A 56,654-nucleotide genomic window follows, 5' to 3' on the forward strand; every position below is an offset into this window, starting at 1 on the left:
GTGCCAAAGCCCTCGACGTGTCGTCGAGGGCTTTGGTGCGTCCTGGGGCGGGTGCACACCCGTCGCTGCAGGACGACACAGACGAAGGGGGCCCCGCCAGCACGATGCCGGCGGGGCCCCCCTTCGTCGTGCTCGGACCTGCGTCAGCCGTCCGAGGGCTTGTTCATGCCGTCCTTGATGAGGTTCATGACGGACGAGTCCGCGAGCGTGGTGACGTCACCGACCTCTCGGTTCTCCGCCACGTCCTTCAGCAGCCGCCGCATGATCTTGCCAGAGCGGGTCTTGGGCAGCTCCTCGACGATCATGATCGAGCGCGGCTTGGCGATCGGACCGATCTCCTTGGCCACGTGGCCACGCAGCTCCTGGACGAGCTCCTCGCCCTGGGTCCCGGAGTCGGCGCCCTCCTGCCGCAGGATGACGAAGGCGACCACCGCCTGGCCGGTCGTCTCGTCGCTCGCGCCGACCACGGCGGCCTCGGCCACCCTGGGGTGCGAGACGAGCGCGGACTCGATCTCCGCCGTGGACAGCCGGTGACCGGAGACGTTCATGACGTCGTCGACTCGGCCGAGGATCCAGATGTTGCCGTCGGCGTCGTACTTCGCCCCGTCACCGGCGAAGTAGTACTCGGGGCCGAAGCGGCTCCAGTAGGTGTCCTTGTAGCGCTCCGGGTCCCCCCAGATGCCGCGCAGCATGGCGGGCCACGGCTTGGTGAGCACGAGGTATCCGACCTGCTCGGGCTCGGTGAGCGGCTGGCCCTCGTCGTCGAGGATCTCCGCGCTGATGCCCGGGATGGGCCTCTGCGAGCTGCCCGGCTCGAGCGTCGTCACCCCGGGGAGGGGGGAGTTCATGATCGCGCCGGTCTCGGTCTGCCACCACGTGTCGACGATGGGGGCGGTGCCCGCACCGATGACATCGCGGTACCAGCGCCATGCCTCGGGGTTGATCGGCTCACCGACGGAGCCGAGCACCCGGATGGAGGAGAGGTCGTACTTCTTGGGGATCTCCTCGCCCCACTTCATGAAGGTGCGGATGGCGGTGGGGGCGGTGTAGAGGATGCTCACCTTGTACTTCTCGACGATCTCCCAGAACACGCCCTGGTGCGGGCTGTCGGGGGTCCCCTCGAAGATCACCTGGGTCGCGCCGTTGGCGAGCGGCCCGTAGACGATGTAGCTGTGACCGGTCACCCAGCCGATGTCGGCGGTGCACCAGTAGACGTCTGTCTCGGGATGGAGGTCGTGGACGACGGAGTTGGTGTAGGCGTTCTGCACGAGGTAACCGCCGGAGGTGTGCAGGATCCCCTTCGGCTTCCCCGTCGTCCCGGAGGTGTAGAGGATGAAGAGCGGGTGCTCGCTGTCGTGCGGCTGCGGCTCGTGCTGGTCGGAGGCGCTGTCGACGACGTCGTGCCACCAGACGTCGCGCGAGTCGTCCCAGTCGACGTCCATGCCGGTGCGCTTGACGACGAGCACCTTCTCCGCGGTCGTGCCCTGGACGGCGTGGTCGACGGCGGCCTTGAGCGGCATCGACTTGCCCTTGCGGAACTGCCCGTCCGTGGTCACGACGACCTTGGCCTCGCCGTCCTCGATGCGCGTCCTGAGCGCGTCGGAGGAGAAGCCGCCGAAGACGACCGAGTGGGGCGCGCCGATGCGCGCGCAGGCGAGCATCGTGATGACCGCCTCCGGGATCATCGGCATGTAGACGGCGACGCGGTCCCCCTTCGTCACGCCGAGCGACTCGAGGGCATTGGCCGCCTTGCAGACCTCGCGCTGGAGGTCCGCGTACGTGATCGTGCGGTCGTTGCCGTCCGCGGCGACGACGTGGAGGGCGACGCGGTCACCGTTGCCGGCCTCGACGTGCCGGTCGACGCAGTTGTAGGCGACGTTCAGCTCACCGCCGAGGTACCACTTGGCGAAGGGGGCCTCGCTCCAGTCGAGCGTGGTGTCGAAGTCCTTGGACCACGTGACGTACTCCCGGGCTCGTGCCGCCCAGAATCCCTCGTGGTCCGCCGCTGCCTCGTCGTAGAGCGCTGCCTTGCCGTTCGCCTGTGCGGCGAACTCGGTGCTCGGGGCGTAGTCCGACACATGTCCTCCTCATCGAGAGCCCGCGCGACGGTGCGCGGACGTGGTGTACGTCTCCACCTTGGCCCGCGGGGGCGGTGAGCACAACGTGGTCCCACGGACCGTCGCCGGGCGCGGGGGAGCAGGCGACGAGCGGTCGAGAGGAGTGTGGTCACCCTGCACAGCCTCCGGACCGACCGCGCCGCGCCACCCTGAGCACAGTGACCAGTGATCGGTGCGAGCGTGGCCCCCTCCGCCGCGATCTGCCACGGTTGGGTGATCACAAGGAGGTGGTTGAGGTGTTCACCGAAGGACAGTTGTACTCGCCCGTGACCGAGCACGCAGACGGCAGCGTCGAGGTGCACCTGGCGGACACGCACCCGGGCCGTGAGGACCCGGAGTACCTGCGGCGACGGGGCGAGATCGCCGGCGCCGCCCTCGCGTGGGAGCGCGGCTCGCAGCCCGTCCCGACCATCACCTACTCCGAGCGGGAGCACGAGGTCTGGCGCACGGTGAGCGCCGAGCTCGCCCCGCTCCACGAGCGGTACGCGCACAGCGAGTACCTCGCGGCCAAGGAGCGGCTCGCGCTGCCGACCGACCACGTGCCCCAGCTGGCGGAGGTCGGCGAGCGCCTGGTCCCGCTCACCGGGTGGACCTACGTCTGCGCGCCGGGGCTGGTGCCGCTGCGTGACTTCTACGCGGACCTGGGCAGCCGCACCTTCAACTCCACGCAGTACCTGCGCCATGACTCCCAGCCGTTGTACACGCCCGAGCCGGACATCATCCACGAGGTGATCGGGCACGCCAACCAGCTCGCCAGCCCGCGGTTCGCCGCCATCACGCAGGCTGCCGGGCGCGCCTCCCTTCGCCTCGAGACGCAGGAGGCGATGAAGCTCGTCGCGGACGTCTTCTGGTTCTCCATCGAGTTCGGCGTGATGCGCGAGCACGGCGAGGCCAAGGCGTACGGGGCCGGGATCCTCTCGAGCTACGGCGAGATCCAGGAGTTCGGCCACATGGAGATCCGCGAGCTCGACCTCGCCGACATGGGCACCCTCAACTACGACATCACGGCCTACCAGCCGGTGCTCTTCGCCGCCGAGTCCCTGACGCACCTCGAGGACGTCGTCGGCGAGTTCTTCGCGACGGTCGACGACGACGCGGCGGCGGCGCTGCGCGCCGAGGCGGGCCGGCGGGGGCTCGTCCCCGGCTAGGGAGCCCCGACGAGCGCCGCGATGCCGGTGAGCACGATGCCCAGCCCCGTCCCGAACTCCGCGGGGGAGCGCGGCGGCGGGGCGATGCCCGAGCGGGTGGCCTGGTCGTGCGACTGGGCGACGTACGCGTGCCCGTAGACGAAGTGCAGCAGCGTGCTGGCCGCCGTCGACGCGAGGTCCTCCTCCAGCCCGGCACCGGCGAGCAGCTCGCCCAGCTCCGCTGCGGGTGCCTGCCCGCCCATCCCGAAGGCCCACATGCTCATGACGAGGTCGGCGCCGTCCGGGTAGGCGGTGACGGCAGCGTGCAGGTCCGTGCAGCGGCGGTGGACGCGTTCGCGCCAGTCGGCGCCCGGTGCCGACGGGTGCTGCGGCCCGCGGCGCAGGATCTCGTCGGCGACCGCCCCGAGGAGCGCCTGCTTGTTGGGCACGTGGTGGTAGATCGCGCTCTGCTGCACCCCCAGCTCGGTGCCGATGGCCCGCATCGTCAGGTCGGGCAGGCCGACCCGCGCGAGGATCGACAGGGCGGTCTCGACGACCAGCGCGTGGGTGAGCGGCCGGCGGGGGGAACGAGGGGATGGCACGGTCCCGACCCTATGACGACGAAGGGGGGGAGAGCCGCAGCTCTCCCCCCCTTCGTCTCGCGCTGACCGGACGGTCAGTGCTCGACCACCTCGGCGACGCCGTGTCCGGTGAGGCTGCGGACCTCCATCTCCGCGAACTTGGCCCGGTTGAACTCCTTGCTCGTCACGGTGCCGAGCCAACCGAGGAAGAATCCGAGCGGGATCGAGACGAGGCCGGGGTTGTCCAGCGGGAACCAGCTGAAGTCCACGTCCTGCAGCATCGAGGGCGACTTGCCGGTCAGCGGGTCGATCGGCTTGCCGGACACCACGGGCGAGAAGACGATCAGCAGGAGCGCGGAGGACAGACCGCCGTACATCGACCACAGCGCACCCCGGGTGTTGAAGCGCTTCCAGAAGAGGCTGTAGAGGATGGTCGGCAGGTTGGCGCTCGCCGCGACCGCGAAGGCCAGGGCCACGAGGAAGGCGATGTTCTGGTCCTTGGCGAGCATGCCGCCGAGGATCGCCACGACGCCGGTACCGACCGCCGCGTACCTCGAGACCTTGACCTCGGCGTCCTGCGAGGCCTGGCCCTTCTTGAAGACCTGGTTGTACAGGTCGTGGGCGACGCTCGCGCTGGCGGTGATGGTCAGGCCGGCGACCACGGCGAGGATCGTCGCGAAGGCGATGCCGGAGACGATGCCGAGGAGGACCGACCCGCCGAGCTCGTAGGCGAGCAGCGGGGCGGCGGCGTTGGCCTTGCCGGGAGCGTTGGCGATGACCTCCGGGCCGACGAGGGCGCCGGCGCCGTAGCCGATGACCAGGGTCAGCAGGTAGAAGCCACCGATGAGCCAGATGGCCCACTCGACCGACTTGCGCGCCTGCTTGCTCGTCGGAACCGTGTAGAAGCGCTGCAGCACGTGCGGCAGGCCGGCGGTGCCGAGGACCAGGGCGAGCGAGAGCGAGATGAAGTCGATCTTCGTGGTGAGGTTCTTGCCGTACTTCAGGCCCGGCTCGAGGAGCTTCTCGCCCGCCGCGGGGTTCTTGTCGACGGCGGCCTGCATGACACTCGAGAGGTTCATGCCGAACTTGCTGAGGACCCAGACGGTCATCACGGCGACCGCGAAGATCAGGAGCACCGCCTTGATCATCTGCACCCAGGTCGTGCCCTTCATCCCACCGATCATCACGTAGGCGACCATGACGATGCCCACGACCGCGATGACGACGTTCTGCGCCGCCGACCCGTCGACGCCGAGGAGCAGCGAGACGAGGCCGCCGGCGCCGGCCATCTGCGCGAGCAGGTAGAAGAAGGAGACGGCGAGGACCGAGCTGGCCGTCGCGATGCGCATGGGGCGCTGCTGGAGCCGGTAGGACAGCACGTCCGCGAGGGTGAACCGGCCGGTGTTGCGGAAGAGCTCGGCTACCAGCAGGAGGGCGACGAGCCACGCCACGAGGAAGCCGATGGAGTAGAGGAAGCCGTCGTAGCCCTGGAGGGCGATGGCGCCGGCGATGCCGAGGAAGCTCGCGGCGGACAGGTAGTCGCCGGCGATGGCCAGGCCGTTCTGCCGACCGGAGAAGGAGGCCCCACCGGTGTACATCTGGCTGGCCGTCTTGTGGCCCGAGGCCACCTTGATGACGATCGCGAGGGTCACGACGACGAAGACGACGAAGATCGAGATGTTGAGCGCGGGGGAGCCGGTCTGCTCGGCCGCGACGAGTGCGGGGATCATCCGTCCACCTCCGGGGTCCCGTGGGCGCCGACCTGGGCGGCGACGGCCTCGGCCTGCGGGTCGAGGACCCGGCTGGCCCAGCGGACGTAGGCGATGGTGATCGCGAAGGTCGTGACGAACTGGCCGAGGCCGAGGATCACGCCGATGTTGATGTTGCCGAAGACCTTGGTCGACATGAAGCCGGGGGCGAACATCGACAGCAGCACGTAGAGGAAGTACCACGCGAGGAAGAACGCGGTGACGGGGAAGACGAAGCCGCGGAAGGTGCGGCGCAGGTCGCCGAACTCCTTCGACTCCTGGACGGCGATGTAGCGCTCGCCGAGCGATTGAGCGTCGCTGCTCATGGCTCACCTCCGGTTAGGGGGAGACCCGGACAGCGGTGGCCGGGTCGGGACCAGAGTGGACCGCCCCGGCCCGTCCCCGGGGACACCGCGCGCGGGCTCGCGGTCGGCGGGAGCACCCGTCGCCGTGCGGACCACGAGCGTGCGCCGAGCGGCCCCGTGGACGCGACGAACGGTCAACCGGTCTCCACGAGGACGTCCTCGGGCGTGTGCAGCCGGGTCATCGTCCGCGCCCACCTCCGCGGGCGCGGCGTCGCCAGGGAGACCACGATCGTCACGACGAAGGCGAGCGGAGTCGCCCACGCGGTCGGCGCGGAGGTGAGGGCGCCGAGCCACCCCTCGGGGGCGAGGTCGGTGACGGAGACGATGGCGGCGACCGACGTGGTGAGGCCTCCCACGCTCACGCCCGCGGCGGCCCCCTTCGCCGTGAGCCGAGGCCACCAGACGCCGAGGATCAGCAGGGGCGCGAAGGTCGCCGCCGCGATCGCGAAGGCGTGGCTGACCGCCGTCGAGATGCCGACCGGGCCGGCCGTGCAGGCCACGACGAAGGGGGCGAGCACCCCGACCCCTGCCGCGAGACGGAAGGAGGCGGCCGGGCCGGCGTCCCCGTGCGTCAGCCTGGAGGAGAGCGGACGCAGGACGTCCTGGTCGATGGCGCCGGCGACCGACATCGCCACGCCCGAGGCGGTGGCGAGGAAGGCCGCGAAGGCGCCGCCCGCGACGAGGGCGGTGAGCAGCTGGCCGTCCAGGCCGGGGAGCATCGCGCCGGGGAGCGCGAGGACGACCGTGCGGCTCGGGTCGTCGCTGATGTCGGCCCGGTCGAGGTAGGCGCGACCGAGGTAGCCGTAGATCGGGGGGAAGACGTAGAAGATGCTGAGCAGCACGAGCACCGAGACGGTCGTGCGCCGGGCCGCGACGCCGTCGGGGTTGGTGTAGAAGCGCACGGCGATGTGCGGCAGGCCCATCGTGCCCAGGCACAGCGCCGCGAGCGTGCTGTACGTCGTGAAGAGCGTCCGGCTCGTGGGGTCGTCGGAGGTGAGCGGCTCCCACCACGAGGCCTCCGCCTGCGGGGTGGGGGCTCCGGTGCGCTGCCAGACGAGGAGGAGGACGAAGGCGGGCACCGCGATGGCCGTGAGCTTGATCCAGTACTGCACCGACTGCACGAGGGTCACCGAGCGCATGCCACCGGCCGCGACGTTGAGCACGACGATGACCGTGAGGACGGTGGCGCCGACCCAGGTCGGCAGGCCGCTCACGTGCCGCAGCGCGAGCCCGGCTCCCTGCATCTGCGGCAGCAGGTAGAGCCAGCCGATGCCGACGACGAGCAGGGCGCAGCCGCGGCGCAGGGCGGTGGACTCCAGACGCGACTCCGCGAAGTCGGGGAGGGTGTAGGCGCCCGAGCGACGCAGGGGCGCGGCGACGAGCAGCAGCAGGACGAGGTAGCCGACGGTGTAGCCGATGGGCATCCACAGCATGTCGATGCCCTGGTCGAAGACCAGCCCGGCGACGCCGAGATAGCTCGCGGCGGACAGGTACTCGCCGCTGATCGCGCTCGCGTTGCGCCACGGGGTGACGGCGCGGCCCGCGACGTAGAAGTCGCTCGTGCCCTTGGCCAGGCGCAGACCGAGCGCACCGAGCGTGAGCGTCGTCAGGCAGACGAGGGCGATCGCCGCGACGCTGAGCGGCTGGGTCACCTGCGGCCCACGAGGTCGCTGAAGTCGGCCTCGATGCGCTCGCTGGCCCGGGTGTACCAGCGGGCGATGAGGACGACGCCGGGGTAGACGAGCAGGCCGAGGACGAGCCACGGCAGCGGTACACCGAGCAGCTCCAGCCGGCGCAGCGCCGGGGCGAGGGCGAAGAGGAGGGGCAGTGCGCCCAGGGTGACCAGACCGACGGCGAGCACGCTGAGGGAGAGCTGGAGCTGGGCACGCATGAGGGAGCGCACGTACGTCGTGCCGAGCCGGGACTGGTCGGCGATCTCCTGACGGACGGTGGGCGGTCGGACCTGCCGGGTCCGGTGGCGGGTGCGGGTGACGCGGACCCGGTGGGGCGGGGTGCTCACCCCTCGTCCTGGCCCGGGCGGGGCCGCAGGAGGGTGCCGCGCAGGTGCCGGGTGTGCCGCCGGCTCACCTGCAGCTCCGTGCCGTCGACGACGACCGAGCACCGACCCGCGTCGTTGTGGATCTCGCTGATGTGGCGGGTCGAGACGAGCGTCGAGCGGTGGATGCGCACGAACCCGACGTCGGCCCACTCCTCCTCGAGGGTGGCGAGGGGGATGCGCACGAGGTGCGAGCCGCTCGGGGTGTGCAGCCGGGCGTAGTCGCCCTGGGCCTGCACCCAGCGGATCTCGCTCCGGGGGACGAACCGGGTGATCCCACCGAGCTCGACGGGGATCGTCTCCTCGTCCTCGGGGGCCGAGGCGGGCTGGGCCTCACGCTCGGCGGCGGCGAGGCACCGGCGCACCGCCTCGCCGATGCGCTCGGGCCGTACCGGCTTCATGAGGTAGTCGACGGCGTCCAGGTCGAAGGCGTCGACGGCGTGGTTGTCGTGCGCGGTCACGAAGACGACCTGGGGCCGCTCGGCGAAGCGCCGGATGACGCGGGCCAGCTGCATGCCGTCCAGCCCCGGCATCGAGATGTCGCTGAAGACGACGTCGACGGCCTCCCGCTCGAGCGCCGCGAGGGCGGCCGTGCCGCTCGCCGCGGTGAGCACGCGGCTGATGCGCTCGTCCTGGTCGAGGAGCCAGGCGACCTCGTTGCGCGCCGGCGCCTCGTCGTCGACGACGAGGACGGTCAGCGCGGCGGGACGAGACGGTCGCGGCATGGTCCCCACCCTAGGCGGGTTGCTCGAGGGCAGGGGAGTACTTGGGCACCCGGAACGAGACCTTCATCCCCGCGCCGGGAGCCGTGTCGACGACGAGGCCGAACTCCTCGCCGTAGACCTGGCGCAGCCGCGCGTCGACATTGCCCAGCCCCACGGAGTCGGAGCGGGACTGGCCGTCGAGGATCTTGCGGATCGTCTCGGGGTGGGCGCCGACCCCGTCGTCGTCGACGGAGAACTCCGCGACGCTGCCGTGGTCGGTCGCGCTGAGCACGACGTGCCCGGGTCCCTCCTTGGGCGCCAGGCCGTGCCGGACCGCGTTCTCCACCAGCGGCTGGATCGCGAGGTAGGGCACGCGCACGGGCAGCACCTCGGGCGCGATCTTCAGGGTGATGGACAGCCGGTCGCCGAAGCGGGCCTGCTCGAGGACGAGGTAGCGCTCGACATTGCGCAGCTCCTCGCTCACCGTCGTGAACGCACCGTCGCGACGCAGCGCGTAGCGGGTGAAGTCGGCGAACTCCAGGAGCAGCTCGCGCGCGCGGGCCGGGTCGGTGCGCACGAAGGAGGCGATCGCGGCGAGCGAGTTGTAGATGAAGTGCGGGGAGATCTGCGCCCGAAGCGCCCGTAGCTCCGCCTCCATGGCACGGGTGCGCTCGAAGGACAGGTCGGCCAGCTCGACCTGGGTCGCCACCCACGACGCGACCTCCTCGGCCGCTCGCGCGAGACCGGCCGAGACCTGCGGGCCGTATCCCGCGATCGCGCCGACGACCCGGTCGTCGACGATGACGGGGGCGATGACGGCTGCCCGCACCGGGCACTCGGTCGAGGTGCACGTGACCGTGTCCGGCCCGAGGACGACGACCTGCCCGGAGGCGAGGACCGGGGCGGCCTGGTCCATCACGGCCGGCAGGTGGTGTCTCCCTTCGCCCTCCCAGACGATGACGCCGGAGGTGTCGCAGACCGCCAGCCCGGGGGTCGCGAGCATGGCCCGCAGGTACGGGGCGGCGCGCTCGCAGCCGTCGTCGGTGAATCCGTCGGCGAGGTGCCGGCCGGCCATGGAGGCGGTGTGGAGGGTCTCGTAGGTCGCGAGGTCGGTGACCGAGATGAAGCCTGGTCGGGCCCGTCGCCAGCGCACGAGGGCGATGACGAGGCCCAGCGCGAGGAAGCCTCCCGTGACCACGGCCACGGTCGGCAGGTGCAGGCCGGCGTCCATGGGCGAACCCTAGTGCCGCCTACGCTGTGCGGGTGCCAGACTCCAACCCGCTCGTCGCCGCCCTGACCCAGCTCGCCGCGATCCCGGAGGTCGCCGAGGCCTCGGACCGGGCCCGCGAGGCGTGCACCAACCTGCGCTGGCACGAGGCACTGCGCCGGCGGATCCCGGAGGCGTCCGCGGAGTCCCGCGTCCGCGGTGCCTGGGCGAGCGCCGAGCTCGACGGGGCCCGCTCGACCGCGACGATCGTGCGCGACCTCATGCGGGGGGCGCGGGAGCGCAGCCCCGACCCGGACCCGGCAGAGCGGGTCATCCACGGCGCCATCGCGGCCACCGCGGAGAGCGAGCACCTGCGCGACCTCGTCACCCGCTCGCCCGGGCAGGCGCTGGCGCGCCTGCACACCGCGGCGGCGGCGCAGCTGGTCACGGACCACGGCCAGCTGGGCCGGCCGCGCGTCGAGGGGGAGGGGTGCGAGGAGTTCGCCGACCTCGGCCCGGCGCCGACGGGCGAGGAGCTGCGGCGCCGGCTGTCCGGGATCATCGAGCTCATGCAGTCGGCGAGCGAGGCGCCGGCGCTCGTCGTCGCCTCGATCGTGCACGCGGAGATCGCGACCGTGCGGCCCTTCGTCGTCGGCAACGGGCTCGTCGCGCGGGCCGTGGAGCGGGCGATGATCGCCGCGACCGGGCTCGACCCCACGGGCGTCGCGGTGCCCGAGGCGGGGCACGGCCACGAGGGCGGTCCGGCCTACCTCGGCTCGCTCGGGGGCTACGTGCACGGTGGCGTGCCGGGGGTCACGTTGTGGCTGAGGCACTGCGGTGACTCGCTCGTCGCGGGCGCCGAGGAGGGCTGGCGGGTGGCCGACTCGGTGCGTGCGGGGCGCCTCGGCTGAGACCCTCGGCACCTCGCGCGCGTCGGGGAATTGCGTTCCCGGCGTGGAGGGTTATTGTTGTCCTCAGCTGCTCCCTTCGGGTCGAGCGGCCAACGCCCGGCTCCCTCCCCCCGGAGTCCGCGCGTTGACGGCCCCGGCGCTCCCCCGCCGGGGCCGTCCCCTTTCCCGGGGAGTGTGCTCCACGGACCACGCTCCTCCACAGACCACGGTGGCGCGAAGGGGGCATCCACAGGGCCGCCGCCCCCCTCCCGGCGCCGTCGGGTCGGGGGCAGGGTCGAGGACATGCATCCCGTCGTCATCGTCACCGGCGCCTCCGGAGGGCTCGGCGCCTCCACGCTCGCTGCCGTCACGGCCACCGTGCTCGCCCGCGACGGGTCACCGGTGCTCGTCGACGGCGCCTTCGCCTCCGGTGGGCTCGATGCCACGGTCGCCGCGGAGCACCTCGACGGGCTGCGCTGGGGTGATCTCGCCGAGCACGAAGGGGAGGTCGACGCCGCCCGCCTGCGCCGGGCCCTGCCGCTCGGGCCGGTGCCTGTCCTCGCCGCCCGCGGGCGGCGCCCTTCCCCCGGGGCGGTGCGCGAGGTGATGCTGGGGCTGGCGGCCGAGGGGCCGGTGGTCGTCGACCTGCCCGCGATGGGCCGGGTGCCGGCGGTGTGGGCGGAGCTGGCCTCGCTCGTCGTGCTCGTGGTCGGCCTGCGGCCCCGGTGGCTGCGCGACGGGGAGGTGGTCGCGGGCGCGCTCGGGGACCTGCGCGGGTCGACGTTGCTCGTCACCCGCGGGCCGCGGCGGGCGGAACGGGTCTCGGAGCGGGCGGCCGAGCACCTGGGGCTACCGCTGCTCGATCACCTCGCCGACGACCCGGGCGTCGTCCGCGACGAGGCCCACGGACGCGCTCCCCGGCCCAGAGGAGCCGTCGGCGAGGTGGCGCGGGCCCTCGCCGCGGAGCTGCCCGGCCGCGGCCCGGCGCTCGCCGAGCGTGTCCTGGGGCTGGCGTCATGAGGTGGTCGAGCGCGATCGACGAGCAGGTGCGCGCTGGCAGGGCCCCGGACATCGGGGTCATCGACGAGGTGGCCCGCTCCGAGGCGGTGCGCCTGGGTGCGGCCGGGACGGCGCGGAGGTCGGGGGAGCTGCGCGCGGACCTCATGGGTCTCGGTGCGCTCGAGCCGCTCGTCGCCGACGCGCTCGTGACCGACGTGCTCGTCAACGGGGACGGCTCGGTGTGGGTGGACCGGGGCGAGGGCGTGACCCGGGCCGACGTGGTCGTCGGGGACGCGGACGCGGTCCGGCGCCTGGCCACGCGGCTGTCGGCGATCGCGGGGCGGCGTCTCGACGACGCCCAGCCCTGGGTGGACGGCCTGCTGCCGCGCGGGATCCGCCTGCACGCCGTGCTCCCGCCGTTGGTGGCCGACGGGGCACACGTGAGCCTGCGCATCCCGCGGCACCGGGGCGGTGGGCTCGACGCGCTCGTCCGGCTCGGTATGGCCACCCCCGCCCAGGCGGAGCAGCTGCGCGAGGTCGTCGCCGACAAGCGCGCCCACGTGGTCACCGGGGGGACGGGGACCGGCAAGACGACGCTCCTCGCGGCGATGCTCGCCGAGGTGCCGTCCGCAGAGCGGCTGCTCGTCGTCGAGGACGTGGGGGAGATCCAGGTCGGGCACCCGCACGTGGTGCGGTTGCAGGCGCGGGCGGCCAACACCGAGGGCGCCGGTGAGGTGACGATGGTCGATCTCGTGCGGCAGGCGCTGCGGATGCGGCCCGACCGGCTCGTCGTCGGAGAGGTGCGGGGCGCGGAGGTACGTGACCTCTTGCTCGCGCTCAACACGGGGCACGAAGGGGGCTGCGGCACCCTCCACGCCAACCGCGCCGAGGACGTGCCCAGTCGCTTCGAGGCGCTGGGTGCGCTCGCCGGCATGAGCCGTGAGGCGGTGCGCGCCCAGCTGGTCAGCGCGATCGAGGTGGTCGTGCACCTGCGGCGGGTCGGTGGGCGTCGCGTCGTCGACTCGATCGGCCCGCTGCCCGGGGTGCGGACATGACACTCGCCGTGGTCGGGCTCGTGCTCGCGGCCGTGCTGCTCTGGCCGGGACCGGTGGCGGGCGTGTCCCTCACGGCGCCCGCCGCGCCCAGTCGTGGGTGGTGGAGCCGTGGGATCGCAGGTGGACGCCTGCGCGACCTCGAGTCCCTCGCCGTCGTCGCCGACCTGCTGGCGATGGCCTTGCGCTCGGGAGCGACTCCCGTGGCTGCCGTGCGGGTGGTGACGGGCGAGGCCCCACGGCCGTGGCGGTCGGTGCTCGAGGAGGTGGGGGCCGAGCTCGCGACCGGGGGTGGCGCGGGCGGGGTGTGGCGCAGGCACGCGGCCGGGCGTCCCGAGCTGGGTCCGCTCGCGGGCGCCTGGTCGCTGAGCGAGGACCTCGGCGTCGCCCTCGCCCCGTCCATGGCGACCAGCGCGCAGGTGCTGCGGGCCCGGGTGCAGGCGCGGCGCCGCCTCGAGGCGGCGACCGCGGGTGCGCGGGCGACGATGCACATGCTGACGCTGCTGCCACTCGTGGGGATGCTCGCGGGGTTCGCCTTCGGCCTCACGCCCTGGGAGGTGTACGGCCACAGCGCGGTGACGATGGGCGCGGCCGTCCTGGGGCTCGTGCTCACCGCCGTCGGGTGGCTCGTCTGCCGGTGGGTGCTCGCACGGGCCGTGCAGCCGAGGGTCCACACGTGAGCATCCTCGTGGTGCTGCTCGTGGTGGTCGCGGTGGCGGTGTGGCCGGGCCGGGCCGCCGGCGTGGGGTGGCTGCGGCGGGAGCCGGAGCCACCCAGGTCGACGGCCTCGCTCACGGTCGACGAGGTCGCCGACTCAAGCGTCCTCCTGGCGCTCGCGCTGCAGTCCGGGCGGGGCCTGGTCCAGGCCCTGGAGGAGGTCGCCGAGGTGTCCGCGCAGGGCGCGGGGGAGGACCTGCACCGGGTGGCCGCCGCACTCGGGTGGGGCCGCTCGATGGCGGAGTCCTGGACCTACGCGCGCGAGCTGTGGGGTCCGACGGCGACGGCCTTCGTCGTCGCCGACGCGGTGGGTGCCCCCTCTGCCGCGGTGCTGCTCGACGCGGCCGAGACCCTGCGGGACACCGAGGCCAGACGGCTCGAGGAGTCCGGGGGCAAGGCCGCCGTGATGCTCGTCCTCCCGCTCGGGCTGTGCTTCCTGCCGGCCTTCATCGCGACCGCGGTCATCCCGCTGGTCGCCGTGCTCGTGGGGACCCAGCTCGGCTGACCCGTCGGCGCGCCCCACGGGTCGAGGTGATCCCGACCGGGTGGGCGGTCGCTGCGACCTCGACCCGGCCAGCCGAGATCGGCGCTTTCCCCAACCCGGTCCTGCGTGTCGTGACGGTCCACAGGTCCCGCGCGACCCTCCCGCGTGCGGGCCCAAGGGCGAAGGGTGGACCTCAGCGCAGCACACCAGGTGCTGCCGAGAGGGAGGAACGACCCATGAAGAAGTCCATCGTCAGCTGGGTCCACCGTGGGCGACTGGCCTGCGAGGCCGGGATGACCACGGCGGAGTACGCGGTCGGCACGCTCGCCGCGTGCACCTTCGCGATCGTGCTGCTCGCGGTCGTGAAGTCCGGGACGATCAAGACGGGCCTGTCGGGTGTCATCCTCGAGGCGCTCGGCATCCGCTGAGAGGACGGGGGACGCGGGGATGGTGACGGCGGAGGTCGCCCTCACCCTCCCCGCGGTCGTCCTCGTCCTCGTCATCTGCCTGTCCGCCCTGTCCTGGGGCGTCGACCGGGTGCGCTGCGTGGACGCCGCCAGGGTGGCCGTCCGTGAGCTGGCCCGGGGCGAGTCCCCGTCCCGTGCGCTCACGGACGCGCAGCGCACGGCTCCTGACGGGGCGCGTCTGGAGGTCGGGCGCAGCGGCTCGGACGTCACCGTCACCGTGACGGCTCCGTCACCACCGGCCCTGGCCTTCGCGGCCGCGGAGACCTCGTGCTCGTCGACCGCCCGGCTCGAGTCCGTCGATGTCGCCCCGTGAGCTGCGCGCCGAGGCCGGCTCGTCGACGGTCCTGGCTGTCGGGCTCATCGCGGTCCTGCTCACCATCACGCTCGCGGCCCTGGCCGTCCTCAGCGCGGTGCGGGCGGCGCACGTCGCCCGCTCTGCGGCGGACCTGTCCGCCCTCGCGGGGGCTGTCGAGTACCAGCAGTCGGCCGACGCGGGCGGCGCGTGCGCCGAAGCCCGCCGTGTGGCTGCACACCACGACGTGGCGGTCATCGACTGCGATGTCGGTGGCGGGGGCGAGGTGACCGTCACGGTGTCGGCGAGGATCCCCCTTCGGCTCGGCGGGGTCGGCCCGGACCATGCCGAGGGGAGGGCTCGCGCCGGCCCGTCACCGGAGGACGGGTGATGCCCCGGACCGCCTGCCCGAGGACCCTCCGTGGCCGGCCACGACCACGGCCTGGCCCGTCAGGGGCGCGGGTCGCGACGGATCGGGCGCGTCGCGTCCGGTCCGAGGGCGTCGCGGCCCGGGGTGGCGACACCCGTGTCGATGCGCTCGGTCGGCTGGTCGGTGAGCGTCGGGTCGTGTCGCTCGGCCACCTCGGCGCGCTCGCGGGCGATCTCGGTGGAGACGCGCTGGTCCTGGAGCTCGCGGTCGCGGCGGGCCACCTCCTCGCGGTGGGCCGCCTCTTGGTCGGCGAGGCGCTGCCTGGCGGCCAGCTCCTGCTCCTTGCGCTGGCGGCGCTGCCTGGTCCGTCGCGTCAGGGCCGCCTTGATGAGCACGAGCCCGAGCCACAGCAGGAGCATCGTCGCCATGCCCGCGACGACGAGCGCGAGCGGGTCGAGGGTGATCGTCACCGCGTCGAAGAGCTTGATGTCGACGTCCTGGCCGGCGACGTCCGGGGCCTGGGTGCCGAGGAGCAGGGCCGCGCCGAGCGCGAGGGCGACGAGCACGAGGATGAGGCCGAGGATGACCATGGCAGTAGCTCCCGGAGGTTGTCAGCCCGCGGTCTCCTGCAGCGGGTCCTCGCTCACTGTATGTCCGAGCGAGGCCAGGAGCAGGTCGAGCAGCGCGACGGCGCCGCGAGCGTCCAGCGGCTCGTTGCCGTTGCCGCACTTGGGCGACACGACGCAGGCCGGGCAGCCGTCGCCGCTGCACCCGCACGCGGCGATCGTCTCGCGGGTCATCGTCAGCCACTCGCCGATCCGCTCGTGCGCGCGTGCCGCGAACCCCGCACCCCCGGGGTGCCCGTCGTAGACCATGACGGTGGGCAGCCCCGTCTGCGGGTGCTGGTCGGTGGAGACGCCGCCGATGTCCCACCGGTCGCACGTGGCGAGGAGCGGGAGCATCCCGATCGCGGCGTGCTCCGCGGCGTGCGCGGCGCCCGGCACGTCCTGCTCGGCGACACCGGCCCGCGCCAGCGCCTCCGGCGTCATCGTCCACCACACCGCCCGGGTCGAGAGGGTCCGCTCGGGCAGGTCGAGCTCGTGGCGGCCGATGACCTCGCCGCTCGGCAGTCGCCGGAGGAACCCGGTCACCTGACGGCGCACGTCCACCCGGCCGAAGGAGACCCGGACCGGTCCGTGGTCGACCCCGACCTCCTCGGCGACGATGTCGAAGGAGGACACCGACTGGGCGTGCGTCGACCACCCCGGGTCGCCCAGCACGACCGTGGCCGTCGACTGCTCGAGATCGAGGTCGGTGACGACGAAGGTGCGCCCCTGGTGCACGTGCACGGCGCCCGTGTGGACCTGCGCGTGCGCCGAGCTCTCGTCGACCGTCCCGACGACGCGACCGGACCTCCCTTCGACGATGCTCACCACCTCGCCGATGCCGCGCAGGGACACGTGCTCGCCGGGCCGGTCGGGCCGGGTCCAGAACCAGCCGCCGGGGCGGGCACGCAGGATCCCTCGCGTGACGAGCACGTCGAGGACGCCGCTCAGCCCCTCGCCGAACCAGCGCTCGTCGTCGAGGGTCACGGGGATCTCCGCGGCGGCGCAGGCCACGTGCGGCACGAGGACGTGGAGGTTGCGCGGGTCGAGCACGCTCGTCTCGACCGGGGTGTCGAAGACCGCCTCGGGGTGCTCCACCACCCAGGTGTCGAGCGGGTCGTCGGCGGCGAGCAGCACGGCGAGGGCGTCCTGCCCGTCCCGCCCGGCGCGACCCGCCTGCTGCCACACCGAGGCCAGCCGACCGGGCCACCCGGCCATGAGGACGACGTCGAGCCCGGCGATGTCGATGCCGAGCTCGAGCGCGTTGGTCGCGGCGAGCCCGAGCAGGTCGCGGTCGCGCAGCCGACGCTCGATGATCCGCCGCTCCTCGGGCAGGTAGCCGCCCCGGTAGGCCGCGATCCTCCCTTCGTCCACCGCGCTCACCCGCCGCGCGGCGGAGGAGGCGAGGGCCTCGACCCCCGCCCGCGACCGCGCGAACGCGAGCGTCTGGACGTCCCGGCCCACGAGCTCGGCCATGAGCTCGGCGGCCTCCGTCGTGGGGGAGCGGCGGGCGCCCTCGTCGTCCTCCGGCGGCTGCCACAGCGCGAAGGTCAGCGCCCCGCGGGGCGAGCCGTCGCGCGTCACCGCGAGCACGTCGTCCCCGATGAGCCGCGAGGCGTGGCCGCCCGGGTCGCCGACGGTGGCCGAGGCGAGGACGAACACCGGATCGGCGCCGTACCGGCGTGCCACCCGCCGCAGCCGGCGGATGAGCAGGGCGACGTGCGACCCGAAGACCCCCCGGTAGACGTGGCACTCGTCGATGACGACGTAGCGCAGCCGCCGCAGCACGTGCGCCCAGTGCTCGTGCCCTGGCAGCAGGGAGTGGTGCACGAGGTCGGGGTTGGTGAGGATGACGTCGGCGTGGTCGCGGATCCAGCGCCGCTCGTCGGTCGGGGTGTCGCCGTCGTACGTCGCGGCGCGGATGCCGGGGACCGCCCACGACTGGATCCTCGCCAGCTGGTCGGCAGCCAGCGCCTTGGTCGGGGACAGGTAGAGCGCGGTCGCGCCGCGGCCGTTGGCGGCGGCCCGACCCTCGAGCACCGCGGTGAGCGAAGGGAGGAGGTACCCCAGCGACTTGCCCGAGGCCGTACCGGTCGCCAGGACGACGTGCCTGCCCTCCCGTGCCGCCTCGGCGGCAGCGGCCTGGTGTGACCAGAGCCGGTCGATGCCGGCGCCGGCGAGGGCGGTCCGCAGGGGTGGGGCGACCCAGTCCGGCAGGTCGGCGTGCTCCGCAGGGCGACGGGGGATCGACTCGACGTGCCGCACCCGGTCCTCGCGGCCGGCGGCCAGGGCGCGGAGCAGGTCGGGGGCCTGCGGACGGGTGCTGGACATGTGATCTACGGTAGGCCGGTGCCCATCACGATCACGACCAGCGAAGCGGGCGAGGTCCACATCGTCCACGTCAGTGGTGAGATCGACGTGACCTCCGCCGCCGTGCTGCGCGACGCGCTCGAGGCGCTCATCGCCGATGGGCGCCGCCGTCTGACCCTCGACCTGTCCGCGGTGACCTTCATGGACTCCACCGGCCTGGGGATCGTCGTCGGGCGCCTCAAGCGCCTCTCCCGCCACGGCGGGACGATGACCGTCGCGGCCGCCCACCCCCGGGTGCTGCGGGTCTTCTCCATCACCGGCCTCGACCAGCTCCTCGACGTCCACCCGGATGTCGACGCCGCAGTCCGCGCCGCGGAGGCAACTCGGCAGTAGTGTGAGCCAACGGTCGTGCCGCCACGACGACGGTCCGGCCGTGACCCGCGCCCATCAAGGAGGATGGCATGGCTGGCTCGCACGCGTCCCTGACCGCAGCGTCATCGATCACGCTCGACGGCACCAACCTCGGCCTCGTCGGCGGCGTGGCCGCGATCGGCCTCCTCGCGCTCGTCCTGGGGGTGGTCCTGCGGGGGCAGGTGCTCGCCGCGGGCGCCGGCACCGAGCGCATGCAGGAGATCGCCGGCGCGGTCGAGGAGGGCGCGCACGCCTACCTGCGGCGGCAGTTCAGGACGCTCGTCGTCTTCGTCGTCCTCGTCTTCGTCCTGCTCCTCTTCCTGCCCGCCGACACCGCGGGGGTCCGCTGGGGACGGTCCGGGTTCTTCGTCCTCGGCGCCGTCTTCTCCGCGACGATCGGCTACCTGGGCATGTCGCTCGCGGTCAAGGCCAATGTCCGCGTCGCCCAGGCCGCCCGCTCGACCGGTCGCGACGACGGGATGCGGATCGCCTTCCGCACCGGCGGGACGGTCGGCATGTTCACCGTCGGCCTCGGCCTCATCGGTGCGGCCGTCGTCGTCCTCGCCTACCGCGGTGACGCTCCCAAGGTCCTCGAGGGCTTCGGCTTCGGTGCCGCCCTGCTCGCGATGTTCATGCGCGTCGGCGGCGGCATCTTCACCAAGGCCGCCGACGTCGGCGCCGACCTCGTCGGCAAGGTCGAGGCCGGCATCCCCGAGGACGACCCGCGCAACGCCGCCACCATCGCCGACAACGTCGGTGACAACGTCGGCGACTGCGCCGGCATGGCCGCGGACCTCTTCGAGTCCTACGCCGTGATGCTCGTCGCGGCGCTCATCCTCGGCTCCGCGGCCTTCGGCGCCTACGGCCTCGTCTTCCCCCTGCTCATCCCCGCCATCGGCGCCGTGACGGCCATGATCGGCATCTTCATCACCCGCGCGCGGGCGGGGGAGTCGGCGCTCGACGCGATCAACCGCGGCTTCTACATCTCTGCGGTGATCTCCGCGGTCCTGTGCGCCGTCGCGGCGTACACCTACCTGCCCGGCGCCTACGCCGACCTGGGATCGCCCGACGAGGGCGTCGCCGCCCTCGTGGGCGACCCGCGCCGGGCGGCGCTGCTCGCCGTCGTCCTCGGCATCGTGCTGGCCGCCGTCATCCTGCGCATGACCGGGTACTACACGGGGACCGACAAGCGACCGACGATGGACGTCGCGCGCACCACCGAGACCGGCGCCGCGACCGTCATCCTCTCCGGCATCAGCCTCGGCCTCGAGTCAGCCGTCTACAAGGTCGTGACGATCGCGGTCTGCATCTACCTGGCCTTCCTCCTCGGCGGCTCGTCGGTCGTGCTCGGGCTCTTCTTCATCGCGCTCGCCGGCTGCGGGCTGCTCACGACCGTCGGCGTCATCGTCGCCATGGACACCTTCGGCCCGGTCTCGGACAACGCCCAGGGCATCGCCGAGATGTCCGGTGACGTCGACGGCGAGGCCGCACAGATCCTCACCGAGCTCGACGCCGTCGGCAACACGACCAAGGCGATCACCAAGGGCATCGCGATCGCGACGGCCGTGCTCGCCGCGACGGCGCTCTTCGGCAGCTACACGGATGCGTGGACCTCGGCAGTCCGCGCGGTCGACCCGGGCTCGCTCTCCAAGGACCGGGTGTCCGACCTCGAGCAGATGGTCAACACCCAGATCGTCGCCCCCAACGTCCTCGTCGGCGTGCTCGTCGGCGCCGCGGTCGTCTTCCTCTTCTCCGGCCTGGCGATCAATGCGGTCACCGTGGCCGCCGGGTCGATCGTCCACGAGGTGCGCCGCCAGTTCCGCGAGCACCCGGGGATCATGGCCGGCACCGAGAAGCCCGAGTACGCCCGCGTGGTCGACATCTGCACCCGCGACTCGCTGACGAAGCTCGCGACCCCCGGCCTGCTGGCCGCCCTCACCCCGATCATCGTCGGCTTCGGGCTGGGCATCGGGGCGCTCGCCGGGTTCCTCGCCGGCGCCATCGCCTGCGGCGCGCTCATGGCCGTCTTCCTCGCCAACTCCGGCGGCGCGTGGGACAACGCGAAGAAGATCGTCGAGGACGGCAAGCACGGCGGCAAGGGCTCGTCCGGCCACGAGGCCGCGGTCATCGGTGACACCGTCGGCGACCCCTTCAAGGACACCGCCGGGCCGGCGATCAACCCGCTCATCAAGGTGATGAACCTCGTCGCCGTCCTCATCGCCCCGGCGATCATCACCCTCTACCTCGGCGACGACACCGACCAGATGATCCGCTGGGGCATCGCACTCGTCGCGTTCGTCGTCATCGTCGGCGCGCTGCTCTACTCCAAGCGTGACGACGTCGCGATGGCCGACCCGGACGTCGAGCCGGTCCTCGACCGAGCCTGACGGGCGAAGGGAGCGGGCCGGGCTGGCTAGGCTCGTCGGGTGAGTACCTCGGCGACCCTGCGCACCGACCCGGCCCTGCTCGACTCCCTGAGGGAGGACCTGGCGGGCGCCCCCTTCGGCGTGGACGAGGTGCGCGAACGCCTCGGTGCCCTCGCCAGCGCGGCCCTCGGCCGCGAGCAGACCCTGCCCGCACGGCGCGCGGTCGCCGGCGCGAGCGACCCGCTCGGCGTGCTCATCGGGTGCTTCGGGCTCGGGCTGCCCACGGCCGCCGACGACCTGGCGAGCGCCCTGCCGCGCACCGGCGTCACCGGCGCGGTCGCCCTCGGGATCGTCGAGCCGGAGGGCGCGCACGTCCGGGCCACCTGCGACCTGCGGCCCTACGGGGACGACACCGGGCACGCGTGGTGGGTCGCCTCCGACCCCACGGAGCACGCCCGCAGCGAGCCGCTGCCCGTCGACCACGTGCTCGGCATCGGTGGCGCCTCGACGACCCTCGCGTCGTGGACCCCCCGCACCCGCGTCGCCCGGGCCCTCGACCTCGGCACCGGCTGCGGCGTCCAGGCCCTGCACCTGTCGACCCACGCCGAGCACGTCGTGGCCACCGACCTGTCGCGGCGTGCGCTCGGCTACGCCGCCTTCAACGCCGCGCTCAACCGCGCCGACTGGGACCTGCGCGAGGGCAGCTTCCTCGAGCCGGTGGCCGGGGAGGCCTTCGACCTCGTCGTGAGCAATCCGCCCTTCGTCATCACGCCGCGGAGCGGGGACGTGCCGCTCTACGAGTACCGCGACGGGGGCGCCGCCGGTGACGCGGTCGTCGCCGCCCTGACGAAGGGGGTCGGCGCCCACCTCGCGCCCGGAGGCGTCGCCCAGCTCCTCGGCAACTGGGAGACCGGCGCCGGCCAGGACTGGCGCGACCGGGTCGGGGAGTGGGTCGCGGAGAGCGGCCTCGACGCGTGGGTCGTGCAGCGCGACGTGCAGGACCCGGCGGAGTACGCCGAGCTGTGGACCCGCGACGGCGGTCACCTGCCGGGCACGAGCGAGCACGACACGCTGGTCGGCGCCTGGCTCGACGACTTCGCGTCGCGCCGGGTGGAGCAGATCGGCTTCGGGATCATCACGCTGCACCGACCCACGACGCAGCGGACCCCCTTCGTCGACCTCGTCGAGGCGCACGGACCGGTCGCCACCCCCATGGGGCCGACCATCGCTGCCGGGCTGGTGGCCCGCGACCGGCTCGCGGGGCTCGACGACGACGCCCTGCTCGACACCGCGTGGCGCTGCGCCGACGACGTGACCACCGAGACGCACGCGGCTCCGGGCGCCACCGACCCCAACGTCATCGTGCTGCGGCAGGGCGGGGGGCTGGCGCGCTCGATCCGCCTCGACACCCTCGACGCGGCCCTGGTGTCCGTGAGCGACGGCGAGCTGACCGCCCGGCAGTCGCTCACCGCGATCTCCGCGCTGCTCGACCTGCCGACCGGTGAGGCGCTCGGGGCCGGCGCGACGCTCGTGCGGCGCCTGGCCGCCGACGGCCTGCTCCGGCCCGCCTGAGCCTGACCCCACGCGCAGAGGGTCACGTCATGCACCAAGAACGCGTCTGATGTGCACGACGTGACCCTCTGGGGGTGGCTAGCGGGGTGTCGAGGTCACTGCATGGTGATCTTCCACTCGTCCTCGACCTTGACCAGCTTGACGTCGTTCTCCTCGTCCTTGCTGTTCTTGACCTTGACGGTGGCGGTCTTCTCGTCCTCGGAGACCGTGGAGGAGAGGATCTCGATGTCGTCGGCGTTGGCCTCCTCGGCCAGGTCGTCGCCGCCCTCCTTCATGCCCTCGACGCACGTGGTGCCGGCCGACTCCATGGTCTTGAGCATCTCGGGGTCGATGCTGTCGCAGACCTTGTCGTAGTCCTTGTCCTCGAAGGCCTGAGCGAAGTCCGTGACGGCCTGCTCCGCGTCCTTCTCCGGGCTGCCGCAGGCCGAGAGGCCCAGCGCGAGCCCGCTGGCGGCGATGATGGTGGCGAGCTTCTTCATGGGGTCCTCCCCGGTCGTGGCGCGGCCGTGGTGCAGCGCTCGTCGGTCACGACCCTAACGACGCCGGCCGGGGTGGGCGATGGGGAGGACTGCCCGCCCCGGTCGGTCCGATCAGTCGAACTGCCAGGAGCGCTTGGACAGGCCGAACCAGAAGCCGTCGACCGCCGTCCGGCGCTCGGTCGCGCCGGAGGCCTCGGCCGCGCCCATCGCGATGTACAGCGGCGCCCAGTGCTCGGTGCGCGGGTGCGCCTCGTGGGAGGCGGGTGCCAGCTCGAGCATCCGCTCGAGGGCGTCGACGTCACCGGCCGCCACGGTCTCGGCGGCCCAGTGGTCGAACTCGCTCGAGGCGGACGGGGGCGTGGCGTCGGCCCCGGCGCGCGGGTTGAACCAGCGCAGGTTGTGCGTCGTGAAGCCCGAGCCGACGATGAGCGTGTCCTGGTCGCGAAGGGGGGCGAGCGCCCGGCCGATCTCGAGCAGGCGGTGCGGGTCGAGGGTCGGCATCGACATCTGGAGCACCGGCACGTCGGCATCGGGGAACATCTCCACGAGCGGCACGTAGGCGCCGTGGTCCAGGCCACGGGTCTCGTCGCGCTGGACGTCGACCCCCTTCGCCCCGAGGAGGGAGGAGACCTCGGCGGCCAGGTCGGGGGCGAGCGGCGCGTCGTACTCGACCTCGAAGTACTTCTGCGGGAAGCCCCAGAAGTCGTAGGTCAGCGGCACCTTGCGCTGGGTGGGGCTGACCGTGACGGGGGCGTTCTCCCAGTGCGCCGAGACCATGAGGATGTTCTTCGGCTTCTCGAAGGAGCCCGACCAGCGGGCGAGCTCGGCGGTCCAGCGGGCGTCGTCGGCCAGCGGGGGAGCGCCGTGGGACAGGAACAGCACGGGCGGGGTAGCGGTCATGCACCCATAATACTTGTATCTTCAATGAAAATCCACCCCCGGCGGAATGGGTTCCGACCCGGCCGCCGGGGCGTAGTACGGTCGGCGCCAGCGACCCGTGCGTCGAGGCAGCGACGAATCCGCTGCACGCAGGGTCGGGAGAAGAGGCACGCATGGCCAGCAAGCTCGTCATCGTGGAGTCCCCCGCCAAGGCGAAGACCATCGCCGGCTACCTCGGCGGCGACTACGTCGTCGAGGCGTCCGTCGGGCACATCCGCGACATCCCCACGCCCTCCGAGATGCCCGCGGAGATGAAGAAGGGGCCCTTCGGCCGCTTCGGCGTCAACGTCGAGGACGGCTTCGAGCCGTACTACGTCGTGGACCCGGACAAGAAGAAGAAGGTCACCGAGCTCAAGCGCCTGCTCAAGGACGCCGACACCCTCTACCTCGCCACCGACGAGGACCGCGAGGGCGAGGCGATCGCCTGGCACCTCCTGGAGACCCTCAAGCCCAAGGTCCCCGTCAAGCGGATGGTCTTCCACGAGATCACCAAGGAGGCGATCCAGCGGGCCGTCACCGAGACCCGTGACCTCGACCTCGACCTCGTCAACGCCCAGGAGTCGCGCCGCATCCTCGACCGCCTCTACGGCTACGAGATCTCGCCCGTCCTGTGGCGCAAGGTCAAGGCCGGTCTGTCCGCCGGGCGCGTGCAGTCCGTGGCGACCCGCATCGTCGTCGAGCGCGAGCGCGAGCGGATGGCCTTCAAGGTGGCCTCGTACTGGAGCGTCGAGGGCAGCTTCTCCGCCGGGTCCGCCCCCTTCGCCGCCCGCCTCGCCAGCCTGGACGGGACCAAGGTCGCGACCGGCTCCGACTTCGACGACACCGGTTCGCTCAAGGGCACCGCCCGCCAGCTCGACGAGCGCGCCGCGACCACGGTCGCCGAGGCGACGATCGCCGCGTCCGTCACGGTCTCCTCGGTCAGCGAGAAGCCGTACACCCGCCGGCCGTACGCCCCCTTCACGACCTCGACGCTGCAGCAGGAAGCCGGTCGCAAGCTCGGCCTCGGCTCGCGCGCGGCGATGGGCGTCGCGCAGAAGCTGTACGAGAACGGCTACATCACGTACATGCGTACCGACAGCACCAACCTCTCCGGCTCGGCCGTCGCCGCAGCCCGGGGGCAGGCGCGCGACATGTACGGCGCGGACTTCGTCCCCGAGCAGCCGCGCGTGTACGGCAAGAAGGCGAAGAACGCGCAGGAGGCGCACGAGGCGATCCGCCCCGCGGGGGACCGCTTCCGCACCCCGGCGCAGGTCGCCGGCGAGCTGCGCGGCGACGAGTTCCGGCTCTACGAGCTGATCTGGAAGCGCACGATCGCCTCCCAGATGGCCGACGCGAAGGGCTCGACCGCGACGATCCGGCTGGCCGCCGACCTCGGCGGCTGCGAGGTCGCCACCGCCGCCGAGTACTCCGCGTCCGGCACCGTCATCACCTTCAAGGGTTTCCTCGCCGCGTACGAGGAGGGCACCGACGAGCCCCGCGAGTCCACGAAGGACGGCGAGGCCCGGCTGCCGAAGGTCACCGAGGGCACCGCGGTCGACGTCGTCGACGCGACCCCGAACGGCCACGAGACCTCGCCGCCGGCGCGCTACACCGAGGCCTCGCTCGTGAAGAAGATGGAGGAGCTCGGCATCGGCCGCCCCTCCACGTACGCCTCGACGATCAGCACGATCCAGGACCGCGGGTACGTCCGCAAGAAGGGCAGCGCCCTCGTCCCGACGTGGCTGGCCTTCGCGGTCACCCGCCTCATGGAGGTGCACTTCAGCAGCCTCGTCGACTACCGCTTCACCGCCTCGATGGAGGAGGACCTCGACGAGATCGCGTCCGGCTCCGCGGAGCGGGTGGCGTGGCTGCAGCGCTTCTACTACGGGAGCGAAGGGGGCGGCCAGGGCCTGCACGAGCTGGTCACCGACCTCGGTGACATCGACGCCAGGGCGATCTCCACGATCGACATCGGCGACGGCGTCGTCGTGCGGGTGGGGCGCTACGGCCCGTACGTCGAGGAGGTCGTCTCGACCTCGGAGACCCCGAGGCGCGCGACGATCAACGACGACGTCGCGCCCGACGAGCTGACCCCGGCGATGGCCCGCGAGTACCTCGCGCAGGCCGCCGACGACGGGCGCGTCCTCGGGCAGGACCCGGAGACCGGCCGCGACGTCATCGTCAAGACCGGCCGCTACGGCCCCTTCGTCACCGAGGTGCTCGAGGAGGACGTCGAGGACAAGCCAAAGCGGGGCAAGGCCAAGGTCAAGCCGCGCACCGCCTCCCTCTTCGCGTCGATGGACCCGGCCACGGTCGAGCTCGACACCGCCCTGCAGCTGCTGTCGCTGCCGCGCACCGTGGGCACCGTCACCGAGACCAAGACCGCCGAGGACGGCACCGAGACGCAGGTCGAGGTGCCCATCACCGCGCAGAACGGTCGCTACGGCCCGTACCTGAAGAAGGGCACCGACTCGCGCTCCCTCGAGACCGAGTCGCAGATCTTCGCGATCACGCTCGAGGAGGCCCTGGCGATCTACGCCCAGCCCAAGCAGCGCGGGCGGGCCGCGGCCAAGCCGCCGCTGGCCGAGTTCGGCGAGGACCCGGTGAGCGGCAAGAAGGTCGTCGTCAAGGACGGGCGCTTCGGCCCGTACGTCACCGACGGTGAGACGAATGCCACGCTGCGACGTGATGACGAGCCCGAGACGCTCACCGCGGCACGGGCCTACGAGCTCATCGCCGAGAAGCGTGCCAAGGGCCCCGCGACCCGCAAGAAGTCGGCGAAGAAGACGGCCAAGAAGACCGTGAAGAAGGCCGCGAAGAAGACGACGAAGGCAGGAGCCAAGAAGGCCGCGACCAAGAAGGCGTGAGCCCCGTCGGTGGCGACGGGGGATGGACTCCCGTTGCCGCTGTGGTTACCGATGGGTATGGTCCGGGCAACCCGCGTACCCAGAGGAGCAGCGATGGAGCTCGACCCGACGACCTTCGACACGATGACCCCGCAGGAGTTCGCCCGGACGGTCAAGGGCATGTCCGACCGCGAGCTCAGCGAGACGATGCGGGGTGAGCTGCGGATCCCGATCCTCGACGCGGTCTTCGCGCGCTTCCCCGGCCTCTTCCGTCCCGAGCGGGCGGCGGGGCTGCACGGCACCGTCCAGTTCCGCATCACGGGCGGGCCGGACGAGCGGCCGCACGACACCTACGAGATCGTCGTCGCCGACGGCACGTGCACCATCTCCGAGACGCCGGGGGAGTCCTACGACGCCTCGCTGATGATGGCGCCGCCGGAGTTCATGAAGATCGCGACGGGCCGCGGCAACCCGACGATGCTCGCGATGCGCGGCAAGATCAAGGTCAGGGGCGACCTCGCCCTGGCCGCGAAGTTCCCCACCCTCTTCGACATCCCGAAGGCGTGAGCGCTGACATGAACCCCCTGATCATCGCCAAGACCATGGCCAAGCGCGGCATGCTCAACCCCGGACCCCCGGCAGCCCAGGTCAAGCAGCTCGCCGCGCTCCGGAAGTGGGGCTTCGGCCTCGCCGGTGAGCTGCGCCAGGCCGCGGGCCGCTCGCCCCGGACCGTCGCCGTCATCGACGAGACCCGGGGCGCCACGACCTACGCGGAGCTGCTCGCCAACTCCGAGAAGGTCGCCGTCATCCTGCGTGAGCTCGGCTTCGGCCCGGGCGACCGGATCGGGCTGCTCGCCCGCAACCACGTCCAGGCCATCGAGGTCATGTGCGCCACGTCAGCGGTCGGCATCGACCTCGTCCTCGGCAACACCGGCCTCGCCGGGCCGCAGCTGGCGCTCGTCGCGGAGGAGCAGGGCATCCAGGCCCTGATCCACGACGACGAGTTCGCCGAGGTCGTCGAGCACCTGCCGCAGTCCCTGCCGCGGGTCACCGAGACCGAGCTGGCCGACCGGGTCGCGCGGACCGCGCGCCCGAGCGAGCTGCCCGTCCCCGCCCGGGGTGGCCGCACGATCATCCTCACGTCCGGCACGACCGGCACGCCGAAGGGAGCGGCCCGCAAGACCCCCGGTGGGTTCGGCCCGCTCATCTCGATCATCGACCGGATCCCCCTTCGTGCCCACGACCGGATCCTCATCGCGGCCCCGATCTTCCACACCTGGGGCTACGCCGCCATGCAGCTGTCGATGGCGCTGCGCGCGACGATCGTCCTGCAGCGTCGCTTCACGCCCGAGGCGGCCCGCGCGGCCCTCGAGGAGCTGCAGCCCGACGCGATGTTCGCCATCCCCGTGATGCTCCAGCGGATGATGGAGCTGCCGAGCGACCCGGCCGCGCGGGAGCGCCGCCGGCTGCGGGTCGTCGCGACCTCCGGCTCGGCCTACCCCTCCGGCTTCACGCGGCGGTTCATGGACGAGTACGGCGACGTCCTGTACAACCTGTACGGCTCGACCGAGGCCTCGTGGGTGTGCATCGCGACCCCGGCCGACCTGCGGCGCCACCCCAACACCGCGGGCACGCCGCCGCTCGGCACCGTCGTCAGGATCCTCGACGACGACGGGCGCGAGGTCCCACCGGGCGAGAAGGGCCGCATCTTCTGCGGCAACGAGCTCGTCTTCGACGGCTACACCAACGGCAACACCAAGGACTTCGTCGACGGGCTCGTCTCCACGGGGGACATCGGCCACGTCGAGGGCGACCTGTACTTCGTCGACGGTCGTGACGACGACATGATCATCAGCGGCGGTGAGAACGTCTACCCCATCGAGGTCGAGGGGCTGCTCGCGGAGCACCCGGCCGTCCGCGAGGTCTCGGTCATCGGTGTCCCCGACCCGGACTTCGGTCAGCGGCTGGCTGCCTTCGTCGCGCTCAACGAGGGCCAGGGCCTCACCGGTGACGACGTCCGGGAGCACGTGCGCGCCAACCGCGCGCGGCACTGCGTCCCCCGCGAGGTCGTCTTCCTCGACGAGCTCCCGCGCAATGCGACCGGCAAGGTCCTGGCCCGGGAGCTGCGCAAGACCTTCCCGGGCTGACGTGCAGCCGTCCCCGGACGAGGTGCCTCGATGAGGCTGTGGAGCCTGGACCCGACCCAGCTCGACCGGGCCGCCCTCGTGTCCGGCTGGCGGGAGGGCCTGCTCGCGCAGGCCGTCCTGCTCGGCCGGACGAAGGGGTACACGCGCCACCCCCAGCTCGAGCGGTTCCGGGCGCTCGGGGAACCGGTGACCGGCGTGGTCACCTGGCTCTCCGGCCTCGCGGACGAGGCCGACCGGCGGGGTTACCGCTTCGACCGGACACGGCTCTCGGGTCCCGGCGACCCGGGACTGCGGATGATCGTCACCGACGGGCAGCTCGCCCTCGAGCACGCCCACCTGCTCGCCAAGTGCGAGCAGCGCGCACCCGAGTGGGCGGCCGCCCTGCGCCTCGAGGGCCCGCGCCCGCACCCGCTCTTCGACGTCGTGCCCGGACCGGTCGAGGCCTGGGAGCGGGCCGGGTCGTGACGGCGCGGCCGGGGGCCTACAGCCAGGCGCCGAAGGCCAGCGGCTCGCGGGTGAAGCGGTAGGTCGCCCAGCTGAAGTGGCTCACCGTCCCCTCCCCGTCCCGGTGCACGACGAGGTGCTCGCCCGCCTCGCGGCCGGAGACGGTGACGAAGCGGTCGGTGCCCGCGGACTCGAAGACCGACGACGGCTGCTCCTTGGGCTGACCCGCGACGCGGGCCTCGAGCACCCCCTGCCGGACCGACAGCACGAAGTGCATGCCCTCGGAGTACCAGTGGCCGAGCAGCGGCACGAGGTCCTCGGGCAGGTCGGTGCCCGGCACCCACGCCTCGGCGGGCACCGGCTCGCGCTCGATCGCGATGGTGCCGAGCTCGATGGCGGCCGCCGCCGGCGGGACGGGCGCGGTGTTGTTCATGAGGACCACGCCCGTCGTCGCCGAGGCGCGCTCGGTGAAGACGCCGGTGATCGACCCCGGCCAGCCGCCGGTGTGACCGACCCACGTCCGCCCCTCGTGCCGGACGAGCTGCAGGCCGAGGCCCCACGCGGAGGTCCAGCCGACGGTGTCCGCCATGACCTGCGGCTGGCACATCTCCTCGAGCGTGCCGGCGGAGAGGACCTCCTCGACCGGGTCGGCGATGAACCCACCCCACCGGGCCATGTCGGCGAGCGTCGAGCGCAGCCCGCCCGCGGGGTCCAGGGCCCGCGCGTCGAAGACCGGCTCGGGCACCGGGACGTCGGCGAAGGGCGGGACGAAGTACCCCTTCGCCTGCCGCCCGGAGGGTGCGGTGCCGGTGCGCCGCATCTCCAGCGGGTCGAGGATGCGTCGGCGGACCGAGTCCTCCCAGCTGCACCCGTCGAGGCGGGAGATGATCTCGCCGAGCGTCGCGTACGCGAGGTTGGAGTAGTGCCAGCGGTCGTGCGGCCGACCGACCCGTTCGGCCTGCGACCAGCCGGCGAGCAGCTCCTCCCGGGTGGGCATGACCATCGTGTCGAAGACGTCGCCGACCGGCTCGCGCTGCATCCCTGAGGTGTGCGAGAGCAGCTGGCGGATCGTCACGCCCGGGTGCGCGGCGTCGGCGAGGTGGGTCTCGACGGTGTCGTCGAGGTCGAGGCGGCCCTCGTCGCGCAGCGCCATCGTGACCACCGCGGTGAAGGTCTTGGAGTTGCTCGCGACGGGGTACTGGGTGTCCTCGTCGGGGGCGTCACCCGGGCGGTCGACATCGACCGTGCCGATCCCCGTGGACCACTCGAGACGGCCCCGTCGGGCGACGCCGGCGGCGAGCCCCGGCACCCGCCCGTCGGTCTGCGCGGTCAGGGCGCGGGCGGTCAGGGCGCGGGCGGTCTCGTCGCTGAAGGTCACCGGCCCAAGGTATCCCCGTGGTGCCGGCGTCCGCGTCCTCGCGGCGCTCGGTCGGTGCGGGCTCAGCGGGCGATGAACCCCTGGGCCTGCAGCCACTCCATGGCGACGTCGGCGGGGTCCTCGCCGTCGACGTCCACCTTGGCGTTGAGGTCGATCAGCACCTCGTCGGTGAGCTCTTCGACGACGGGCGCGAAGAGGTCGACGACCGCCGGGTGCTCGTCGACGACCCGCTCGGTGAGCACGGGCGCGACGTTGTACTTGGGGAAGAAGGCCTTGTCGTCCTCGAGCACGACGAGGTCGAGCGCCTTGATCCGGCCGTCGGTCGTGAAGACCTCGCCGAAGGTGCACGTGCCGGTGTCGGTCGCCTGGTAGATCGCGCCGGTGTCGAGGACCTTGACGTTGTCGTCGGGGAAGCTCCTACCGCGGGTCAGCCCGTAGGCCTTGAGCATCGGGCCGAAGCCGTCGTTGCGGTTGTTGAACTCCGACTCCACGCAGAAAGTCAGGTCCTCCTCGGGGACGTCCTTCAGCTGCGACAGCTTGCTGATGCCGAGCCGCTCGATCTCCTCGCGCGGGCCGGCGAAGCCGTAGGTGTTGTTCATCGGCGCCGGCTCGAGCCAGACGAGCTGGTTGTCCGCCAGGTCCCGGTCGCGGACGGCCTCGTACTGCTTCTGCTCGTCGGGGATGGGGGTGGTCTCGCCGAGGTAGGCGATCCACGCCGTCCCGGTGTACTCCCACTGCATCTGCACCTGGTCCTCGATCATCGCCTGCCGGGCGCTGGAGGAGCCGGGGATGTTGGTGAGGTCCGGGGCCTCGGCGCCCGCAGCCCGCAGGAGGATCACGGCCATCTTGCCGAGGATGAGCTGCTCGGTGAAGTTCTTCGACCCGACGCCGATCGTCGCGCCCGACAGGTCGATGTCGGCGATGGGGCCGGCGGCCTCGCCCGACGGCACGAAACCACCGCTCGTCCCGAGGCCGCAGCCGGCGAGACCCAGGCCGAGCGCGCCGGCGCCGCCGAGGAGCAGCGCGCGTCGCGTCGGGCCGGGCGAAGGGGGGCGACGTCGCGTCATCACTGGGTCCCCTTGGGCGTGAGGACCAGCTCGAGCACCCGGCCCGCCCAGTCGATGAGCAGGGCGAGGACCGCGATGATGACGGCGCCGCTCACGAGGATCGGGTAACGGAAGAGCGTGATGCCGGTGACGATGAGCGCCCCGAGCCCGCCCGCGTTGACGAAGGTCGCGAAGCTCGCGGCGCCGACGACGAGCACGAGGGCGGTGCGCACGCCGGCCATGATCACCGGCATCGCGAGGGGCAGCTCGACGCGGCGGAGCACGTCGAGCGGCGACATGCCCATGCCGCGCGCGGCCTCGACGAGGGTGTGGTCGACCTGCTGGAGGCCGACGATCGTGTTGCGCAGCACCGGGAGGAACCCGTAGATCGCCAGGCTGATCACGGCCGTGCGGGTGCCGAAGCCGAGCCACATCGCGAGCAGCACGATGAGGCCGATGACCGGGGCGGCCTGGCCGGCGTTGGCGACCGCGGTGATCGGTCCGGCGAACCGGCGGGCGGGCCCGCGCGTGAGGATGATGCCGGTCGGGATCGCGGTGACGAGCACGACGGCGGTCGTGACGAGGGTGAGCTCGACGTGCTCGCGGGTGAGGTCGAGGATCGTGCCCCAGGCGAGCTGCCGGTTCTCGATCTCGTCGAGGTCCGCGTTCTGCCGCCAGAGCGCCCAGCCGCCGAGGACGGCGGCGCAGAGCAGCGGGAGACCGACGAGCAGGCCGATCGTCGTGCGCCGGTCCTCGACACCGGTGTCCGCGGACGAAGGGGAGGGGAGCGCGTCGGTCATGAGGCCGCCTCCTCCGCGGTCGCCTTGATGTGGTCGGTGACCGCCGCGAAGGTCACGACGCCGAGGAACTCGTCGCGGCGACCGGTGACGAGGACGCCACCGTGCGAGCTGGCGAGCATCGAGTCGAGCGCGTCGTTGATCGTGGCGCGACGGTCGACCACCGAGATGTCCTGGTCGGTGAGCTCAGGCAGACGGGCCATGCGCGAGGCCTCGCCGAGGCTGTACCAGCCGACGGGGCGACGCCGGCCGTCGAGGACGATGACGTCCCGCTGGCCGGCGGCGCGGGCGGCCTCGGCGGCGGCCCTCCCTTCGTCCCCGACGCGGGCGACGACGGGGGACTGCAGCTCGAGCTCGTCGACGCGGGAGAGGCTCAGCTGCTTGAGCGAGGAGCCGGCGCCGACGAAGTCCTCGACGAACTCGTCCGCGGGGTTGGCCAGGATGTTGGTCGGGGTGTCGTACTGCGCGATGTGGGCGCCCTCGCGCAGCAGGAGGATGCGGTCGCCGAGCTTGACCGCCTCGTCGATGTCGTGGGTGACGCAGACGATCGTCTTCTGCAGCTCCTCCTGGATGCTCATCAGCTCGTCCTGCAGCCGCTGGCGGGTGATCGGGTCGACCGCGCCGAAGGGCTCGTCCATGAGCAGCACGGGCGGGTCCGCCGCGAGGCCGCGGGCGACGCCGACGCGCTGCTGCTGGCCGCCCGAGAGCTCCTTCGGGTAGCGGTTGCGGTAGCGGGCGGGGTCGAGACCGACGAGCTCGAGCAGGTCGTCGACCCGCTCGGTGATCCGCTGCTTGTCCCACGTGAGCAGGCGGGGGACGAGCGCGATGTTGTCGCCGACGCTCATGTGGGGGAAGAGCGAGCCGCCCTGGATGACGTATCCGATGGTGCGGCGCAGCTCCGTCGCGTTCCTGGAGCGGATGTCCACGCCGTCGATGGTGATCGTGCCGGAGGTCGGCTCGTGGAGCCGATTGATCATCTTCAGCGTCGTCGTCTTGCCGCAGCCCGAGGGGCCGATGAACATCGTGATCTGGCCCGCGGGGACGGTGAGGGAGAGGTGGTCGACCGCGGGCGTCCGCTGCCCCGGGTAGGTCTTGACCACGCTGTCGAAGACGATCTCGGCGCCGCTCACCTCGCGGGTCGGGACCTCGGGGCGAGGGGCGTCGTCGTGGTGCTCGGCAGGCTGGTCGTCGGTGGTGGACATCAGGCGCGGATCCCCTTCGAGGTGGTGAGTCGGCTGACGAGCAGCAGGGCGGCGTCGAGCAGGAGGGCGAGGACGACGACGCCGAGCGTGCCGACGAGGGCGTAGTTGAGCGCGTTGGCGCCGCCGATCTGGGCGAGCCCGGTGAAGATGTACGGGCCGAGGCCCGGGCCGAGCGCGTACGCGGCGATCGCGGCGACGCCCATCGACATCTGAGCGGACACCCGCAGCCCGGCCATGATCACGGGCCACGCCAGCGGGAGCTGCACGCGCACGAAGCGGGACGTGGAGCCCATGCCCATCCCCTTCGCCGACTCCAGCAGCGTCGGGCTGACGCCGGAGAGACCGACGACGGCGTTGCGCAGGATCGGCAGGGTTGCGTAGAACGTGACGGCGATGACCGAGGGCAGCGCGCCGATGCCGACGAGCGGCAGGAGCAGGCCGAGCAGCGCGAAGGAGGGGATCGTCAGGCCGATGGCGCTGAGCATGTTGGCGGCCGGCTTGAGCCTCGGGACGCTGGTGACGAGGACCGCGAGCAGGATCGCGATGACCGTCGCCAGGAGCACCGACTGCACGACCAGCGAGAGGTGCTGGAAGGCGCGGTAGAGGATGTCCTGCCACTTGTCGGAGACGAACTCGCCCACGGCCCACCTTTCGCGCCCCGGCGGTCGGAGCCCTCCCACCCAAGCGTGCTTCGCGCGGCGGTGCCCGCCCAGAGGGCTTCCGCGACCGATTTGTGACCTTCCGCAGCACGGCCGCGCGCGACCGCGCGAGCGGTGTCCGGGGCGTGCCATAGGGTCGACCGGGTGACGGACAGCGGGTACTTCATCGCCTTCGAGGGCGGCGACGGCGCGGGCAAGTCGACCCAGGTGCGCCGGGTCGCGGAGGCGCTCGAAGCTGCCGGCCGTGAGGTCGTCGTGACCCGACAGCCGGGCGGCACGACGCTCGGCGCGGCGCTGCGGGACCTCGTGCTCCACGGTGGTGCGCTCACCCCCCGTGCGGAGGCGCTGGTCTTCGCGGCCGACAAGGCCCAGCACGTCGAGGAGGTCATCCTCCCTTCGCTCGCCCGCGGCGCGGTCGTCGTCACGGACCGCTACGTCGACTCCTCCGTCGCCTACCAGGGCGCGGGCCGCGCGCTCGGCGCGCAGGAGGTCGCCGACCTCCAGGCCTGGGCGGTCGGCGGCCTCATGCCGCACCTGACCGTCGTCGTCGACGTCGACCCGGCGACCGGTCGGCAGCGTCGCGGCGGCACGGACGACCGGATGGAGTCGGAGGCCGATGCCTTCCACGTGGCGGTCCGCGAGCACTTCCTGGCCATGGCGAAGGGGGAGCCCCACCGGTACCTCGTCGTCGACGGGACCGCGTCCCCGGACGAGATCGCTGAGCGGGTGCACGCCCGGCTCGTGGACGAGGGAGTGCTGTGAGCGCCGGTGCGGCCCTCGGGGGCGCCACGGCGCCGCCGATCTGGCGGGACGTCGTCGGGCAGAGCGAGACGATCGAGACCCTGACGCGGGCGGTCGCCGACCCGACGTCCATGACGCACGCGTGGCTCTTCACCGGCCCGCCGGGGTCCGGGCGCTCCACGGCGGCACGGGCCTTCGCGGGTGCGCTGCTGTGCCCGCGCGGCGGCTGCGGCGAGTGCCGGGAGTGCCGGACCGCCCTCGACGGGACGCACGCCGACGTCGACGTGCTCGTCACCGAGGCGCTGTCGATCGGCGTCGCCGCGACCCGTGACCTCGTCCAGCTCGCCGGACGCTCGCCGAGCGTCGGGCGGTACCGGATCATCCTCATCGAGGACGCCGACCGGTTGACCGAGCAGTCGGGCAACGCCCTGCTCAAGGCGCTGGAGGAGCCGACGCCGCGCACCGTCTGGTTGCTGTGCGCGCCGAGCCTCGAGGACGTGCTCATCACCGTGCGCTCGCGCTCGCGGCACGTCCGGCTGCGCACGCCACCGGTCGCCGAGGTCGCCGCCCTGCTGCAGCGCCGTGACGGCATCGACCCGGGCATGGCGACCTACGCCGCGCGCGCCGCGCAGAGCCACATCGGGCTGGCCAAGCGCCTCGCGACCGACGAGGGCGCCCGTATCCGGCGCCGCGACACGATCACCCTCGCGTCTCGGATCCGTGGTGTCTCCGACGCCGTCGGCGCGGCTGCCGACCTCCTGCAGATCGCCGAGCAGGAGCGCGACCGCACGCTCGAGTCGCGCGCTGCTGCCGAGAAGGCGCGTCTGCTGGAGACGCTCGGCGCGGACCCGTCCGCGCGCACGCAGCCCCCGCACATCCGCGCCCAGGTCACCTCGCTGGAGAAGGAGCAGAAGACCCGCGCCACCCGGTTCACCCGCGACATGATCGACCGCGCGCTCGTCGACCTGCTCTCGATCTACCGTGACGCGCTCGTCCTGCACGCCGGCTCCCCGGTCGCTCTCGTCAACGAGGACGCCAGGCCCGTGGTCGAGGAGGTCGCGCGCTCGTTCAGCGGCGAGGGACTGCTCGTCGCCATGGAGTCGATCGCCACCGCGCGCGAGCGGATCGCCGCCAACGTCGCGCCCCTGCTCGCCCTCGAGGCGATGGCGGTGTCCCTGCAGCTGCCTGCTCGGCGGTAGGACCCGCTCGGTGGCCGTCGTGCGCCGTCGCGGGCCACAGGTAGCGTCTGCGGCATGAGGTCTCGTGCGCGCTCGCTCCGTCTGGTCGCTGCGGTGGCGGCGGTGGTCCTGCCGGTGGCGGGGTGCTCGCTCCTCGAGCCCGACACCCGTCCGACGGGGCTGACGACAGGGGACCAGGCACCGCCCGCCGGGACGCAGGGGCTGGAGCGGTTCTACGAGCAGGACCTGCAGTGGGGCGGGTGCGAGCGCGGCGACGGGGAGTGCGCGCAGCTCGAGGTGCCGATGGACTACGAGGACCCGGACGGCAGGACCCTCAAGATCTCGGTCCTGCGGGTCAAGGCCAAGGACGAGGCCGCCGGCTCGCTCGTCGTCAACCCCGGCGGCCCCGGAGGCTCGGGCGTCGACTACGCCGCCGCGGCCGACTTCGTCGTCAGCGAGCGGATCCGCAAGAACTTCGACGTCGTGGGCTTCGACCCCCGTGGGGTCGCGCGCTCCGAGCCGGTCGACTGCCTCGACGACCGGGGGATGGACGCCTACCTGGCCAAGGACCCGACGCCGGACACCGACGAGGAGCGGGCCGCGGACCGGGCGGAGCAGCAGGAGTTCGCCGACGGCTGCAAGAGCAGGACCGGCGAGCTGCTCGGGCACGTCTCGACCGCAGATGCTGCCCGGGACATGGACGTCCTGCGTGCCGCGCTCGGTGACGGCAAGCTGACCTACCTCGGCAAGTCCTACGGCACCTACCTCGGCGCCACCTACGCAGAGCTCTTCCCCGACCGTGCCGGACGGATGGTCCTCGACGGGGTCATCCCGCCGGACGCGACCGCGCAGGAGGTCGTCATCGGCCAGGCCAAGGGCTTCGACACCGCGACCCGGGCGTGGGCGCAGGACTGCGTCGACAACGACTGCTCGCTCGGCGGCACCGTCGACGAGGTGGTGGCGAGCGTGCAGGACCTGCTGCAGCAGCTCGACGGCCAGCCGCTGCCCGCGTCGGCCGGCATCGAGCTGACCGAGGGGTGGGCGACCTGGGGCATCGCGCAGGCCCTCTACGACCAGGGCATGTGGTCGCAGCTGACCGACGCGCTGGTGAGCGCGGAGGACGGTGACGGCGGCCCGCTGAGCGAGCTCGGCCGTACCTACGCGGGCCGCGACTCCGGTGGCGACTACGCCTCCAACCTCCTCGAGGCACTGCCTGCGGTCAACTGCCTGGACCGTCCGGAGCAGGACGTCGACCAGGACGCCCTCGTGGACGAGGCGGTAGCGGCCGCGCCGATCTGGGGACGTGCGCTGTCCTCGGAGTCCCCGTGCGCCGAGTGGCCGGTCGAGTCCACCAGCACGCCGCACGAGATCGACGCGAAGGGGGCCGACCCGATCCTCGTCGTCGGCACCACCCGCGACCCGGCGACGCCGTACGAGTGGGCCGAGCGCCTGCACGAGCAGCTCGCCGACTCCGCGCTCATCACCCACGAGGGCGACGGGCACACCGCGTACATGCGCCAGAACGACTGCGTGGACAAAGCGGTCGACGAGTTCTGGCTCACCGGCGCGACGCCCGACGGCGACGCGCTGACCTGCAAGGAGTGATCCCCACCTGCGGTCGGATCGTGGGCCAGAATGCGTGAGGTGACCTCACCTCGTCAGCACGCGAAGAACGCCGCGGGCTTCGCGCTGGTGTGGTGCGTGGCCAAGACGGTCCACCGGGTGAGGTACCGCGCCGGCGGGATCCCTCGCACCGGGCCCGTCATCCTCGTGGCCAACCACCTCACGATGACGGACCCCCTCGCCGTGGCCCGGGCGGCGATCGGGCACCGGCGCTTCCCCCACTTCCTCGCGATGCAGGAGGTCTTCGGCTGGCCCGGCGTCGGTGCGCTGGCTCGCGCCACCGGGCAGATCCCGGTCGCGCGGGGTTCGTCCTCGGCGGCGCAGGCCCTCGACAGCGCGTCCGAGCGGCTCGACCAGGGCCAGCTCGTCGCGCTCTACCCCGAGGGGCGGCTGACGACCGAGCCGGACCGCATGCCCGGGCCCGCGAGGACCGGCGCGGCCCGGCTGGCCCTGCGCCACCCCGACGCGGCCGTCATCCCGGTGGGGACGTGGGGGCCCCAGCAGGGCCACCACCACATCTGGCACCGCCACACGGCCTGCCTGTCGGTCGGGCCGCGGCTCGACCTGTCCGCGTGGGCGGGCCGCACGGACGACGCCGCCGCCCGCGAGGTCACCGACGCCATCATGGGCGCGATCCGCGCCGAGATCGCGCAGGCCCAGCAGATGTGGCGTTCCCGCTAGGCGTCAGGGTGTGACGGTGACCGTGTCCCGCCAGCCCGGGACCCAGGTACCGGAGCTGGTGTCCTTGCCGCTCAGGATGACCTCGTACTCACCGGGAGTGGCCCACTCGCCGTCGGCGAGGCGTCCCTTCCACGTCACCGTGAGGTCGGTGTCGCCGGTGCGGGTGCTGCTGCGGTCGGAGATGACGCCGTGCTCGTCGCTGCGGATGCGCACCCGCCAGGTGACGTCGCCGCCTGTCTTGACGTTGAGCGCCGAGCCGCCGCTGCCGTAGGTGATCCAGCGTGGGCTCGTGCTCGGCCGGTAGAAGGCGGAGGACTGCCGCTCCTTGGCGTTGGTCCGGATGCCGGAGAGCTTGGACTGCAGGTACCGGCCGGGGCAGGCGGTCTGCCCGACGTTGCGGTGCCCGAGGACCGTCGGGCGCCACACGCCACCGATGGTGGCCTTGGCGGTGGGGTCGACGTGGTGGCGACCGAGCTTCCACGCCATGAAGCGCTCGATGCCGGTCACCATCGCGGTCGGCGCGGCCGTGACGTCGTAGTCCCCCATCGCGGAGATGCCGAACGTCTGCGAGTTGACGCCCCGCGCGTGCGCCCCGATGACGGCCCTGTCGAGGCCGCCCGCACGGCCCTCCCACAGGCGGCCCCACTTGTCGACGAGGACGTTGTAGCCGATGTCGTTCCAGCCGCGGCCGTTGACGTGGAAGTCGTAGATCCCGCGCAGGATCTGCGGCACGTCGTCCTTGGAGTAGGTGTTGATGCCGGCGGTGTGGTGCACGACGGCACCCCTCACCTCGCCGTAGTCGGGCTCGCCCTTGCGGATGGACTCGTCGGCTCCCCACTCGGCCCGGGTGTGGACGGTCGGACGGCGCTGGACGCCGTGCGCCGTGGCGGGCGGGGCGGAGCCGACGTCACCGTCCGCGTCGGAGGTCCCGGGGTCGACGAGGTCGACCTCGAGGTCGGACGGCCTCGCGCCTGCGGACTCGACCCTCACCTGCACGCCGTCGGACTCGGCCGTGACGAGCGGCTGGGTGCCGCCGCGCTGGGAGGCGGCCTCGGCGGACCCCGCGTCCGGACCCCCTTCGGCCTCGAGCAGGCTCCACCCGGTCCACCGGCCGGTCGCCGCGTCGCGGGTGCGGACGAAGGCCTCGACGTCGGTGCGCTCGCCGCTCCACGTCACGCCCGCGACGCGGAAGTCGCGGGTGGCCGTCGGGGCGGTCATGCCGACGACCTTGTCGTCGGACCTACCGCGCTGGGGGACGGCGGGCGCCGCCTTGAGCGCCGAGCGGTCGATGCCGCCGATCCGGATGGAGTCCCGTTGAGCCGGAACGGGTTTGGGGGAAGCGCTCGTGTCGACGACCGGCACGATGGTGATCAGGGAGGTCGCCGTGGCGGCGACGGTCAAGCGGGAGAGAGCACGACGAAGGGAGCTCACGAGGAGACCTCACAGGGGATTGGGTCCGATGGGCACCGGACACGCTAACCGCCGTGCGGCGAGGCTGCAGTGCGGGGTCGCATCAGCGCATGTGGGCCACGAGACCGAGCCACGAGAACCCAAGGTCGATGTCCGGCTCCGCCGCCGGGTCCTCCCAGGGCACCTCGTTCTTCTTCTGCACGTAGTGGTTGGCGACCGGCGAGCTCGGGGCCGGGGCGGCACCCGAGAGCGCTGCCTGCACCGACTCGACGTACTTGGTGGCAGCCGTCTTGTTGAACTTGCCGTCCATCAGCGCCTTGCGCGTGCGCGGGTCGGACCCGACCGCGACGCGCAGCAGGCTCTGGTCGCCCTGCCCGCCGACGCCGATGACGAAGATCTTGGGGTTGGACATCTTGGACTTCTCGAGGGCGACGAGCCTGTGCCCCTGGGTGTGGACGGCGAGGACCTGCAGGTTCTTGGTGTTCTGCACGACCCCGAGGGCCGCGTCGAAGACGGCGTCTGCGGGGGAGTGGACGGGCAGGTCGATCTCGTGTGGTGCGCGCACGGGTGGCCTTTCGTCGGGGCGTCATCGGCGACGCTACCGGTCCCGCCGGCCGCACGGGTCGGCACGCGCGCCCCTAGCCGCGGGCGCGCTGCCACCGGCCGTCGCGCCACTCGACGAGGCCCAGGTCCGCGAACTGGTGCAGCCAGGTGGTCATCGGCCACTCGCCCCACCGCTCGTGGAAGACCGCGGCGTTGCGCAGGATGGCGTCCAGGTGACGCACGAGCGGGGACTCGACCTCGTGGTGCTGGTGGTAGGCCCGCGCACCGCCGACCCAGCCGTGGCGTGCGCCGCGCTCGAGCACGAGTCGCCCGAAGTCGGTGTCCTCCCCTCCGTAGCCCGTGTACTCCTCGCAGAACCCGCCGATGCGTGACCAGGTGTCCTGCGCGAGCGCGAAGGACAAGGACCAGAAGAGCTCGGGACGGGGGTTGGGGAGCCGTTCGCCGGGCTCGGGTGCCGGACGACCGGGGTGGGGCGCGTCCGCCCCTTCGAGGGCGGTGAGGTCGTACCCGCCCGGGGGAGGCGGAGGCAGGTAGGTCACCGGTCCCGACCACACGACGTCCGGCTCGTCGGCCACTGCCGCGGTGTACGCCTCCACGAGGTCCGCTCCCGCGAGGCAGTCGACGTCGAGGAAGACCAGGACCCCGGCCCCGAGCTCGCGCGCCTCCTGCGCCCCGAGGTTGCGGGCGGCGGCGAGCGGGAGCTCGGGCGAACCGGTGCGCAGGTGGAGCACCCGCGCGCCGGGCACCTCGAGGTCCGGGTCGTCCATGGCGACGACCACGCGGTGGTCCGGCCGGCGGGTGCCGCGCGCCAGGGTCTGCGCCTGGTTGGCCAGGTGGCGCCGGCGACCGTGCACGATGGTGATCGTCGCGACGGTCATGCCGCGTCGACCTCGCGCAGGACGCGGGCGAAGCGCTCGGCCGCGTCGCCGTCGCACCAGCCGCGCCACAGCTCGCCGTCGAGGGCGCGGGCTCGCTCGAGCAGACCCGCCCAGCGCGTGGGGTCGGTGGGCAGGGACGCGAGCACGAGGGCGGGCCACTGCTCGTCCCGCAGGGCGTGCCCCATCGCCTCCTGCTCGTCGAAGGGCCGCGGCTGCGGGAGGACGATGGCCGGTCGGCGCGCGGCGGCGGTCTCGGCGACGGCGTTCTGCCCCGCGTGCGTCAGCACGACGTCGGCGGAGCGCAGGACGGCGAACGGGGAGTCGACCCAGTCCTGACCGCCGAGCACCGTCCAGGTCCACCCGGGTGTGTGCTCGCGTGCCGCCGCCAGGTCCCGCGCGGGCGGGCCGTCACCGCCGCGACCCCACAGGACGACGACGTGTGGCCGCACCGGCTCGCCCGCCGGGGGCGTCGGCGGCGACACGGGGGCGAACCGGGAGAGCCCGCCGAGGCAGCGCAGGCGCGAGTGCAGCTCCGACGGGAGACCGGTCGACATGCCGGCCGACTCGGGCCACATCGCGACGAGCGCGTCGCACACCCCGTATCCGAGCAGGTGCGCACGGTCGGACCGCGCGCCGGGCAGGACGACGCCGACGACGCGGACGCCGTGCAGCCGGGCGAGCAGGGTGACCTCGACGGAGTGGTCGCTGACGACGAGGCTCGGGCGCTCTGCGTCCAGCCAGGACGACAGCTGCGACATCCTCTCCGACAGGCCGCGGTGCCCGACGGGGACCCAGTGCAGGTGATCGTCGGCGGTCACGTCCGTGCACCCCTCGGCTCCGTCCGTGGGTGCGTCGTCCGCGAGCTGCACCCACTCCCCGGGCCACACTGGGGGCCGCGGCAGGGTCGACAGCCCGGTCACGTCCTCGCCCCACGCCGCGGCGACGGACTGGGCCCGGTGGAGGTGCCCCGAGCCCTGGTGGTGCACGTAGTAGCCGATCACGCGCCGGCCGCCTCCAGGGCGTCGCGGTAGACGTCCTCGTAACCGTCGACCATGGCCCGGTGGGAGAAGCGGGTCTCCGCCGCGCGCCGGACCGCGTGCCGGTCCAGCACCACCGCGGTCCTGATGGCCTCCGACAGGCCCGGGACGTCGCCTGCGTCGGCGAGCGCACCGGTCTCGGGCGTGACGAGCTCGGTGAGGGCGCCGCGGGAGAAGGCCGCGACGGGCGTGCCGCACGCCATGGCCTCGGCGGCGACGAGACCGAAGGGTTCGTCCCAGGCCGGCGTCACGAGAGCGACCCGAGCCTGCCCGACGAGCCCGACGAGCTCGCGGTGCGACACGTGACCCACGTACTCGACGTCGTCGCCGAGGAGCGGTTCGACCTCGCGCGCGAAGTAGCCGTTGTCGAGCACCTCACCGGCCAGCCGCAGCGGCATTCCGGCCCCGCGCGCCGCGAGGATCGCCTGGTGCGGGGCCTTCTCCGGGACGATGCGTCCCGACCAGATCGCGGGGCCGCCGCCCGGCCCGGGCGTCCACTGGTCGAGGTCGACCCCGTTGGGGACCGCGGCGCTCGGCACGACGTCCGCCCAGGCCCTCGCCGTGGCCGTGCTGACGGAGACGAAGTGGCAGTTTGGCCCCGCGAACTGCGCGGCGGAGGTCAGCCAGGGGAGCGGCGGCGTGTGAAGGGTGGTGACGACGGGGATCTGGAGCGCGGACGACATGGCGACCGGCAGGTGGTGGAGGCTGTTGTTGTGCACGAGGTCGTAGGTGCTCCGCCCGCTGCGCATCAGGTCCAGCATCAGTCCGAGGTAGGCGTGGTGCTCCTCCATCCAGATCTCCGGCGGGGCGGCGACGTCCTTGCGGGCCGTCTCGTCGGGGGCGTAGAGCGCCAGCGGCAGCTCATGGACGTCCAGGTCCGGGTCGGACCCGGACCGGGCGAAGAGGGTCACCCGGTGTCCCCGACGTCGCAGCTCCTTCGCCAGCCCGTGGGTGTGCGCCTCGAGGCCTCCGGCGAAGGGCTCCCGGACGGGGAACCGGCTGGAGGCGATGAGGCAGATGCGCAGTCCCCGGCGTGGGCGGCTCATCGGAGCAACCGCCGGTAGAGGGACTCGTGGGCCGCGGCGATCTCGGTGCGCTGGCGGCGGCGCTCGTCGACGGTGAGCGCCGCGACGGGCCCCTGCTCGTGGGCACGGGTGATGGCCCGCGCCAGGGTCTCGGGGTCGAAGCCGTCCTCGTCCAGCTCGTAGGACAGCACCGGGCCCTGCTCGGCGTAGTACCCGCAGGTGGGCGCCGCGACCGCTGTCCCCAGATCGCGACAGGCCTCGAGCCACCCCGAGTGGGTGCCGAAGCGGTACGGCAGCACCGAGACGTCGAGCGAGCCGAGGTAGGCCCACAGGGCGTCGTCGTCGAAGTAGTCGTGCACGCGCAGCTCGAGCAGTCCTCGGTCCGCGGCCTCGGTGAGGTGGGCGGCGAGCACCGCGTCGCGGCGGTTGCCGTCCGGGTCGAGCACGTCCCGGTGCCCGTTGACCTGCAGCACCCCGCCGGGCAGCCCGGCGACGGTCTCCTCGAGGACCGGCAGGATCGCCATCGGGTCCATGTTGGCCCGCAGGCTCTTGATGTGGAGGCCGACACGGAACTCCTCCCGCGACCCCAGCTGCATCCTGCGGGTGCGGTGCTCGTCCATGGTCGCGAAGTCGACGACGTGCGGGTGCGGCAGGACGATCGCCTCCCGGTCCCACCGGCGACGGATCTCGTCGGCGGCGCCGGGGGTGAGGGTGATGACGGCGTCCGCGTACTCCATGAGCACGTCGAGCTGGCGCCCGTGGGTGGTGCTGTCGGGGTGGTGCGGGTTGCGCAGGTCGTGGGCCGTGTAGACGAAGAGGGCGCCCCGCCCCCGTACGACGGACATCGCCTCGCGCAGCTCCTCGGGGTCCCGCGCGTCGAAGCCGAACTGGACGTGCAGCAGGTCGTACTCCGCCTCAGCCAGCCACGCCGGGTCCAGCATCACCGGTGGCCACCACTTCTCGATGGTGGAGCGGCCGGGGGCGTCCGGGTCCGGGTCCGCCAAGCGCTGGACGTGGGTCGGCTCCCCGTCGAGCGCGGCGATGTGCCGGACGTAGACGTGCGAGGCGGGGACGGAGGCGACCGTGATCGGCCCATCCTCGCCCGTGTCGACGGCACCCGCCTGCACTGGCGATCGCTCGGTCATCCGTCTCCTCTCGGCGCAGGGGAGACGACCTGCGTGCTCGCAGCTCCTCCCCGAGAGCGTCTCTACCCCCGACTGAGTGGTTTCACACCACGAGCCGCGCACCTGTTGGTGCGCGGCCCGTGCTGACCTGACGGCTCGTCAGATCGCTCAGACGTTGGTGTCCGGTCGCTGCTGGTGCTGCTGCACTGCGTCGCGTGACTCGGCGGCGCTCGTGCTCACCTTGTCGGCTTCCTGCTGGCCCTGGGCCTTGACGGTCTCGGCAGCGTCCTGCGCCGATTCCTTGAGCGACTGGGCCGCCTCCTGAGCCGGCTCCTTGAGGTGCTCGGCGCCTTCCTGGGCCATGGACTTCGCCTCGTCGAGGATCGGCGCGGCCTTCTCCCTGGCGGTGACTGCGGCCTGCTTCTCCTTCTCGGAGGCCGGCAGCAGCGAGCCGAGCAGCCACCCGGCTCCCAAGGCCATGAGCCCTGCGGCCATGGGATTGCCCCTGGTCTTGCTCTTGAGCTGGCGGCGCGCCTCGTCGGCCCGGTCGCTCCCGCGCTCCGCGACGGTCGGCGATGTCGGGTCGTCCACCCCCATGACCTTGTCCTTCAAGCCGGTCATGCCGCCCTTGACCTTGTCGGCCTGCCGACGGGCGATGTTGCCGGGGGTGACCGCCTCGCCCAGGGCGTCGACGTTGGTGCTGAGGTCGGACCGGGTCCGCTCGATCTCAGCTCGGATCTGGTCGGGGTCGTTGCTGGTCATGCGTGATCCTCGTTTCCCTTGAGCGCGTCCGGGACCTTCTTGGCGGTCTCGACCGTGCGCGGCAATCCTTTGACGTGCTTGAGCTGGGCGCGCCCGCTGACCGCGAGGATCGCGGCGAGGATGCCCCAGATGATGGCGACGATGACGGCCGCCCAGCCGCGGTTGTCCATCCATGAGCCCAGGGCCCACCACAGCGCGATCGAGAGGAACAACAGGGCGAACCAAGCCGCCAGCCCAGCGCCACCGAGGAGCCCTGCGCCCTTGCCCGCCTGGCTCGCGGACTGCTGTGCCTCGGCCTTGGCCAGGGCGACCTCCTGACGGATGAGCACCGACATGTCGCCTGCGATGTCGCCCACGAGCTGGCCGATCGACCCGACCTCGCCCTTCGCGTAGGTCTCGTGCGCTCCACGGAGCGGTTCTGGCTCGGGCACCGCGTCCGAGACGTGCGCGTACTCGCGGGGGCGGCCGGTCAACGCCTCTTCGCCGCTGCCGGCGCCGTGACTGGTTGTCATCGGCCCTCCTGCGGCGGGGGGAGCGCGGATCCGCCGGGGGTGCCGGGCACGGCCGTGCCGGGCACCTCGCCGATCCCGACGGTGGGCTCCACCAAGCCAGGGTCGGCCACGGGGACAGCACTGACCGGGACGGTCGCGAGCGGCACGGCGCCGGTGGGAGCGGTGCCGGGCGAAGGGGGAGCGGGCACGCCGTCGTCGCCGGAGTCGTCCCGGGCGTCGTCAGCGAGACCACGGACGAGGCGTCCGCCGACGAACCCGAGGGCTGCAGCGCCCGCGAGGAAGGCGCCCGGGCGACGGCGGGCAAAGCTCGTGAGCTCGGCGAGCACGTCACCGGGCTCGCGCTGCTCGAGCCACTGCGACGCGGTGTGGGCCCGATCGGCCGCTTGCCTGGCCAGGTCGGCGGCCATACCGCCGTCGGAGCGTTCGGCCATGGTGCTCAGCTCGTCAGCGAGCGTCGACAGCCCGCTCGCGGCCCGTGCCTGCTGGTCGGTGGCCTGCTGACCGATCTCGCCCTTGGTCTGGTCGTAGAGGGCGCGGGCCTGGGTCTTGGCTTCCTGGGTGACCTCGGCCGCTTGTTCCTTGGTGGTGCTCGCGACCTGCTGCGCGCTGTCCTTCGCATCGGATGCGACCGTGGCGGCCTCGTCCTTGGCGACGTCGCGCGTACGGTCCGGCTCGTCGAAGCCGTGGGAGGGGAAGGCCGTCTGCGGCGGCTCGGGCCGGCGCGTGGGGTCCAACGGCGGGGGCGGTGGGATCTCAGTCATGCGGCTCTCCTTGCAGGACGTGGAGGCGCCGCGAAGCGCAGGTCACCTACGAGGACGTGGCCGGCAGTGCCGGCCAGCAGCATCGTGATGGTGCCCATGGCAACCTCCAGAAGTTGGTCGTGCTTGGTGGTCCCTCATGGCTACCCGCAGGGTCGTGAATGAAACCGCGACGGCCACGGAAGAAGGACGCCGCGGGGAACCACAGCGCGGAGGGGACCACGGGGGTACCAACTCGGACGCGGCGGGAGAGCGGTCATGACGGCACCGGGGCCGGGAATGACGAAGACCCCCGATTTCTCGGGGGCCTTGCGTGGAGCCGCCTGTCGGAATCGAACCGACGACCTTCTCATTACGAGTGAGACGCTCTAGCCGACTGAGCTAAGGCGGCGTGCGCCCGTGGACGCGAGGCACGAGTATACGGATCAGCGGCCGGGCGGCGTAATCGAGTCGGCCGGGACCTCGCCGGCTGTGGCGATGAGCTCCAGGACGACGTCGGCGACGACGTCTGGATGGGTCTCCATGAGCCAGTGCCCGGCGTCGAGCTCGCGGGTGATCGCCAGCTCCGGCCGGTCGCCGGCGCGGCGACGGACCTGCTCGGCGGTGTAGGAGGTCGACGCGTCGGCGAAGGCCGCGTCCTTGCGTCCCCACACGTACGCGGTCGGGATGACGCGACGGTGCGCGCTGGGGCGGGGGCCCCCCTTCGCCCTGCGCTTGCGCCACATGAGGGTGGGGGAGAGGGCGGCCCGGTACCAGGCGAAGGTGCCCTCGGCCGCGCCCGGGGTCTTGAGTCGCTTGGCGTCGTACGCGGCGCGCTCGCGGGGCATCCCGATCTTCTCGAGGACCTGCTGGCCGAAGAGCCGGAAGAACACGACCGGGATGACCGGCAGCGCGAAGCCGGCCATGTACAGGCTGTGCTTGGCCTGGTCACCGTGGCGGAACCCGTGCGCCATCCCGCCCCCGTTCGGGGTGGAGAGGACCGTGAGCGTCTCGACCCGCTCGGGCGCCCGCGCGGCGACGGCCCAGGCCAGCGCCCCGCCCCAGTCGTGCCCGACGACGTGCGCGCGCTCGCAGCCGACCTCGTCGAGCAGGGCGACGACGTCGTCGACCATCTCGGTGAGCTCGTAGTCGAGGTGGTTGCCCGGGCGTGCGCCGGGGGAGTAGCCGCGCAGGTCGGGGGCGATGACCCGCAGCCCGGCGGCCGTCAGGCGCGGCGTCACGGCGTGCCACGAGGTGCGGTCCTGCGGCCAGCCGTGCAGCAGGACGACGAGATCGGCGCCCTCGGGGCCGGAGTCGTCGACGTCGAAGGTCAGTCCGTCACGGGAGTAGTAGCGCACGACTGCACGCTAACCCGCGGGCGGGCAGGATGGCTGCGTGACCTCACCGCGATTCGTCTTCCGGCACGTCTGGGAGCTGCCGGGCCCCCCGGGCGACGTGGTCGAGGCCCTCGCCGACGTGGAGCACTACTCGCGGTGGTGGCCCCAGGTCAGATCCGTCGAGCCGCTCGGCGACGGCTCCGGGCGCGCGGTGATCCGCAGCCTCCTGCCCCTGACGCTCCACCTGCTCCTGCTGCGCGAGACCGAGGACCACGAAGGGGGGCGCCTGCGCGTCCGCCTCGACGGTGACCTCGTCGGGTGGGCGAGGTGGTCGGTCGACACCGCCCCGGGCGGCAGCCGGGCGCTGTTCGAGCAAGACGTGAGGGTCGCCGCCCGGTGGTCCCGGGCGGCGACCCTCGCGCCTGCGGTGCTGCGCGCCAACCACGCGTGGATGATGCGGCAGGGCCGCGCCGGGTTGGCTCGCGAGCTCAGCCCTCGTCGCTGAGCGGGTTCTCCTTCGTCGCCAGCTCCTCGCGCGCCTTGGCGGCGGCGGCCTTGATGTCCTCCTCGGAGTGACCCATGTCCTGCGCCGGGACGTGGCCCGAGCTGGGCATGGTCCACCGGGCGGTGGTCATGCCGGCGGCCTTGGCGCGCTCGATGGCCTCGAGGATCGTCGTCTCGGCCTCGTCGCGGCCGGCCCAGTGGGCGCCCTCGACGGACTTGCCGGGCTCGAGGTCCTTGTAGGTCTCGAAGAAGTGCTGGATCTCGAGACGGTCGAACTCGCTGATGTCCTCGAGGTCCTTGATGTGCTCCTTGCGCGGGTCGCCCGCCGGGATGCACAGGATCTTGTCGTCGCCACCGGCCTCGTCCCGCATGTGGAACATGCCGATCGGCCGGGCGCGCACGAGGCAGCCGGGCCAGGTCGGCTCGTCGAGGAGCACGAGCGCGTCGAGCGGGTCGCCGTCCTCGCCGAGGCTGTCCTCGATGTACCCGTAGTCGCTCGGGTAGGCCATGGAGGTGAAGAGCATGCGGTCGAGGCGGATGCGACCGGTCTCGTGGTCGACCTCGTACTTGTTCTTCTGGCCCTTCGGGATCTCGATGGTGACGTCGAACTCCACAGGTGTACCTCTTGTCCGTGATGGGTGAACTATTCTCGGCCCCAGTGTTCCACCACCACAGCCACAACACCGCAGGGGGCCGCGCGTGCGACGCACTCTGATCGCCGTGACCTCCGTCGCAGCACTCGTCGTCGGGTACGGCGCCGCCGATGCCTACGACCGGGTGCCCGGTGTCCTCACGATCGACGAGCCGGTGTCGCAGCAGGCCCCCGAGCCGGTCGACGTCGACCCCGTCCTGCCCCCCGCCTCCACCGAGGCGCCCGCCCCCACCGAGGGTGGGCTGGCCACGGCCCTGCGGTCCGACCTCGAGGACCAGGCCCTCGGCTCCCGCGTCGGCATCGTCGTGCGCGACGCCCTCACCGACGAGGTGCTGCTGGCCCGCGGCGAGGACCGGGCGCAGACCCCGGCCTCGACGGCCAAGCTGCTCACGGCCGCAGCGGTCGCCGAGCGCGCCGACCTCAGCCGCGTCATGACGACCGAGGTCGTGCAGGGCGAGGGCGACGAGCTCGTCCTCGTGGCCTCGGGCGACACGATGCTCGCGCCCGGCCACGGCGACCCGACCCAGGTCGAGGGCCGGGCGGGTCTGGCCGACCTCGCCGAGGAGGTGGCCGCCTCGCTCGGGACGAAGGGGGCGCAGCGCCACACCCTTCGCCTCGACGCCACGTACGCGGCCGGCGAGCGCTACGCACCGACCTGGGACATGGCCGACGTCGCCGCCGGCTACACGCAGGGCGTGACGATGATCGGGCTGGCGGGGGAGCGCCCGATCCCCTTCCGTGCCTCACCGCGATACCCGGAGCGCTCGGTGCTCACCGCCTTCGCCAAGGCGCTCAAGGCCGAAGGGGTCAAGGTCTCCGTCGACGACTCGGCGAGCACCTGGCGCCGGCCCGCGCCCCAGGGCGCCGAGGCGCTCGGCGCGGTCGACTCCGCGCCGCTCGGCGACGTGCTCGCGCTCGCGCTCGACGACAGCGACAACGCCCTCACCGAGAACGTCGCCCGCCAGACCGCCGTCGCCGACGGCGCCGGCGCCTCCTTCGCGCAGGTCGCCGGCTGGGTGCAGTCGACCCTCGAGGGCGCCGGCGTCGACCTCACGGGGGTGAGGCTCAAGGACAGCTGCGGGCTCTCCTCCGGCCAGGTCGTCCCGGCCCGCGTCATCTCCGACGTCATGCAGCTGGGGATCACCGGGTCGGCCACGACGATGACCCAGGTCCTCTCCGAGCTGCCGGTCGCGGGCCTCACGGGGACCCTGCACGACCGCTTCCACACCGACGACACCCGCTCGGCCGCCGGCGTCGCCCGCGCCAAGACCGGCACGCTCACGGGCACCTCGGCGCTCGCGGGCACGACGACGACCGCCGAGGGCCGGCTGCTCACCTATGTGGTCGTCGCCGACCGGGTCCCGTCGACGACGGGCACCCTCGGCGCGCGGGCCGCGTTGGACCGCGTGGTCGCCGACATCACCGCCTGCGGCTGTCGCTGACGGGCCCCGGACTGTGAGGATGAGCGCGTGACGCAATACGTCGACTGGAAGTTCGCCAAGACCGCCGGTGCCCGGCTCGTGCCGCCCGGCCCTGACGTCAGCCATGACGAGGCCGCCGAAATCGTCGGTGAGATCCACGAGCACGCCGACGCGGCCGTCGCCCCGGTCGCGGCGACGTCGCGGATGCACGCGCCGGGGGACGCCCCCGCGCCGCTCGTCGTGGACCGCCCCACCTGGATCGAGGTCAACGCCGACTCGATGGCCGCGATGCTCACCCCCGCGCTGGAGGCCGCGGCCAGACGCCGCGACCGGGAGCCGTGGGGACCGGCCCAGGCGGTCGGCTCCAAGCTCACCGGCGCCGAGACCGGCGGCATGCTCGCCTTCCTCTCGACCAAGGTGCTCGGCCAGTACGACATCGCGCCGGGCGGCACCCCGGCCCTCCTGCTCGTCGCGCCCAACATCGTGACGACCGAGCGCGAGCTGGCGGTGAAGCCCCGCGACTTCCGCCTGTGGGTCTGCCTCCACGAGGAGACCCACCGCGTGCAGTTCACCGCCGTCCCGTGGCTGCGCGAGCACCTCATCACCAGCGCGCAGGGGCTCGCGACCGAGCTCATGCCCGACTCGGAGGCGCTGCGCTCGCGCTTCGAGCAGGTGACCAGCCAGCTGCCCAAGGTCTTCAGCGGCGAGGGGCAGGGGCTCGCCGAGCTCGTCATCACCCCCGAGCAGCGCGAGCGCCTCGCCGAGGTCACCGCCGTCATGTCGCTGCTCGAGGGCCACGCCGACGTCGTCATGGACGACGTCGGGCCGGCCCACGTCCCGAGCGTGGCGGAGATCCGCGCCCGGTTCAGCCAGCGCCGCAAGGGCGCCGGGGCGGTCGACCGCCTGCTGCGCCGCCTCCTCGGCCTCGAGGCCAAGATGCGCCAGTACCGCGACGGCGCGACCTTCGTGCGCACCGTCCAGGAGGTCGTCGGCGTCGACGGGTTCAACGCGGTCTGGACCTCGCCCGAGACGCTGCCGACCGCCCGCGAGATCACCGACCCGACCACGTGGGTGCGTCGGGTGCACGGCTGAGGTGGGCGCCGGCCACCCCGCGCAGGCGGACTGCCGAAGGGGGGTCCGCGCCGTCCTCGAGGGGTTGCCCCCGGGCTCGCTGGCGCTCGCCGCGGTGAGCGGGGGGACCGACTCCCTCGCGCTCGCCGGCGCGCTCGCCGCCGAGGGCCCGGCCCACGACGTCACCGTCGGCGCGATCGTCGTCGACCACGGGCTGCAGGCCGGCTCCGCCGACACCGCCCTCCTCGCGGCCCAGCAGTGCGGCGACCTCGGGCTGGCCCCGGTCGCGATCGTCCAGGCCGTCGTCACCTCCTCGGGTGGCGGGCTCGAGGCCGCGGCCCGCGAGGCCCGGTACGCCGCCCTGGCCGACACCGCTGCGGCGATGGGGGAGGAGCACCCCGCGGTCGTGGTCCTGCTCGGGCACACCCGCGACGACCAGGCCGAGCAGGTCCTGCTCGGGCTCGCCCGTGGCTCCGGCGCCCGCTCGCTGGCCGGCATGGCGCCGCTCGTGGTCCGGGAGGGGGTCCCCTTCGTCCGGCCGCTCCTCCACCTCCCGCGCACGACGACCGAGCAGGCCTGCGCGGCATGGGGACTCGTGCCGTGGGAGGACCCGATGAACGCCGACCGCGCCTTCACGCGGGTGCGCGCCCGCGAGGCGCTCGCCGCGCTCGAGGCGGACCTCGGCCCCGGCCTCGCCGAGGCCCTGACGCGCAGCGCCGACCTGCTGCGTGACGACGCCGACCTCCTCGACGACCTCGCCGGGCGGGCCGTGCCCGACGACGACCCGGCCGGCCTGCCGGTGACCGACCTGACGGAGCTGGCCCCCGCCCTTCGCTCGCGCGTGTGGCGACGACTGCTCGTGCGGGCCGGCGCGCCCGCCGGGGCGCTCACCGCCCAGCACGTCGCCGAGTGCGACCGGCTGCTCGTGGACTGGCACGGTCAGGGGCCGCTCCACCTGCCCGGCGACCTGCGGGTGCGTCGGGCCGACGGCCGGGTGCACATCGGGCGTGCGACTGGTGGACAATGAGAGCGGCCCGGACCGCTTGCGAAGGAGAGCTGTGGACTCCCAGGACATCAAGGACGACCTCGTCGAGGTGCTCATCACCGAGGAGCAGATCCAGGCACGGCTGGCGGAGCTCGCCGCCGAGGTCTGGGAGTACTACCGCGGCAAGGACGTGCTGCTCGTCGGCGTCCTCAAGGGAGCGGTCATGGTCATGGCCGACTTCATGCGCCACCTGCCCGGCTCCGCGCCGATGGACTGGATGGCGGTGAGCTCCTACGGCTCCGGCACCAAGTCCTCCGGCGTCGTGCGGATCCTCAAGGACCTCGACACCGACATCACGGACAAGCACGTCCTGATCGTCGAGGACATCATCGACTCCGGCCTCACCCTGTCGTGGATCCGGGCCAACCTCGGCTCCCGCTCGCCCGCGTCGGTCGAGATCCTCACCCTCCTGCGCAAGCCCGAGGCGGCCAAGGTCGAGATCGACACCCGCTGGGTCGGCTTCGACATCGCCAACGAGTTCGTCGTCGGCTACGGCCTCGACTACGCCGAGGGCTACCGCAACCTGCGGGACGTCGCGACCCTCGCGCCGCACGTCTACTCCTGACCCGGGAACACCGCGGTGCAGGTGCTCGTTGGCCACTGAGCCGGGAGGGCACGGGGTTCGGGTAGTTTCGTCCTGATCCCCCGGCCGTGCCGGTGGCCGCCACGTCGTCGAGTCAGGAAGTCCGGGAAGCCCCCGTACCCGTATGAACGCCAAGAAATTCTTCCGTTCCCCCGCCTTCTGGGGGCTGCTGCTCGTGCTGGTCTTCGGGCTGATGTTCCTCAACCGGAGCAACAACGAGTACGCGCGCGTCGACACCTCCGCCGCGGAAAAGCTCGTCACCGACGGCAAGGTCAAGGACGCCCACTTCACGACCGACAACCTGCTGCAGCTCGACCTCAAGGACGGGCAGACCTACAGCGACGGCGACACGGTCAAGGACGCGGAGAAGGTCGAGACCGAGTTCATCGACGCCCGCGCCGACCAGATCCTCAAGCTCGTCGACGACAACGTCGAGGGCGTGCAGAACGACACCGTCGAGCAGCCGAGCGTGTGGCAGAGCCTGCTCTTCTCGATCCTGCCGCTGCTCCTCCTCGTCGGTCTCTTCTGGTTCATCATCAGCCAGGCCCAGGGTGGCGGCTCCAAGGTCATGCAGTTCGGCAAGTCCAAGGCGAAGCTCGCCAGCAAGGACACCCCCAAGGTGACCTTCGCCGACGTGGCCGGCGCGGACGAGGCCGTCGAGGAGCTCCACGAGATCGTCGAGTTCCTCCGCGACCCGAGCAAGTTCCTCGCCGTCGGCGCCAAGATCCCCAAGGGCGTGCTGCTCTACGGCCAGCCCGGTACCGGCAAGACCCTGCTCGCGCGGGCCGTCGCCGGCGAGGCCGGCGTGCCCTTCTACTCCATCTCCGGCTCGGACTTCGTCGAGATGTTCGTCGGCGTCGGCGCCAGCCGCGTGCGTGACCTCTTCGAGCAGGCCAAGGCCAACTCGCCGGCCATCGTCTTCGTCGACGAGATCGACGCCGTCGGCCGCCACCGCGGCGCCGGCCTGGGCGGCGGCCACGACGAGCGCGAGCAGACGCTCAACCAGCTGCTCGTCGAGATGGACGGCTTCGACGTCAAGACCAATGTCATCCTCATCGCGGCGACCAACCGGCCCGACATCCTCGACCCGGCGCTCCTGCGTCCGGGCCGCTTCGACCGCCAGATCGCCGTCGAGAACCCCGACATGATCGGCCGCCACCGCATCCTCGAGGTGCACTCGGCCGGCAAGCCGATGGCCCCCGGGGTCGACCTGCTCGCCGTCGCCCGGCGCACCCCCGGCATGACCGGCGCCGACCTGGCCAACGTCCTCAACGAGGCCGCGCTGCTCACGGCCCGCACGGACAAGCAGTTCATCGACGACGCGATCCTCGACGAGGCCATCGACCGCGTCATCGCCGGCCCGCAGAAGCGCACGCGCATCATGAGCGCGCAGGAGCGCAAGATCACCGCGTACCACGAAGGTGGTCACGCCCTCGTCGCTGCGGCGATGAACCACACCGACCCGGTCACCAAGATCACGATCCTGCCGCGCGGGCGGGCCCTCGGCTACACGATGGTCATGCCGCTCGACGACAAGTACTCGACGACGCGCAACGAGATCCTCGACCAGCTGGCGTACGCCCTCGGTGGCCGCGTCGCGGAGGAGATGATCTTCCACGATCCCTCCACCGGTGCGGCCAACGACATCGAGAAGGCCACGGGCATGGCCCGCAAGATGGTCACCGAGTTCGGCATGAGCGAGCGCGTCGGTGCGGTCAAGCTCGGCCAGTCCCAGGGCGAGGTCTTCCTCGGCCGCGACATGGGCCACCAGCGCGACTACTCCGAGAACGTCGCGACGATCGTCGACGAGGAGGTGCGCCGCTTCATCGAGGCCGCCCACGACGAGGCGTGGCACGCCCTCAACGACAACCGCGACGTGCTCGACCGCCTCGTCCTCGACCTGCTCGAGCACGAGACGCTCAACGCCAAGGAGCTCGCGACGATCTTCACCGACGTGCGCAAGCGGCCCGTGCGCCCGACGTGGCTGAGCAGCGAGCACCGCACGATCTCCGACATCCCGCCGGTGCTCACCCCCGCCGAGCAGGCCGCGATGCGCTCCCGCGAGAGCGAGCACGCCCGTGCCGCCGGCTCCGCCCCGGCGACCGACCCCGACGTGACCGAGGCGATCGACCGGGCCGCCGAGGAGGGCGCGACGATCTACCCGCAGGAGCACCCGCCGACCGAGGTCCGCGAGGTGCCGCCGGGCGGGACCGTCGACGGCGACGGGCGCCACTGAACCATGGGCGACGTCGACCTGGCCCGCATCGAGGCCGCCGTGCGCGAGATCCTGCTCGCGGTCGGGGAGGACCCCGACCGCGACGGGCTCGTGGACACCCCCGCTCGCGTGGCCCGCTCCTACGCCGAGGTCTTCGCCGGGCTGCGCCAGTCGCCCGAGGACCTGCTCGCGACGACCTTCGACATCGACCACGACGAGCTGGTCATCGTCCGGGACATCGAGCTGTACTCGACGTGCGAGCACCACCTCGTGCCCTTCCACGGGCTCGCCCACGTCGGCTATGTCCCGGGGCACGGCGGTCAGGTGACCGGGCTGTCCAAGCTGGCGCGCCTCGTCGACATCTTCGCCAAGCGGCCGCAGGTGCAGGAGCGGCTCACGAGCCAGGTCGCCGACGCCCTCGTCACGCACCTCGACGTCGCCGGGGTCATCGTCGTCATCGAGGCCGAGCACCTGTGCATGTCGATGCGCGGGGTCCGCAAGCCCGGCGCCAAGACGATCACCTCCGCCGTTCGGGGACAGCTGCGCGACCCGACGACCCGCGCGGAGGCCATGGCCCTGCTCACCGGGGCCGCTCGGTGACCCACGTCGTCCTCGAGCAGCTCGCGGCCGGGGCGCAGCGGCCCGGGCCGGTCGTCATGGGGATCGTCAACGTCACGCCCGACAGCTTCAGCGACGGCGGACGGTGGATCGAGACCGACGCGGCGATCGCCCACGGGCGCGAGCTGGTCGCCGCCGGCGCGCAGATCGTCGACGTCGGCGGGGAGTCCACCCGCCCCGGCGCCGAGCGACCCTCCGAGGCGGAGGAGCTGCGGCGCGTCGTCCCCGTGGTCGCCGCGCTGGCGGACGCCGGAGTCGCCGTCTCCGTCGACACCATGCGCGCCTCCGTGGCCGCCGCCTCCCTCGAGGCGGGCGGGGCGATCATCAACGACGTGAGCGGCGGGCTGGCCGACCCGACGATGCCCGACCTCGTCGCGGCGAGCGGGGCTCCCTTCGTCGTCATGCACTGGCGGGGCCACGCCCACGACATGCAGACGCGGGCGCAGTACGACGACGTCGTCGGGGAGGTGTGCACCGAGCTCGTCGCGCGCGTCGACACCCTGCTGGCGGCCGGGGCGACCCGAGAGCAGCTGATCCTCGACCCCGGTATCGGTTTCGCCAAGACCGCCGAGCACAACTG

General features: G+C 72.7%; 56 protein-coding genes and 1 tRNA gene (1 of these 57 running past the window's edge). 28 read left to right on the top strand and 29 right to left on the bottom strand.

Going from position 1 to position 56,654, the window contains the following annotated elements; genetic code table 11:
* Window positions 1-143 precede the first annotated feature (143 nt).
* Entirely contained in the window at window positions 144-2,078 is a 1,935-nt protein-coding gene (gene acs, locus JT1_RS00005) for an acetate--CoA ligase (RefSeq protein ID WP_068321082.1), read from the bottom strand.
* 305 nt (window positions 2,079-2,383) lie between these two features.
* On the opposite strand from acs, the gene JT1_RS00010 reads away from it, so the two are divergent.
* Window positions 2,384-3,265: a phenylalanine 4-monooxygenase gene (locus tag JT1_RS00010; RefSeq protein ID WP_255218212.1), complete on the top strand. Its 882-nt coding sequence runs from the start codon at window positions 2,384-2,386 to the stop codon at window positions 3,263-3,265.
* On the opposite strand, the gene JT1_RS00015 is transcribed toward JT1_RS00010, so the two are convergent.
* From JT1_RS00015 to JT1_RS00045, 7 genes are all read right to left on the bottom strand, one after another.
* Window positions 3,262-3,846: a TetR/AcrR family transcriptional regulator C-terminal domain-containing protein gene (locus tag JT1_RS00015; protein ID WP_068321089.1), complete on the bottom strand. Its 585-nt coding sequence runs from the start codon at window positions 3,844-3,846 to the stop codon at window positions 3,262-3,264. The genes JT1_RS00010 and JT1_RS00015 overlap by 4 nt on opposite strands.
* A 74-nt stretch (window positions 3,847-3,920) precedes the next feature.
* Entirely contained in the window at window positions 3,921-5,555 is a 1,635-nt protein-coding gene (locus JT1_RS00020; RefSeq protein WP_068321092.1) for a monocarboxylic acid transporter, read from the bottom strand.
* A complete protein-coding gene (locus JT1_RS00025; RefSeq protein ID WP_068321095.1) occupies window positions 5,552-5,899 on the bottom strand; it encodes a DUF485 domain-containing protein in 348 nt (115 codons plus the stop codon). Before JT1_RS00025 ends, JT1_RS00020 begins: the two co-directional genes overlap by 4 nt.
* 173 nt (window positions 5,900-6,072) lie before the next feature.
* Window positions 6,073-7,590 carry a sodium/solute symporter gene (locus JT1_RS00030; protein ID WP_068321098.1) on the bottom strand — a complete coding sequence of 506 codons (1,518 nt, stop codon included), beginning with the start codon at window positions 7,588-7,590 and terminating at the stop codon, window positions 6,073-6,075.
* Complete coding sequence (locus tag JT1_RS00035) at window positions 7,587-7,958, bottom strand: DUF485 domain-containing protein (RefSeq protein ID WP_068321102.1); 372 nt, start codon at window positions 7,956-7,958, stop codon at window positions 7,587-7,589. The genes JT1_RS00030 and JT1_RS00035 overlap by 4 nt, the downstream gene beginning before the upstream one ends.
* Entirely contained in the window at window positions 7,955-8,719 is a 765-nt protein-coding gene (locus JT1_RS00040; RefSeq protein ID WP_068322394.1) for a LytR/AlgR family response regulator transcription factor, read from the bottom strand. Before JT1_RS00040 ends, JT1_RS00035 begins: the two co-directional genes overlap by 4 nt.
* Before the next feature lie 10 nt (window positions 8,720-8,729).
* Complete coding sequence (locus JT1_RS00045) at window positions 8,730-9,929, bottom strand: sensor histidine kinase (RefSeq protein WP_082807364.1); 1,200 nt, start codon at window positions 9,927-9,929, stop codon at window positions 8,730-8,732.
* Window positions 9,930-9,961: 32 nt separating this feature from the next.
* Here JT1_RS00045 and JT1_RS00050 point away from each other — a divergent pair, with 32 nt between their 5' ends.
* The 8 genes from JT1_RS00050 to JT1_RS00085 all read left to right on the top strand — a co-directional run bounded on the left by JT1_RS00050 (window position 9,962) and on the right by JT1_RS00085 (window position 15,197).
* Window positions 9,962-10,816: a Fic family protein gene (locus JT1_RS00050; RefSeq protein WP_068321105.1), complete on the top strand. Its 855-nt coding sequence runs from the start codon at window positions 9,962-9,964 to the stop codon at window positions 10,814-10,816.
* A 282-nt stretch (window positions 10,817-11,098) separates the two neighbouring features.
* On the top strand, window positions 11,099-11,815 hold the full coding sequence (locus JT1_RS00055; RefSeq protein WP_068321108.1) for a CpaE-like family protein: 717 nt from the start codon (window positions 11,099-11,101) through the stop codon (window positions 11,813-11,815).
* The gene (locus tag JT1_RS00060; RefSeq protein ID WP_068321110.1) at window positions 11,812-12,849 is read left to right on the top strand and encodes a TadA family conjugal transfer-associated ATPase; all 1,038 of its coding nucleotides are present in this window, start codon (window positions 11,812-11,814) and stop codon (window positions 12,847-12,849) included. The genes JT1_RS00055 and JT1_RS00060 overlap by 4 nt, the downstream gene beginning before the upstream one ends.
* Window positions 12,846-13,526, top strand: a complete 681-nt coding sequence (locus JT1_RS00065) for a type II secretion system F family protein (RefSeq protein WP_082807365.1) — start codon at window positions 12,846-12,848, stop codon at window positions 13,524-13,526. The genes JT1_RS00060 and JT1_RS00065 overlap by 4 nt, the downstream gene beginning before the upstream one ends.
* Window positions 13,523-14,068, top strand: a complete 546-nt coding sequence (locus JT1_RS00070) for a type II secretion system F family protein (protein ID WP_068321116.1) — start codon at window positions 13,523-13,525, stop codon at window positions 14,066-14,068. The genes JT1_RS00065 and JT1_RS00070 overlap by 4 nt, the downstream gene beginning before the upstream one ends.
* Before the next feature lie 215 nt (window positions 14,069-14,283).
* Window positions 14,284-14,475: a DUF4244 domain-containing protein gene (locus JT1_RS00075; protein ID WP_068321119.1), complete on the top strand. Its 192-nt coding sequence runs from the start codon at window positions 14,284-14,286 to the stop codon at window positions 14,473-14,475.
* A 19-nt stretch (window positions 14,476-14,494) separates the two neighbouring features.
* Window positions 14,495-14,827, top strand: coding sequence for a TadE family type IV pilus minor pilin (locus tag JT1_RS00080; RefSeq protein ID WP_068321122.1), 333 nt, complete (start codon window positions 14,495-14,497; stop codon window positions 14,825-14,827).
* Window positions 14,814-15,197, top strand: coding sequence for an Rv3654c family TadE-like protein (locus JT1_RS00085; protein ID WP_068321125.1), 384 nt, complete (start codon window positions 14,814-14,816; stop codon window positions 15,195-15,197). The genes JT1_RS00080 and JT1_RS00085 overlap by 14 nt, the downstream gene beginning before the upstream one ends.
* Window positions 15,198-15,256: 59 nt before the next feature.
* On the opposite strand, the gene JT1_RS00090 is transcribed toward JT1_RS00085, so the two are convergent.
* Together JT1_RS00090 and JT1_RS00095 are read right to left on the bottom strand one after the other, a co-directional pair.
* Window positions 15,257-15,766 carry a hypothetical protein gene (locus tag JT1_RS00090; RefSeq protein ID WP_068321128.1) on the bottom strand — a complete coding sequence of 170 codons (510 nt, stop codon included), beginning with the start codon at window positions 15,764-15,766 and terminating at the stop codon, window positions 15,257-15,259.
* A 21-nt stretch (window positions 15,767-15,787) separates the two neighbouring features.
* Complete coding sequence (locus JT1_RS00095; protein WP_068321131.1) at window positions 15,788-18,112, bottom strand: DEAD/DEAH box helicase; 2,325 nt, start codon at window positions 18,110-18,112, stop codon at window positions 15,788-15,790.
* An 18-nt stretch (window positions 18,113-18,130) separates the two neighbouring features.
* Here JT1_RS00095 and JT1_RS00100 point away from each other — a divergent pair, with 18 nt between their 5' ends.
* The 3 genes from JT1_RS00100 to JT1_RS00110 all read left to right on the top strand — a co-directional run bounded on the left by JT1_RS00100 (window position 18,131) and on the right by JT1_RS00110 (window position 22,440).
* Complete coding sequence (locus JT1_RS00100; RefSeq protein ID WP_068321133.1) at window positions 18,131-18,484, top strand: STAS domain-containing protein; 354 nt, start codon at window positions 18,131-18,133, stop codon at window positions 18,482-18,484.
* 68 nt (window positions 18,485-18,552) lie between these two features.
* Window positions 18,553-20,889, top strand: a complete 2,337-nt coding sequence (locus tag JT1_RS00105; protein ID WP_068321137.1) for a sodium-translocating pyrophosphatase — start codon at window positions 18,553-18,555, stop codon at window positions 20,887-20,889.
* Between the two features lie 39 nt (window positions 20,890-20,928).
* On the top strand, window positions 20,929-22,440 hold the full coding sequence (locus JT1_RS00110; protein WP_068321139.1) for a DUF7059 domain-containing protein: 1,512 nt from the start codon (window positions 20,929-20,931) through the stop codon (window positions 22,438-22,440).
* A 95-nt stretch (window positions 22,441-22,535) separates the two neighbouring features.
* Here the strand turns inward: JT1_RS00110 and JT1_RS00115 are convergent, their stop codons facing one another.
* Window positions 22,536-22,919, bottom strand: a complete 384-nt coding sequence (locus tag JT1_RS00115) for a DUF4878 domain-containing protein (protein WP_068321141.1) — start codon at window positions 22,917-22,919, stop codon at window positions 22,536-22,538.
* Window positions 22,920-23,030: 111 nt separating this feature from the next.
* Window positions 23,031-23,819: a dioxygenase family protein gene (locus tag JT1_RS00120; protein ID WP_068321144.1), complete on the bottom strand. Its 789-nt coding sequence runs from the start codon at window positions 23,817-23,819 to the stop codon at window positions 23,031-23,033.
* A gap of 152 nt (window positions 23,820-23,971) precedes the next feature.
* On the opposite strand from JT1_RS00120, the gene topA reads away from it, so the two are divergent.
* The 4 genes from topA to JT1_RS00140 all read left to right on the top strand — a co-directional run bounded on the left by topA (window position 23,972) and on the right by JT1_RS00140 (window position 29,295).
* A complete protein-coding gene (gene topA / locus JT1_RS00125) occupies window positions 23,972-26,704 on the top strand; it encodes a type I DNA topoisomerase (RefSeq protein WP_068321147.1) in 2,733 nt (910 codons plus the stop codon).
* A 93-nt stretch (window positions 26,705-26,797) separates the two neighbouring features.
* Complete coding sequence (locus tag JT1_RS00130; RefSeq protein ID WP_068321150.1) at window positions 26,798-27,250, top strand: SCP2 sterol-binding domain-containing protein; 453 nt, start codon at window positions 26,798-26,800, stop codon at window positions 27,248-27,250.
* The gene (locus JT1_RS00135; RefSeq protein ID WP_255218213.1) at window positions 27,247-28,830 is read left to right on the top strand and encodes an AMP-binding protein; all 1,584 of its coding nucleotides are present in this window, start codon (window positions 27,247-27,249) and stop codon (window positions 28,828-28,830) included. The genes JT1_RS00130 and JT1_RS00135 overlap by 4 nt, the downstream gene beginning before the upstream one ends.
* 30 nt (window positions 28,831-28,860) lie before the next feature.
* A complete protein-coding gene (locus JT1_RS00140) occupies window positions 28,861-29,295 on the top strand; it encodes a pyrimidine dimer DNA glycosylase/endonuclease V (protein WP_068321156.1) in 435 nt (144 codons plus the stop codon).
* A gap of 16 nt (window positions 29,296-29,311) precedes the next feature.
* On the opposite strand, the gene JT1_RS00145 is transcribed toward JT1_RS00140, so the two are convergent.
* The 5 genes from JT1_RS00145 to JT1_RS00165 all read right to left on the bottom strand — a co-directional run bounded on the left by JT1_RS00145 (window position 29,312) and on the right by JT1_RS00165 (window position 34,338).
* Window positions 29,312-30,652, bottom strand: coding sequence for a serine hydrolase domain-containing protein (locus JT1_RS00145; RefSeq protein WP_068321159.1), 1,341 nt, complete (start codon window positions 30,650-30,652; stop codon window positions 29,312-29,314).
* A gap of 62 nt (window positions 30,653-30,714) precedes the next feature.
* Window positions 30,715-31,719, bottom strand: a complete 1,005-nt coding sequence (locus JT1_RS00150) for a glycine betaine ABC transporter substrate-binding protein (RefSeq protein WP_082807366.1) — start codon at window positions 31,717-31,719, stop codon at window positions 30,715-30,717.
* Window positions 31,719-32,498 carry an ABC transporter permease gene (locus JT1_RS00155; protein WP_068321161.1) on the bottom strand — a complete coding sequence of 260 codons (780 nt, stop codon included), beginning with the start codon at window positions 32,496-32,498 and terminating at the stop codon, window positions 31,719-31,721. Before JT1_RS00155 ends, JT1_RS00150 begins: the two co-directional genes overlap by 1 nt.
* Window positions 32,495-33,697 carry an ABC transporter ATP-binding protein gene (locus JT1_RS00160; RefSeq protein ID WP_082807367.1) on the bottom strand — a complete coding sequence of 401 codons (1,203 nt, stop codon included), beginning with the start codon at window positions 33,695-33,697 and terminating at the stop codon, window positions 32,495-32,497. The genes JT1_RS00155 and JT1_RS00160 overlap by 4 nt, the downstream gene beginning before the upstream one ends.
* Entirely contained in the window at window positions 33,697-34,338 is a 642-nt protein-coding gene (locus JT1_RS00165) for an ABC transporter permease (protein ID WP_068321164.1), read from the bottom strand. Before JT1_RS00165 ends, JT1_RS00160 begins: the two co-directional genes overlap by 1 nt.
* Window positions 34,339-34,500: 162 nt before the next feature.
* Here JT1_RS00165 and tmk point away from each other — a divergent pair, with 162 nt between their 5' ends.
* From tmk to JT1_RS00185, 4 genes are read left to right on the top strand one after another with little or no spacing between them, the layout of a single operon-like run.
* On the top strand, window positions 34,501-35,118 hold the full coding sequence (tmk, locus tag JT1_RS00170) for a dTMP kinase (protein WP_068321167.1): 618 nt from the start codon (window positions 34,501-34,503) through the stop codon (window positions 35,116-35,118).
* Window positions 35,115-36,296, top strand: a complete 1,182-nt coding sequence (locus tag JT1_RS00175) for a DNA polymerase III subunit delta' (protein ID WP_082807368.1) — start codon at window positions 35,115-35,117, stop codon at window positions 36,294-36,296. The genes tmk and JT1_RS00175 overlap by 4 nt, the downstream gene beginning before the upstream one ends.
* Window positions 36,297-36,350: 54 nt before the next feature.
* Window positions 36,351-37,880 (top strand): alpha/beta hydrolase, encoded by a 1,530-nt coding sequence (locus tag JT1_RS00180; protein WP_068321170.1) that lies wholly within the window; start codon window positions 36,351-36,353, stop codon window positions 37,878-37,880.
* A gap of 30 nt (window positions 37,881-37,910) precedes the next feature.
* Complete coding sequence (locus JT1_RS00185; RefSeq protein WP_068321176.1) at window positions 37,911-38,579, top strand: lysophospholipid acyltransferase family protein; 669 nt, start codon at window positions 37,911-37,913, stop codon at window positions 38,577-38,579.
* Window positions 38,580-38,582: 3 nt separating this feature from the next.
* On the opposite strand, the gene JT1_RS00190 is transcribed toward JT1_RS00185, so the two are convergent.
* From JT1_RS00190 to JT1_RS00240, 11 genes are all read right to left on the bottom strand, one after another.
* Entirely contained in the window at window positions 38,583-40,010 is a 1,428-nt protein-coding gene (locus JT1_RS00190) for a peptidoglycan recognition protein family protein (protein ID WP_169701776.1), read from the bottom strand.
* A gap of 82 nt (window positions 40,011-40,092) precedes the next feature.
* A complete protein-coding gene (locus JT1_RS00195) occupies window positions 40,093-40,554 on the bottom strand; it encodes a hypothetical protein (protein ID WP_068321185.1) in 462 nt (153 codons plus the stop codon).
* Window positions 40,555-40,627: 73 nt separating this feature from the next.
* Window positions 40,628-41,431: a glycosyltransferase family 2 protein gene (locus JT1_RS00200; RefSeq protein ID WP_068321188.1), complete on the bottom strand. Its 804-nt coding sequence runs from the start codon at window positions 41,429-41,431 to the stop codon at window positions 40,628-40,630.
* Complete coding sequence (locus tag JT1_RS00205) at window positions 41,428-42,432, bottom strand: glycosyltransferase (RefSeq protein ID WP_068321191.1); 1,005 nt, start codon at window positions 42,430-42,432, stop codon at window positions 41,428-41,430. Before JT1_RS00205 ends, JT1_RS00200 begins: the two co-directional genes overlap by 4 nt.
* Window positions 42,429-43,514, bottom strand: coding sequence for a glycosyltransferase family 4 protein (locus tag JT1_RS00210; protein ID WP_068321194.1), 1,086 nt, complete (start codon window positions 43,512-43,514; stop codon window positions 42,429-42,431). Before JT1_RS00210 ends, JT1_RS00205 begins: the two co-directional genes overlap by 4 nt.
* On the bottom strand, window positions 43,511-44,638 hold the full coding sequence (locus tag JT1_RS00215; RefSeq protein ID WP_068321197.1) for a glycosyltransferase family protein: 1,128 nt from the start codon (window positions 44,636-44,638) through the stop codon (window positions 43,511-43,513). The genes JT1_RS00210 and JT1_RS00215 overlap by 4 nt, the downstream gene beginning before the upstream one ends.
* Window positions 44,639-44,785: 147 nt before the next feature.
* Entirely contained in the window at window positions 44,786-45,379 is a 594-nt protein-coding gene (locus JT1_RS00220; RefSeq protein ID WP_068321200.1) for a DUF3618 domain-containing protein, read from the bottom strand.
* Window positions 45,376-45,891 carry a phage holin family protein gene (locus JT1_RS00225; RefSeq protein ID WP_082807369.1) on the bottom strand — a complete coding sequence of 172 codons (516 nt, stop codon included), beginning with the start codon at window positions 45,889-45,891 and terminating at the stop codon, window positions 45,376-45,378. Before JT1_RS00225 ends, JT1_RS00220 begins: the two co-directional genes overlap by 4 nt.
* Window positions 45,888-46,652 (bottom strand): hypothetical protein, encoded by a 765-nt coding sequence (locus JT1_RS00230; protein ID WP_169701777.1) that lies wholly within the window; start codon window positions 46,650-46,652, stop codon window positions 45,888-45,890. The genes JT1_RS00225 and JT1_RS00230 overlap by 4 nt, the downstream gene beginning before the upstream one ends.
* A 311-nt stretch (window positions 46,653-46,963) precedes the next feature.
* Window positions 46,964-47,040, bottom strand: a tRNA-Thr gene (locus tag JT1_RS00235).
* Window positions 47,041-47,074: 34 nt separating this feature from the next.
* Window positions 47,075-47,986, bottom strand: coding sequence for an alpha/beta fold hydrolase (locus JT1_RS00240; protein ID WP_068321206.1), 912 nt, complete (start codon window positions 47,984-47,986; stop codon window positions 47,075-47,077).
* A gap of 37 nt (window positions 47,987-48,023) precedes the next feature.
* Here JT1_RS00240 and JT1_RS00245 point away from each other — a divergent pair, with 37 nt between their 5' ends.
* Window positions 48,024-48,470, top strand: a complete 447-nt coding sequence (locus tag JT1_RS00245) for an SRPBCC family protein (RefSeq protein WP_068321210.1) — start codon at window positions 48,024-48,026, stop codon at window positions 48,468-48,470.
* On the opposite strand, the gene JT1_RS00250 is transcribed toward JT1_RS00245, so the two are convergent.
* Entirely contained in the window at window positions 48,454-49,083 is a 630-nt protein-coding gene (locus JT1_RS00250) for an inorganic diphosphatase (RefSeq protein WP_068321213.1), read from the bottom strand. The two genes, JT1_RS00245 and JT1_RS00250, sit on opposite strands and share 17 nt — an antisense overlap.
* Before the next feature lie 85 nt (window positions 49,084-49,168).
* Here JT1_RS00250 and dacB point away from each other — a divergent pair, with 85 nt between their 5' ends.
* The 7 genes from dacB to folP all read left to right on the top strand — a co-directional run.
* Entirely contained in the window at window positions 49,169-50,563 is a 1,395-nt protein-coding gene (gene dacB, locus JT1_RS00255; protein ID WP_068321216.1) for a D-alanyl-D-alanine carboxypeptidase/D-alanyl-D-alanine endopeptidase, read from the top strand.
* A 27-nt stretch (window positions 50,564-50,590) separates the two neighbouring features.
* Window positions 50,591-51,634, top strand: coding sequence for a zinc-dependent metalloprotease (locus JT1_RS00260; protein WP_068321219.1), 1,044 nt, complete (start codon window positions 50,591-50,593; stop codon window positions 51,632-51,634).
* 1 nt (window position 51,635) lies between these two features.
* The gene (gene tilS, locus JT1_RS00265) at window positions 51,636-52,640 is read left to right on the top strand and encodes a tRNA lysidine(34) synthetase TilS (protein ID WP_068321221.1); all 1,005 of its coding nucleotides are present in this window, start codon (window positions 51,636-51,638) and stop codon (window positions 52,638-52,640) included.
* A gap of 31 nt (window positions 52,641-52,671) precedes the next feature.
* On the top strand, window positions 52,672-53,223 hold the full coding sequence (gene hpt, locus JT1_RS00270) for a hypoxanthine phosphoribosyltransferase (protein ID WP_068321224.1): 552 nt from the start codon (window positions 52,672-52,674) through the stop codon (window positions 53,221-53,223).
* Window positions 53,224-53,365: 142 nt separating this feature from the next.
* The gene (ftsH, locus tag JT1_RS00275) at window positions 53,366-55,477 is read left to right on the top strand and encodes an ATP-dependent zinc metalloprotease FtsH (RefSeq protein ID WP_068321227.1); all 2,112 of its coding nucleotides are present in this window, start codon (window positions 53,366-53,368) and stop codon (window positions 55,475-55,477) included.
* Window positions 55,478-55,480: 3 nt separating this feature from the next.
* The gene (folE, locus tag JT1_RS00280) at window positions 55,481-56,056 is read left to right on the top strand and encodes a GTP cyclohydrolase I FolE (RefSeq protein ID WP_068321230.1); all 576 of its coding nucleotides are present in this window, start codon (window positions 55,481-55,483) and stop codon (window positions 56,054-56,056) included.
* A protein-coding gene (gene folP / locus JT1_RS00285; protein WP_255218214.1) for a dihydropteroate synthase crosses the window boundary here: on the top strand, window positions 56,053-56,654 show its 5' portion. The gene runs 253 nt beyond the window's last position; only the first 602 of its 855 coding nucleotides appear in the window; it begins with the start codon at window positions 56,053-56,055; its stop codon lies off the right edge, out of view. The genes folE and folP overlap by 4 nt, the downstream gene beginning before the upstream one ends.

It is taken from the genome of Janibacter terrae NBRC 107853, from assembly GCF_001591405.1.
GTDB classification, from domain to species: Bacteria; Actinomycetota; Actinomycetes; order Actinomycetales; family Dermatophilaceae; genus Janibacter; species Janibacter terrae.

Coding starts and splice junctions, on each gene's coding strand:
- JT1_RS00020 (WP_068321092.1), bottom strand. CDS start 5,555: ATGATCCCCGCACTCGTCGCGGCCGAGCAGACCGGCTCCCCCGCGCTC.
- JT1_RS00025 (WP_068321095.1), bottom strand. CDS start 5,899: ATGAGCAGCGACGCTCAATCGCTCGGCGAGCGCTACATCGCCGTCCAG.
- JT1_RS00040 (WP_068322394.1), bottom strand. CDS start 8,719: ATGCCGCGACCGTCTCGTCCCGCCGCGCTGACCGTCCTCGTCGTCGAC.
- JT1_RS00045 (WP_082807364.1), bottom strand. CDS start 9,929: ATGGACGCCGGCCTGCACCTGCCGACCGTGGCCGTGGTCACGGGAGGC.
- JT1_RS00055 (WP_068321108.1), top strand. CDS start 11,099: ATGCATCCCGTCGTCATCGTCACCGGCGCCTCCGGAGGGCTCGGCGCC.
- JT1_RS00060 (WP_068321110.1), top strand. CDS start 11,812: ATGAGGTGGTCGAGCGCGATCGACGAGCAGGTGCGCGCTGGCAGGGCC.
- JT1_RS00065 (WP_082807365.1), top strand. CDS start 12,846: ATGACACTCGCCGTGGTCGGGCTCGTGCTCGCGGCCGTGCTGCTCTGG.
- JT1_RS00075 (WP_068321119.1), top strand. CDS start 14,284: ATGAAGAAGTCCATCGTCAGCTGGGTCCACCGTGGGCGACTGGCCTGC.
- JT1_RS00080 (WP_068321122.1), top strand. CDS start 14,495: ATGGTGACGGCGGAGGTCGCCCTCACCCTCCCCGCGGTCGTCCTCGTC.
- JT1_RS00085 (WP_068321125.1), top strand. CDS start 14,814: ATGTCGCCCCGTGAGCTGCGCGCCGAGGCCGGCTCGTCGACGGTCCTG.
- JT1_RS00090 (WP_068321128.1), bottom strand. CDS start 15,766: ATGGTCATCCTCGGCCTCATCCTCGTGCTCGTCGCCCTCGCGCTCGGC.
- JT1_RS00095 (WP_068321131.1), bottom strand. CDS start 18,112: ATGTCCAGCACCCGTCCGCAGGCCCCCGACCTGCTCCGCGCCCTGGCC.
- JT1_RS00105 (WP_068321137.1), top strand. CDS start 18,553: ATGGCTGGCTCGCACGCGTCCCTGACCGCAGCGTCATCGATCACGCTC.
- JT1_RS00115 (WP_068321141.1), bottom strand. CDS start 22,919: ATGAAGAAGCTCGCCACCATCATCGCCGCCAGCGGGCTCGCGCTGGGC.
- JT1_RS00120 (WP_068321144.1), bottom strand. CDS start 23,819: ATGACCGCTACCCCGCCCGTGCTGTTCCTGTCCCACGGCGCTCCCCCG.
- topA (WP_068321147.1), top strand. CDS start 23,972: ATGGCCAGCAAGCTCGTCATCGTGGAGTCCCCCGCCAAGGCGAAGACC.
- JT1_RS00130 (WP_068321150.1), top strand. CDS start 26,798: ATGGAGCTCGACCCGACGACCTTCGACACGATGACCCCGCAGGAGTTC.
- JT1_RS00140 (WP_068321156.1), top strand. CDS start 28,861: ATGAGGCTGTGGAGCCTGGACCCGACCCAGCTCGACCGGGCCGCCCTC.
- JT1_RS00150 (WP_082807366.1), bottom strand. CDS start 31,719: ATGACGCGACGTCGCCCCCCTTCGCCCGGCCCGACGCGACGCGCGCTG.
- JT1_RS00155 (WP_068321161.1), bottom strand. CDS start 32,498: ATGACCGACGCGCTCCCCTCCCCTTCGTCCGCGGACACCGGTGTCGAG.
- JT1_RS00160 (WP_082807367.1), bottom strand. CDS start 33,697: ATGTCCACCACCGACGACCAGCCTGCCGAGCACCACGACGACGCCCCT.
- JT1_RS00180 (WP_068321170.1), top strand. CDS start 36,351: ATGAGGTCTCGTGCGCGCTCGCTCCGTCTGGTCGCTGCGGTGGCGGCG.
- JT1_RS00185 (WP_068321176.1), top strand. CDS start 37,911: ATGCGTGAGGTGACCTCACCTCGTCAGCACGCGAAGAACGCCGCGGGC.
- JT1_RS00200 (WP_068321188.1), bottom strand. CDS start 41,431: ATGACCGTCGCGACGATCACCATCGTGCACGGTCGCCGGCGCCACCTG.
- JT1_RS00210 (WP_068321194.1), bottom strand. CDS start 43,514: ATGAGCCGCCCACGCCGGGGACTGCGCATCTGCCTCATCGCCTCCAGC.
- JT1_RS00215 (WP_068321197.1), bottom strand. CDS start 44,638: ATGACCGAGCGATCGCCAGTGCAGGCGGGTGCCGTCGACACGGGCGAG.
- JT1_RS00220 (WP_068321200.1), bottom strand. CDS start 45,379: ATGACCAGCAACGACCCCGACCAGATCCGAGCTGAGATCGAGCGGACC.
- JT1_RS00225 (WP_082807369.1), bottom strand. CDS start 45,891: ATGACAACCAGTCACGGCGCCGGCAGCGGCGAAGAGGCGTTGACCGGC.
- JT1_RS00230 (WP_169701777.1), bottom strand. CDS start 46,652: ATGACTGAGATCCCACCGCCCCCGCCGTTGGACCCCACGCGCCGGCCC.
- ftsH (WP_068321227.1), top strand. CDS start 53,366: ATGAACGCCAAGAAATTCTTCCGTTCCCCCGCCTTCTGGGGGCTGCTG.
- folE (WP_068321230.1), top strand. CDS start 55,481: ATGGGCGACGTCGACCTGGCCCGCATCGAGGCCGCCGTGCGCGAGATC.